General features: G+C 67.5%; 45 protein-coding genes and 1 pseudogene. 23 read left to right on the top strand and 23 right to left on the bottom strand.

Annotation, left to right across the window (positions count from 1 at the left end):
* Positions 1-347 (bottom strand): annotated as a pseudogene (gene fliI, locus F9K34_RS03285) (flagellum-specific ATP synthase FliI); the annotation flags it as partial.
* A 79-nt stretch (positions 348-426) separates the two neighbouring features.
* Here fliI and F9K34_RS03290 point away from each other — a divergent pair.
* From F9K34_RS03290 to F9K34_RS03330, 9 genes are read left to right on the top strand one after another with little or no spacing between them, the layout of a single operon-like run.
* A complete protein-coding gene (locus F9K34_RS03290) occupies positions 427-816 on the top strand; it encodes a FlgB family protein (protein WP_291335343.1) in 390 nt (129 codons plus the stop codon).
* A 12-nt stretch (positions 817-828) separates the two neighbouring features.
* The gene (gene flgC, locus F9K34_RS03295) at positions 829-1,221 is read left to right on the top strand and encodes a flagellar basal body rod protein FlgC (protein WP_291335345.1); all 393 of its coding nucleotides are present in this window, start codon (positions 829-831) and stop codon (positions 1,219-1,221) included.
* A gap of 18 nt (positions 1,222-1,239) precedes the next feature.
* Positions 1,240-1,530 carry a flagellar hook-basal body complex protein FliE gene (gene fliE, locus F9K34_RS03300; RefSeq protein WP_291335346.1) on the top strand — a complete coding sequence of 97 codons (291 nt, stop codon included), beginning with the start codon at positions 1,240-1,242 and terminating at the stop codon, positions 1,528-1,530.
* Between the two features lie 2 nt (positions 1,531-1,532).
* The gene (locus F9K34_RS03305) at positions 1,533-1,799 is read left to right on the top strand and encodes a flagellar biosynthetic protein FliQ (protein WP_291335417.1); all 267 of its coding nucleotides are present in this window, start codon (positions 1,533-1,535) and stop codon (positions 1,797-1,799) included.
* Between the two features lie 3 nt (positions 1,800-1,802).
* Complete coding sequence (locus tag F9K34_RS03310; RefSeq protein ID WP_291335347.1) at positions 1,803-2,522, top strand: flagellar hook-basal body complex protein; 720 nt, start codon at positions 1,803-1,805, stop codon at positions 2,520-2,522.
* 12 nt (positions 2,523-2,534) lie between these two features.
* Positions 2,535-3,320 (top strand): flagellar basal-body rod protein FlgG, encoded by a 786-nt coding sequence (gene flgG, locus F9K34_RS03315; protein ID WP_291335349.1) that lies wholly within the window; start codon positions 2,535-2,537, stop codon positions 3,318-3,320.
* Complete coding sequence (gene flgA / locus F9K34_RS03320) at positions 3,320-3,745, top strand: flagellar basal body P-ring formation chaperone FlgA (protein ID WP_291335351.1); 426 nt, start codon at positions 3,320-3,322, stop codon at positions 3,743-3,745. The genes flgG and flgA overlap by 1 nt, the downstream gene beginning before the upstream one ends.
* 14 nt (positions 3,746-3,759) lie before the next feature.
* Entirely contained in the window at positions 3,760-4,485 is a 726-nt protein-coding gene (gene flgH, locus F9K34_RS03325) for a flagellar basal body L-ring protein FlgH (RefSeq protein ID WP_291335353.1), read from the top strand.
* 8 nt (positions 4,486-4,493) lie between these two features.
* Complete coding sequence (locus F9K34_RS03330) at positions 4,494-5,009, top strand: flagellar basal body-associated FliL family protein (RefSeq protein WP_291335355.1); 516 nt, start codon at positions 4,494-4,496, stop codon at positions 5,007-5,009.
* A gap of 566 nt (positions 5,010-5,575) precedes the next feature.
* Here the strand turns inward: F9K34_RS03330 and F9K34_RS03335 are convergent.
* From F9K34_RS03335 to F9K34_RS03375, 9 genes are all read right to left on the bottom strand, one after another.
* A complete protein-coding gene (locus tag F9K34_RS03335; protein WP_291335357.1) occupies positions 5,576-6,661 on the bottom strand; it encodes an EscU/YscU/HrcU family type III secretion system export apparatus switch protein in 1,086 nt (361 codons plus the stop codon).
* Positions 6,658-7,434 (bottom strand): flagellar biosynthetic protein FliR, encoded by a 777-nt coding sequence (locus F9K34_RS03340; protein ID WP_291335358.1) that lies wholly within the window; start codon positions 7,432-7,434, stop codon positions 6,658-6,660. The genes F9K34_RS03335 and F9K34_RS03340 overlap by 4 nt, the downstream gene beginning before the upstream one ends.
* Positions 7,431-9,518 (bottom strand): flagellar biosynthesis protein FlhA, encoded by a 2,088-nt coding sequence (gene flhA / locus F9K34_RS03345; protein WP_291335360.1) that lies wholly within the window; start codon positions 9,516-9,518, stop codon positions 7,431-7,433. Before flhA ends, F9K34_RS03340 begins: the two co-directional genes overlap by 4 nt.
* Complete coding sequence (locus F9K34_RS03350; RefSeq protein WP_291335362.1) at positions 9,518-10,306, bottom strand: transglycosylase SLT domain-containing protein; 789 nt, start codon at positions 10,304-10,306, stop codon at positions 9,518-9,520. Before F9K34_RS03350 ends, flhA begins: the two co-directional genes overlap by 1 nt.
* 91 nt (positions 10,307-10,397) lie before the next feature.
* Positions 10,398-12,860, bottom strand: a complete 2,463-nt coding sequence (locus tag F9K34_RS03355; RefSeq protein WP_291335364.1) for a hypothetical protein — start codon at positions 12,858-12,860, stop codon at positions 10,398-10,400.
* A gap of 179 nt (positions 12,861-13,039) precedes the next feature.
* Entirely contained in the window at positions 13,040-13,909 is an 870-nt protein-coding gene (motA, locus tag F9K34_RS03360; protein WP_291335366.1) for a flagellar motor stator protein MotA, read from the bottom strand.
* A gap of 82 nt (positions 13,910-13,991) precedes the next feature.
* Complete coding sequence (locus F9K34_RS03365; protein WP_291335368.1) at positions 13,992-14,612, bottom strand: MotE family protein; 621 nt, start codon at positions 14,610-14,612, stop codon at positions 13,992-13,994.
* A complete protein-coding gene (locus tag F9K34_RS03370) occupies positions 14,609-14,974 on the bottom strand; it encodes a hypothetical protein (RefSeq protein WP_291335370.1) in 366 nt (121 codons plus the stop codon). Before F9K34_RS03370 ends, F9K34_RS03365 begins: the two co-directional genes overlap by 4 nt.
* 10 nt (positions 14,975-14,984) lie before the next feature.
* Positions 14,985-15,470, bottom strand: coding sequence for a flagellar basal body-associated FliL family protein (locus F9K34_RS03375; RefSeq protein ID WP_291335372.1), 486 nt, complete (start codon positions 15,468-15,470; stop codon positions 14,985-14,987).
* A gap of 120 nt (positions 15,471-15,590) precedes the next feature.
* On the opposite strand from F9K34_RS03375, the gene fliF reads away from it, so the two are divergent.
* From fliF to fliP, 4 genes are read left to right on the top strand one after another with little or no spacing between them, the layout of a single operon-like run.
* Positions 15,591-17,198 carry a flagellar basal-body MS-ring/collar protein FliF gene (gene fliF / locus F9K34_RS03380; protein ID WP_291335374.1) on the top strand — a complete coding sequence of 536 codons (1,608 nt, stop codon included), beginning with the start codon at positions 15,591-15,593 and terminating at the stop codon, positions 17,196-17,198.
* Complete coding sequence (locus F9K34_RS03385; RefSeq protein ID WP_291335376.1) at positions 17,198-17,797, top strand: flagellar biosynthesis protein; 600 nt, start codon at positions 17,198-17,200, stop codon at positions 17,795-17,797. Before fliF ends, F9K34_RS03385 begins: the two co-directional genes overlap by 1 nt.
* Positions 17,790-18,071 (top strand): FliM/FliN family flagellar motor switch protein, encoded by a 282-nt coding sequence (locus F9K34_RS03390; protein WP_436405705.1) that lies wholly within the window; start codon positions 17,790-17,792, stop codon positions 18,069-18,071. Before F9K34_RS03385 ends, F9K34_RS03390 begins: the two co-directional genes overlap by 8 nt.
* A gap of 3 nt (positions 18,072-18,074) precedes the next feature.
* Positions 18,075-18,842, top strand: a complete 768-nt coding sequence (gene fliP, locus F9K34_RS03395; protein ID WP_291335377.1) for a flagellar type III secretion system pore protein FliP — start codon at positions 18,075-18,077, stop codon at positions 18,840-18,842.
* 219 nt (positions 18,843-19,061) lie between these two features.
* Here the strand turns inward: fliP and F9K34_RS03400 are convergent, their stop codons facing one another.
* The 3 genes from F9K34_RS03400 to F9K34_RS03410 form a co-directional block, all read right to left on the bottom strand.
* Positions 19,062-19,838 (bottom strand): 3'(2'),5'-bisphosphate nucleotidase CysQ, encoded by a 777-nt coding sequence (locus F9K34_RS03400; RefSeq protein WP_291335378.1) that lies wholly within the window; start codon positions 19,836-19,838, stop codon positions 19,062-19,064.
* Entirely contained in the window at positions 19,825-21,171 is a 1,347-nt protein-coding gene (locus tag F9K34_RS03405) for a TldD/PmbA family protein (protein WP_291335380.1), read from the bottom strand. The genes F9K34_RS03400 and F9K34_RS03405 overlap by 14 nt, the downstream gene beginning before the upstream one ends.
* Positions 21,172-21,326: 155 nt before the next feature.
* Positions 21,327-22,817 (bottom strand): DUF2125 domain-containing protein, encoded by a 1,491-nt coding sequence (locus tag F9K34_RS03410; RefSeq protein ID WP_291335381.1) that lies wholly within the window; start codon positions 22,815-22,817, stop codon positions 21,327-21,329.
* Between the two features lie 138 nt (positions 22,818-22,955).
* Between F9K34_RS03410 and F9K34_RS03415 the strand changes: the two genes are divergently transcribed.
* Positions 22,956-23,567 carry an enoyl-CoA hydratase/isomerase family protein gene (locus F9K34_RS03415; protein ID WP_291335382.1) on the top strand — a complete coding sequence of 204 codons (612 nt, stop codon included), beginning with the start codon at positions 22,956-22,958 and terminating at the stop codon, positions 23,565-23,567.
* Positions 23,568-23,573: 6 nt separating this feature from the next.
* On the opposite strand, the gene sugE is transcribed toward F9K34_RS03415, so the two are convergent.
* Positions 23,574-23,894, bottom strand: a complete 321-nt coding sequence (gene sugE, locus F9K34_RS03420; RefSeq protein WP_291335383.1) for a quaternary ammonium compound efflux SMR transporter SugE — start codon at positions 23,892-23,894, stop codon at positions 23,574-23,576.
* A gap of 51 nt (positions 23,895-23,945) precedes the next feature.
* Positions 23,946-24,263 (bottom strand): HNH endonuclease, encoded by a 318-nt coding sequence (locus tag F9K34_RS03425; RefSeq protein ID WP_291335385.1) that lies wholly within the window; start codon positions 24,261-24,263, stop codon positions 23,946-23,948.
* Positions 24,264-24,316: 53 nt separating this feature from the next.
* Between F9K34_RS03425 and F9K34_RS03430 the strand changes: the two genes are divergently transcribed.
* Together F9K34_RS03430 and F9K34_RS03435 are read left to right on the top strand one after the other, a co-directional pair.
* The gene (locus F9K34_RS03430) at positions 24,317-25,630 is read left to right on the top strand and encodes a mechanosensitive ion channel family protein (protein ID WP_291335387.1); all 1,314 of its coding nucleotides are present in this window, start codon (positions 24,317-24,319) and stop codon (positions 25,628-25,630) included.
* Entirely contained in the window at positions 25,627-26,805 is a 1,179-nt protein-coding gene (locus F9K34_RS03435; protein ID WP_291335389.1) for a TIGR03862 family flavoprotein, read from the top strand. The genes F9K34_RS03430 and F9K34_RS03435 overlap by 4 nt, the downstream gene beginning before the upstream one ends.
* Here the strand turns inward: F9K34_RS03435 and F9K34_RS03440 are convergent.
* The 5 genes from F9K34_RS03440 to F9K34_RS03460 all read right to left on the bottom strand — a co-directional run bounded on the left by F9K34_RS03440 (position 26,781) and on the right by F9K34_RS03460 (position 32,464).
* Entirely contained in the window at positions 26,781-27,368 is a 588-nt protein-coding gene (locus F9K34_RS03440) for a glutathione S-transferase family protein (RefSeq protein WP_291335390.1), read from the bottom strand. The two genes, F9K34_RS03435 and F9K34_RS03440, sit on opposite strands and share 25 nt — an antisense overlap.
* Positions 27,369-27,424: 56 nt before the next feature.
* Entirely contained in the window at positions 27,425-28,447 is a 1,023-nt protein-coding gene (holA, locus tag F9K34_RS03445) for a DNA polymerase III subunit delta (protein ID WP_291335392.1), read from the bottom strand.
* Complete coding sequence (gene lptE / locus F9K34_RS03450; RefSeq protein WP_291335394.1) at positions 28,444-28,941, bottom strand: LPS assembly lipoprotein LptE; 498 nt, start codon at positions 28,939-28,941, stop codon at positions 28,444-28,446. The genes holA and lptE overlap by 4 nt, the downstream gene beginning before the upstream one ends.
* On the bottom strand, positions 28,928-31,771 hold the full coding sequence (locus F9K34_RS03455; RefSeq protein WP_291335396.1) for a leucine--tRNA ligase: 2,844 nt from the start codon (positions 31,769-31,771) through the stop codon (positions 28,928-28,930). The genes lptE and F9K34_RS03455 overlap by 14 nt, the downstream gene beginning before the upstream one ends.
* A gap of 120 nt (positions 31,772-31,891) precedes the next feature.
* Positions 31,892-32,464 (bottom strand): DUF3576 domain-containing protein, encoded by a 573-nt coding sequence (locus tag F9K34_RS03460; RefSeq protein WP_291335397.1) that lies wholly within the window; start codon positions 32,462-32,464, stop codon positions 31,892-31,894.
* A gap of 257 nt (positions 32,465-32,721) precedes the next feature.
* On the opposite strand from F9K34_RS03460, the gene F9K34_RS03465 reads away from it, so the two are divergent.
* The 3 genes from F9K34_RS03465 (at position 32,722) to F9K34_RS03475 (ending at position 36,624) form a co-directional block, all read left to right on the top strand.
* Positions 32,722-33,672 (top strand): porin, encoded by a 951-nt coding sequence (locus F9K34_RS03465; RefSeq protein WP_291335399.1) that lies wholly within the window; start codon positions 32,722-32,724, stop codon positions 33,670-33,672.
* A 140-nt stretch (positions 33,673-33,812) separates the two neighbouring features.
* Positions 33,813-35,978 (top strand): tetratricopeptide repeat-containing sulfotransferase family protein, encoded by a 2,166-nt coding sequence (locus F9K34_RS03470; protein ID WP_291335401.1) that lies wholly within the window; start codon positions 33,813-33,815, stop codon positions 35,976-35,978.
* Positions 35,965-36,624: a YggS family pyridoxal phosphate-dependent enzyme gene (locus tag F9K34_RS03475; protein ID WP_291335403.1), complete on the top strand. Its 660-nt coding sequence runs from the start codon at positions 35,965-35,967 to the stop codon at positions 36,622-36,624. Before F9K34_RS03470 ends, F9K34_RS03475 begins: the two co-directional genes overlap by 14 nt.
* Here the strand turns inward: F9K34_RS03475 and F9K34_RS03480 are convergent.
* The gene (locus F9K34_RS03480; RefSeq protein ID WP_291335405.1) at positions 36,609-37,121 is read right to left on the bottom strand and encodes a L,D-transpeptidase family protein; all 513 of its coding nucleotides are present in this window, start codon (positions 37,119-37,121) and stop codon (positions 36,609-36,611) included. The genes F9K34_RS03475 and F9K34_RS03480 overlap by 16 nt on opposite strands.
* Entirely contained in the window at positions 37,118-38,206 is a 1,089-nt protein-coding gene (gene ribA / locus F9K34_RS03485) for a GTP cyclohydrolase II (protein WP_291335407.1), read from the bottom strand. Before ribA ends, F9K34_RS03480 begins: the two co-directional genes overlap by 4 nt.
* A 164-nt stretch (positions 38,207-38,370) precedes the next feature.
* Between ribA and F9K34_RS03490 the strand changes: the two genes are divergently transcribed.
* Positions 38,371-39,057, top strand: coding sequence for a response regulator transcription factor (locus F9K34_RS03490; RefSeq protein ID WP_291335409.1), 687 nt, complete (start codon positions 38,371-38,373; stop codon positions 39,055-39,057).
* A 277-nt stretch (positions 39,058-39,334) separates the two neighbouring features.
* On the opposite strand, the gene F9K34_RS03495 is transcribed toward F9K34_RS03490, so the two are convergent.
* Positions 39,335-39,883 carry a hypothetical protein gene (locus F9K34_RS03495; protein ID WP_291335411.1) on the bottom strand — a complete coding sequence of 183 codons (549 nt, stop codon included), beginning with the start codon at positions 39,881-39,883 and terminating at the stop codon, positions 39,335-39,337.
* A 127-nt stretch (positions 39,884-40,010) separates the two neighbouring features.
* Between F9K34_RS03495 and F9K34_RS03500 the strand changes: the two genes are divergently transcribed.
* The 3 genes from F9K34_RS03500 to rnr all read left to right on the top strand — a co-directional run bounded on the left by F9K34_RS03500 (position 40,011) and on the right by rnr (position 44,385).
* Positions 40,011-40,799 (top strand): exodeoxyribonuclease III, encoded by a 789-nt coding sequence (locus tag F9K34_RS03500; protein WP_291335414.1) that lies wholly within the window; start codon positions 40,011-40,013, stop codon positions 40,797-40,799.
* 95 nt (positions 40,800-40,894) lie between these two features.
* Complete coding sequence (gene dapE / locus F9K34_RS03505; protein ID WP_291335421.1) at positions 40,895-42,034, top strand: succinyl-diaminopimelate desuccinylase; 1,140 nt, start codon at positions 40,895-40,897, stop codon at positions 42,032-42,034.
* Positions 42,035-42,132: 98 nt separating this feature from the next.
* A complete protein-coding gene (rnr, locus tag F9K34_RS03510) occupies positions 42,133-44,385 on the top strand; it encodes a ribonuclease R (RefSeq protein WP_291335416.1) in 2,253 nt (750 codons plus the stop codon).
* The last annotated feature ends 85 nt before the right edge of the window (positions 44,386-44,470 follow it).

A 44,470-nucleotide genomic window follows, 5' to 3' on the forward strand; every position in this document is an offset into this window, starting at 1 on the left:
CCCGACGACAGCTGGATCGGCCGCGTCATCGATCCCTTCGGCAGGCCGATCCAGCTGTCGTCGGGAGCGATTCCGACGGCGCCAAGGTTCTCGATCCGGTCGCCGAGGCGAATACCGTCTGCCGGCTCGTCAGTCAGGATCGTGGCGCGGCCGTTGCCCAGCGCCACGATCTCTCCGCCGACATGGATTCCGTCGGCCAGTCGCACCCGGTCCCCGAGCCGCCAGTCGTCGCCGATACCGCAAACGGTCAGGACACCGCGACCGACCTCGGTCACACGTGCAAGCCGGTGCATCGCCCTGCAACCGCCGATCTCGGCCCTCAGCATCTCAAGCCCGAGGATCGCCATTCTGATCTCCTTTTGTTCGCAACCGTTTCTAAAGGAATCGGGGTTAAGGCTTGATTGAAAGTTCGGAGGAGAAGCCCCGATGTTCGAGAAACCCGAGGTGCTGACGATCGCTTCGTCGCTTGCGGCTCACGCTGCGGCGCGGCAGTTCATCATTTCGCAGAACGTCGCCAATGCCGATACTCCCGGCTATCGCGCCCAGGATCTGCCCGATTTCGCCGAGATCTATCGTGCCCCGGACGCCGTGCCGCTCCGGACGACGCGCGCGGGCCATATCGCGGAGTCTGCGGTGCCGGTCGCGTTTGTCGCCTCGGACCGGCACGCGCCGGGGACGCCGTCACCCAACGGCAATTCCGTGTCGCTCGAGGCCGAGATGGTGAAGGCCGCCGACGTGAAGCGCGAGCACGACCTTGCGTTGGCGATCTATGGCAAGTCGCTCGGCATTCTCCGGGCAAGCCTCGGACGGCGCTGAGGGAGGTGAACGATGAGCGACTTCACAACCTCCCTCTCGATCGCGGCGAGCGGCATGGAGGCACAGGCCATGCGCCTGCGCCACGTCTCGGAGAATATCGCGAACGCGGACACGCCGGGCTATCACCGCAAGGTCATACGGTTCGAGGCCGTGATGCAAGACGGCCGAAGGACCGGAGAGGTGCGGACCGGCGAGCCTGAGCTCGACCGGACGGAACTCGCGAAAGTGCTCGATCCGGGCAATCCGCTCGCGGACGAGAATGGCTACTACGACGGCTCGAATGTCGATCTGGTGGTCGAAATCGCTGACGCGCGCGAAGCGCAGCGCAGCTACGAGGCGAACCTCAGGATGTTCGATCAGGCCCGGCAGATGTCGGCAAGCCTGCTCGACCTCTTGCGCCGATAACCCAAGAGGAGGTCCAGAATGGACATCAGAACCTCTTTTGCCGCGCAGACTTACGCGCAAGCCCGGTCGGCCACGCAACCGTCGTCGAACACGGCGGACGCCGCGGGTGGCTTTGCACAGGCGCTGGGAGGTCTTGCGGATACCCTGAAGGCTGGCGAGGCGACGGCAAGGTCCGCGATGACCGGGGGGGCCGACCCCCATGCTCTGGTCGAGGCGCTCGCCGCGAGCGAACTGGCAGTGGAGACCGCCGTGACGCTCCGCGACAAGGTCGTCGAAGCCTACCAGGAAATCCTCAGGATGCCGGTGTGACGATGGAAGAGGCGATCTTCTTCGACACCATGCGCCAGGGCCTGTGGATCTCCGTCCAGATATCGGCTCCGCTACTTCTGGTCGCGCTTGTCATGGGCGTGGCGATCGGCCTCCTGCAGGCGCTGACCTCGGTCCAGGAGATGACGCTGACCTTCGTGCCAAAGGTGGGTGCGATGATAGCGGTCTTCTGGGTTTCGATGACCTACATGTCGGCCGCGCTGGTGAGCTTCTTTCACGACCGGATCGTACCGATGATCGCGGGAATCTGAGCCATGGAGAACGCGCTCTACACGACGCTCAACCGTCAGTCGGGGCTCATGGCCGAGATGCGGGCGGTGGCAAACAACATCGCCAACCTGTCCACCACCGGGTTTCGCAAGGAGGGTGTGATCTTCGCCGAGCACGTGGCCGACCTCGGGCGCGAGGAGCCTTCGCTTTCGATGGCCGCCGCGGAAGGTCGCCTGGTCAGTCTAGCGCAAGGCACTCTGGTCAAGACCGGGGGCACCTTCGACCTCGCCATCGAAGGTGAGGGGTTCTTCCAGATTGATACGCCCGAGGGCCCCCGGCTGACCCGGGCGGGTGCCTTCACCTCGTCGGCAGAGGGTGAGCTGGTGACCGCGGACGGCCACCGGCTTCTCGATCTCGGGGGTGCGCCGGTCTTCGTGCCCCTTGACGCCGGCACCGTCGCGGTCGCGCCGGACGGCACGGTTTCGGCGGACGGTGCGCCGGTCGCACAGATCGGGCTTTTCCAGCCCGTTGATCCGACGGGCCTGCTGCATTCCGGGGGCACACGGCTCGAGGTCCGGGGAGGCATTGAACCGATTGAGAGCGGAGTAGTTTTTCAGGGATTTCTGGAAAACTCGAATGTAAATTCAGTGACGGAAATCGCCCGGATGATCGAGGTGCAGCACGCCTACGAGATGGGCCAGGGATTCCTCGACAGCGAGGATCAGCGCATCCGGGCGGTGATCCAGACACTCGGCAGAAGCTAAGGAGCACTACCCATGCGAGCCCTCCAGATTGCCGCGACCGGCATGAGCGCCCAGCAGATGAAGGTGGAGGTGATCTCCAACAACCTCGCCAACATGTCGACCACGGGCTATAACGCGCGACGGGCCGAATTTGCCGACCTGCACTACCAGCAGTTCACCCGCCCCGGCACGATCAATGCCAGCAATGGCACGGTGGTACCGACCGGTGTGCAACTCGGCCTCGGCGTTCGCCCTGCCGCAGTGACGATCAACGTCTCGCAGGGATCGCTTTCGGCGACCGGGGGCGACCTCGATCTGGCCATCGAGGGCCTCGGCTATCTCGAGGTGACGCTGCCCTCGGGTCTTTCCGCCTATACCCGGGACGGGGCCCTGAAACGGTCCGCCGACGGGCTTGTCGTGACATCCGACGGTCATCAGGTGGCGCCAGGGATCACCATTCCCACGGATGCGCGGACGGTCTCGGTCAACGCCGCGGGCGAAGTTTATGCCTACTTCAGCGACCGGGTCCAGCCGGAACTCCTCGGCCAGTTCACCCTCGCCGGCTTCGTGAACGAAAAGGGGCTAGAGGCGATCGGCTCCAACCTCTTCCTCGAGACTTCGGCTTCTGGCCCCGCGACGATCGCTGCTCCAGGGGAAAACGGGGCCGGCACTCTGCGTCAGGGGTTCCTCGAGGACAGCTCCGTAGATGCGGTGCGCGAGATCACCGACCTGATCGAGGCGCAGCGCGGCTACGAACTGAATGCCAAGGTTATCACTGCGGCCGACCAGATGCTCTCTGCCACGACTCAGGTGCGATGATGTGGTGGCTCGCGATCCCGCTCCTTCTGACGCTCGTGGACCCGGCGCGGGCGGAAACGCTCGTTGCGGTGCGTACGCTGAGGGCAGAGACCGTCCTCGGCCCCGACGATGTCGCCTTGGTCGCCGGAAGCATTCCGGGAACGGCCAGCAACACTGCCGAGGTTCTGGGGCGTGAGACGCGGGTGACGATCTATCAGGGCCGACCGATCCGGACGTCCGATCTCGGAGCGCCGGCGATCGTGGACCGGAACCAGGCCGTGGTCCTGAAGTATTCGGCCGGGCCGCTTGTCATCACCGCCGAGGGCCGCGCGCTCGGCCGGGGCGGTGCGGGCGATCGGGTCAAGGTGATGAACGTCGCCTCCCGCACGATCGTTCTCGGCGTGGTTGCCGACGACGGGTCGGTGCGCGTCGCGTCCAATCCATGAGAGGGAGTTACGGGATGAGATACGGCCTGGTGCTGGCACTTGCAGCCCTGCTTTGCGCGTGCCAGCGGCTTGAGGATGTGGGCAAGGCACCCGCCTTCACGCCGGTCGAGACCGGGGGCGAATTCTACGCGATGACCACACCGGGATTGCCCGACATGCAGCCGCAGGCCTACGCTGGCGACGAGGCGTCGCTGTGGACCGGCGGTCGCGGTTCCCTTCTGGGAGACCGGAGGGCGGGCCGGCGCGGGGACATCCTGACCGTGGTGATCGAGATCGACGACAAGGCCGAGATCTCGAACACCACCGGGCGGTCGCGCTCCGGTTCCGACAGCATGGGCATTCCCAACCTGCTGGGCATTCCGCAGCGGATCGACCGGAACATGCCCGCCGGCGCGAGCCTCGCGGACGCCTACGGCACCAGTTCCTCCTCCGACTACAAGGGCAACGGCAGCGTGGCGCGTAAGGAAAAGCTCACCCTTCGCGTGGCGGCCACGGTGGTCGAGACGCTGCCGAACGGTGTCCTCAGGATCCAGGGCTCGCAGGAGGTCAGGGTCAACTTCGAGGTGCGTGAGCTGATCGTGCAGGGTTTCGTGCGGCCTGCCGACATCTCGCGCCAGAACGAGATCACATATGACAAGATCGCGGGCGCGCGCATTTCCTACGGCGGCCGCGGGCAGATTACCGATGTCCAGCAGCCGCGCTACGGACAGCAGGTCGCCGACGTTCTCCTGCCCTTCTGAGGTGGCCCATGCGCAAGCTCCTGCCTGTCCTCCTTGCGATTGCCGGGCTCGTCGGGGGGGGTGGCGCCGGCTATCTCCTGCGTCCCCCGGCGGCGGAGAACATGGCAGCCGAAAAATGCGGAAATCCCGGCACCGAAACAACAGGGCACGAACGCGTCCTGCCAGACGACGGGGCGGAGACCGACACCGAGGCAGTGCCCGCGCATGAATACGTCAAGCTCAACAACCAGTTCGTCGTCCCGATTGTCGAGAATGGCGAGGTCGCCGCGCTCGTGATCCTGTCGATCACGCTCGAGGTCGCCGCCGGCGCAACCGAGCAGGTCTATGCCCGTGAGCCGAAGCTCCGCGACGTGTTTCTCCAGGTGCTGTTCGATCACGCCAACTCCGGCGGTTTCGGCGGCGCCTTCACGGAGTCGAACAACATGGATATGCTCCGGAATGCGCTCCTCGAGGTGGCGCGGAAATCGCTCGGTGCCGCGGTCGTCGACGTCCTGATCGTGGACATCGTTCGCCAGGACAGCTGAGCCGCGCATCCGCGCCGAGGGCGCGAGCTTGATCGGCATCCTGCCGGCATCGCGCGATCGCTCCGAAAGGCATCCTCGGGCTGCTACACGCCCGGCGTCAACCGGGCCCGCTGCCCCGGGTGCAGCCTGGTTGAGGAAATCGTCGTGTCGCGCTGACCCCATCGCAGCCGTGGCGCCGGCGCCATCCTGCATGGGCGCGGCTTATGTGCCCGGCCCTGGACGGGTCCGTACCGCCCTTGCCAACTGATCCAAGACGTCCCAGCGGCCGAAGGACGTTCGGGCGCGGTCCCCGGCGGTCGCTGTCTCACGCTGCGCCGTGTCAAGCCGTTCGGAAAGGCAAGTCCGACGCTCCTGAGACCATCGCGCGAAGCCTTCGAGGGTGCGATGCGTGGCCGGATCGGCGGTTTCGGCCGCCGTGCGGCGCGCCCCGGCGAGCGCGGCATCGAGTTGCCTCACCTCGGCCATGGCGGCCCGGACCCTTGCCTCCGCTGCAGCGAGCACGGAGAGATCGCGCTCCTTCCAGAGGGCAGCGAGACGCTGGAGGACGATCATTTGTCGCGGATCGGTCATCGGCCGTGCCGTGCGCCGGCGCGACGACGCATGGCCTCCGCAAAACGGATCGCGGCGGCCACGGGCGCATAGTGGTCCGGCAGGATCTCCTGCCCGATCCGCACTGTCGCGTGGATTGCCCGCGCCGTGGGCGGATCCGACCGGACCGGCACGCCGGCCGTCGCCGCGGCCGCGCGAATGCGCGCGGCGACCTCGTCCACTCCCTTGGCGACGCAGACGGGGGCCCGACGGCTCGCGCGATCCCAGCGGAGTGCGACGGCGAAGTGCGTGGGGTTCACTATGACGACGTCGGCCCTGGGCACATCTGCGAGCATGCGGTTGGTGGCGATGGCCTCGGCCCGCTGCCGGCGCTGGCCCTTGATGTGGGGATCGCCCTCGGATTCCTTGAACTCCTCCATCAACTCCTGTCGCGACATCCGGTTTCGCCGCAGATGCTCCTGCCATTGCCAGAGGTAGTCGACGGCGCCGATCACGGCGCTGATCGCGAGCACGAGAAGCAGGAACGCGACGACAAGGCGGCCGAGTTCCGCAGCCAGCGGCCCGGCGTCAAGGCTCTGGGCGAGGAGCGTGCGGGGAAGGTGCCGCGCAAGAAACCAGCCGAGCATGGCGGAGACAAGTGAGAGTTTGGCCGCGCTCTTGGCGAACTCGAAGACGCCCTCGCGCCCGAACTTCCGGCGGGCATTGCCGATCGGGTCGATCCGTTCGAGCCGCGGCATGAGACGCTCCGGCGCGGCCACGATGGCCCGCTGCGCCAGAAGGCTGGCAAGAACGGCGATCGCCGGGAAGAGGAAGAACGGCAACACCGGGAGAAGCATCGCCGCGATCGCCCCGCCGGCGCCCATGCCCTCGCCGCGAAGGATGAGTTCCGAGGCGCCCTCGGGTCGGGCGAGCAGCGCCATCCCGGCGTCACCGAAACCGCGCAGCGCTGGCGCGCCGGTTGCAAGCGCGGCGACGAGCAGCCCGCCATAGGCGGCGGCGAGCCCGATCTCGGCAGAGCGGACGACCTCGCCGCGTTTTCGCGCCTCGTCGACCCGTTTCTGTGTCGGCTCGTGTTCCTTCTCGCTGTCGTCGTCGATGCTCACCCGGGCACTCCGAAAGGGTCCGCGAGGAGCGCGTCAAGGACGCCGAGCCAGAGCGCCAGACCCGCAGGTGCGGCCATGACGAGAAGGACAAGCGCCCCCGCGGTCAGTGCCGGGGCGCCAACAAAGGAGACCATGAGCTGCGGCATCGCGCGATTGATGGCGCCGAGGGCGACATTGTAGATCGCCGAGGCGAGCACGAAGGGAGCGGCGAGGCTGAAGCCGAACGCGAAGGCGTGCGCGATGTGGCGAAGGCCCCAGTCGCTCACGCTTTCTGCCGCCGGCAAGGCCCCGGGCGGAAGCACCTCGTAGGAGAGCAGGAACAGGGCCGCGGCCTTGGTATGCAACCCGGCCATCATTGCGAGCGCCAGGCCTGCCGTTACCAGCAGATGCGACATGGAGGTCATCGGCTCGCCCCCGGCGCCGAAGAGCTGCGAGAGCGAGGTGGACTGTGCTGCGATTGTCCCCGCGATCTCGAGCGCGATCACCATCAGCCGAAGCACGAGGCCGATCGCGAGGCCGATCATGGGCTCCGTCCAAAGACACGCGAAAAGTGCCGCCGGATTTTCGGCCACGCGGGAGGCGGCGGGGGACATGGCCGGGGCAACGACGGCGGTGAAGGCGATGGTGACGGCGAGCTTCACCCGCACCGGAACGACGGCTTCGCCGAAGCCCGGCAGGAACGCCATCGCCGCGGCGATCCTGAGGAAGACGACGAAGCCGGTGACCGCCGCTATGTTGAACACATCGAGCAGAGCCTGAAGGGTGGCGGTCACATCGCCACCATGCCGATGATCGCGGGCTTGGCATCGAAGCCGAGTTCGTCAAACGAAAGGACGGGCGCCGAGATGCCGCGCGCGCCGAGCACGGTCTTGAGGAACCGGCGCCGTCGCGCGGACGTGACGACGGCGGGATGTATTCCCCGCTCCCCGGCCTTCGAGATCTTCTCGGCCAGGTTCGCGGCCAACCGGTTGAATTTCTCCGGCGGCAGCGCGATGTCGGTGAGACCGCGCTCGCCGTCGATCTGGTGGAGGGAGAACGTTTCCTCCCACTCGGGCGCGAGCTGGACCAGCGGCACGCTTCCGTCCTCGCGTCGGACCTCCGCCACGAGCTGGAATCCGAGTCTGCGCCGGACATGTTCGCAAACTGCCTCGGGGCTTCCGACACCGCGCGCCTCGGCGATGGCTTCCAGGATCAGGGGAAGGTTGCGGATCGACACGCGCTCGTCGAGGAGGAGACGTAGAGCCGAGAGAAGCAGATCGATGGGCACCTTGTCAGGGATCAACTCGTCGAGGAGCCGTTTGTTCGCCTGCGCGCGCGCCGGGTCGGAGAGGTTGACGCACTCGTCGAGCAGACGGCGCAGCGACTTGAGCGACAGAAGGCGCGCGAAGTTGCGCTTGATCACCTCAAGCAGATGGGTCGCGAGAACCTCCGTCGCGCCCACGACTGTGACCCCGGCGAGCGCGGCCTCCTCCTGCGCGATGGCCGGGATCCAGCGTGCGGGCGCGCCGTAGACCGGCTCGCGGACGTCGCGGCCATCGGGCACTCGGTCTTCGGCGCCGGCGACAAGCGCCAGTGCATGGTCGGGCACGAGCCGATCGCGGGCCTGCTCGACCCCGTGGATGCGGATGCGGTATTCGCCCGGCTCCAGCAGGGCGTCGTCGGTGAGCCGGATCTCGGGCAGGATGAGCCCATAGACCGCGGCGACATGGTTGCGCATGTTCACGATCCGCGCGTCGAGCCCCGTCGCGGGATCGAGCACCATGGCGACGAGCGAGGACGAGAACTCCACATGGATCTCGTCAAGATCGAGGATGTCGCCGATGGACCTTTTCCGCTGCATGTCCGGTTTCGGAGCGGCACCCCGGGCCGCCTCCGCCGCGCCCTTCTGTGCGCTTCGCCGCATCGCCTCCCCCGCCGCCCCGAGGATGAGCGCGCCGGTGACGAACGGAAAGAAAGGGAGGCCCGGCACAAACGCGAAGAGCGCCATCAGGAAGGCCACCGTCAGGAGCGCCGAGGGGTAGCGCCCGAGCTGGCGGAACAGCTCGCGGTCGGCAGCGCCCTTCACGCCGCCGCGGGACAGCAGCAGGGCCGAGGCAATCGAGATGATCACGGCGGGAATCTGGCTGACCAGTCCGTCGCCGACGGTGAGGATCGCGTAGGTCTCGAGCGCCCGGTCAAAGGGCATCCCATGCACGGCGACCCCGATCGCGAGCCCGACGACAAGGTTCAGCAGCGTGATCAGAAGTCCCGCGACGGCGTCTCCCTTGACGAACTTCGACGCGCCGTCGAGCGAGCCGAAGAAGGTCGTTTCCGCCTGTTCGCGTTCGCGCCGGGCCTTGGCCTCCGCGTGGTCGATCGCGCCCGCGTTCATGTCGCTGTCGATGGCAAGCTGCTTGCCAGGCATGCCGTCAAGCGCGAAGCGGGCTCCGACCTCGGCCATCCGGCCCGCACCCTTGGTGATGACGATGAAGTTGACGATGAGGAGCACGCCGAAGACGACGAGGCCGATGAGGACCGAGCCCGACATGATGAACATGGCGAAGCCTTCGATCACGTCGCCGGCAGCGTTCGTTCCGGTATGTCCCTTTCCGATGATGAGCTTTGTCGACGAGACGTTCAGCGAGAGCCTCAGCATCAGCGAGGCGAGCAGGATCGTCGGGAAGGCCGAGAAGTCGAGCGGACGCTCGATGAAGAGGGTGATCGTGAAGATCAGGATCGCGATCGCAAAGGAGGCGGCAAGGCCGATGTCGAGCACCAAGGGCGGCATCGGCAGGATCATCATGACGATCACCGCCATGAGTGCGAGCGCGAGGAGCACGGTCGGGCGGAACAGATTGGCGAAGCGGAAGCCCGGCATCAGTCCACCCGCTCCGTGTCGGCGGCGGCCGGGCGTGCGGCGAAGAGACCGGCCGGGGCAGCAGCGTTGCCGAGCGGCACGAGCGAGCCGAGCCCCGTCGACGCGCCCGTCTGCAGGAGAGGATAGCGGTTGACACGGGCGGCCGCCGACAGCACTCCGGCGCCGTTGGCGACCGCCACGATATCCGGAATATCCGGAATGTCGCGTTCGGAGGCTTCGGCGAGCCCGGCGTAGAGCCGTTCGAACCGGGCCTGGTAGCGGTTGGCGAACTCGGGCGTCCGCGAATGGTATGCGCCGGCGGCACGACCCCAGTCACCCTTTTCGGCATGAAGCCCCTGCAGCAGGCGAGCGGCGTAGAGTGCGTTGGCGAGCGGATCGAACATCTCCTCGATCGAGCGGAAGGCCTCGCCATGCCACCTGTAATTGATCTGGAAGCAGCCGACGTCGAAGCTGCGGGCACCGCGCTTGTACTCCCTATAGACATAGGCGCGTGCCTCGTCCGCGCTCTCGAACCAGTGCCCCTCGCCTTCCATGTTCACGGTCCAGGGCCAGGGACGCAAGGCACCGCCGTGCTTGCGGCCCGTCTCCGTCAGCGAAATCGCCTTCAGCACCGACAGCGGCACACCAGTGCGGCGTGCCGCTTCGGAAGCGACGTTATCGCAGACCGCGGAGGCATCCGCGTTGGCTTGAACGCAGGTTGTGCTCGCGACGAGGAGAAGCGTCGTGACCGCAGCGCGGCCGAGGGCGAGCGCGGTGATCCCGATACCGTAGCGCGGCAGGCGTGTCATTCTGACCCTCGGGCGCATTCCTTGCTTGGCCGCGACGTTAGGCAGGGGTGGTTTAGATTCGGTAACCGGGAGTGGATGCACGCCGGGCGATTCATCCGCCGGTCGATGCGGCCCTGGCCTGGGCGCTCTCTGCACTGCCGGAAAGGAGGGCGGAGATCGCGTCGCGGGTCCTTCGGCTGTCCTCCAGCAGGTTTCTGCCGCTTGCCAAGGGGCCGGGAGCGGAGGTGCCCCGGGTCGTCTCCGCCTGAGGTGCTGCCGGCGGGGCGTGGTCGAGCGCTTCGAGCGCGGCGCGAACCGGCTCCGGCCCGATGGCGGCTACAAGCGGCAGGTTGCCGGCGCGCCAGGCCTCCTGCCCGGCGCGCGGATCGTCCTCAAGTGCGCGGAATTGCGCGGCGGCACCGGAATGGTCCCCCGACATGGCCATGGCCTCGGCCCGCACCTTTGCCGCAACTGGCCCGGTGACACCGGCGACCAGGTCTATGGCGCCGACCGGGTCGAATTCGTCGAGTGCGGCGCGGGCAAGCAGGGAGCGTCCGCGATCAGTGTATCCGGCCTCTCCCCGCAGCAGGCGCTTCACTTCCCCGGTGAACCCTGCCTCGGCAAGTCGGTCGGCAAGGTCCAGCCGCAGCATCAGGTCTGCTGCCGGCCAGTCGACCAGGTGGCGTTGGCGGAAGTACTGGAGCAGGAAGGTCCGTTCGTCTGCATTTTCGGCGAGCATCCCGAAGAGACGTGCGGCGGTGGTGGCACGCAGTTCATCTGGTGCTGCAGCCGGCCAGCCGTCCCATCCGGCGAAGGCGCGGTCGAATTCGCCGGCGGAGGCCCGCGCGAGGATGTGGAGCGACGTCAGAACCGGGCCACTCGCCCCGTTCTGCAATTCGAAGGCGAGCGCTTCTGCGCTGTCAGCGAGCCCCGGTTCCACCGCTCCGCCCCGTGCGAGGCGGGATTCGATTGCCAGGATCAGGGCCTCGGCCGAAAGGGGGTCGTTGGTGCCCGCCAGCGCCTCCAGACGACTTTCGCCCGCCGCAGCGTTCCCGGACGCGAGGTCGACCTGTGCCGCGACCATGTCGAGAGCGTGCCCCGGCCGCTCCGGTACCCGGGCGATCGCGTTGCGGACGGAGCGCGCCGCGTCAACCGCCCCGACCGTGACAAACCGCTCGGACACGCCGGGACCGAGAGCCCGGCGCAAATGCGGTGGCAGGGCTGAAAAAGCCCGGACAACCGCGCCGGTATCCACATCTGCCGCCGGCCGCACCTGTGACCATGCCATCAAGGCCCAGAGCGCCGCCGCGGAGTCGCAGTCGGTCATGTTGGAGAAGACCGCCCTTTCGCCCGGCGGCGTCCCGTCGAGGATGAACCCGATGTCGGTGAGAATTGCGCCTTCCTCAGGAACGACGTCGAAGGACCGAAGCACCGCGCGGGCTTCCGCGCCGAAGCCGAAGTAAAGATAGAGGCGGGCAAGGCTCAGCACCTGTTCCGGCGACGGGCGGTCGAACTCGGCGACGAGGCCGGTGCGCCGTTCGGCGATCTGGGCCGCGAACGGCCGATCGTCACCCCAGCTGTCGATGGCGAAATCCTCGTCGCTCAGGCAGGATCCGTCGGCCGCAGAGGTAGGCTTGTCCCTGGAGGCCGAAAGGCTGTCGCGGTCGACGCTGGTTTCCGCGTGAACAGCGAACGGCTTGAGGACCGTGTCCTGGATTTCGCCCGCGGGCCGCGACGTCGAAGCGGCGTCCGGCGTCGCGAGAGGCGGATTGCGGTTGGCGGGCGCCTCGATCTCCACAAGGCCCTGGGACGCGGCGCGGCTCAGCTCGTGAAGCAGCGTCGCCTGGGCTTCCATCCGCCGGGCGGCGGAAAGGTCCGGCGCGGCGGCGTCCGTGCCGGCAAGGTCCGCGTCCACCTTGTCATGCGGGGTCAATGACCTGACGGGTTCCGATGCCTCGGCAGCAGAGCCTGGGCCTCGGTCCGACCCCGGTGAGGGTGGAGCGCCACGCGGTGGAACGGAAGCGAGAGCTCTGTCGGTGGCCGGCTCGTTGCTTGGGGACGGCTCCCGCGGGTCATCCGAGACTTGAGAACCCGTCGCCGAGGGGCTTGCTACGAGGCCGATGCCCTTTCCCCGCTCCGGTGCCGCGTCGGGCATTGTCCGACCGGCGTTCCCGCTCGGCACCTGGATCCCTCGCCAGAGGAATTCGAGCCGCGAGTCGGGGGTTGCGGCAACCGCATACGCCGCGGCGCCTCTCGGCATACCGCCGGACATCGAACCTGCGCGGTGGCGGCCGTCGGGGTGATCAGTTGTGCCGGGCAGCGCGGGTTGCTCACGTGCTGTGGGCTCGCGCGTCACGGGCGCCTCGAATGGGGAGCCCGGCGATGGCGCCCCGTCGGCGATGTCGATGACGAGGGCGTCTGCCGGGGTTACGAATGCCGTCGCATGGCAGTCGCAGCCGAGGTCGATGCGCAGCGTACCTGACCCTTCGCCCGGAGATAGCTCGGCCACGCGATTGCGTCCGATCAGACGGAACGCCCCCGAGAGGTCGAAGTCGGCGCCGGTGCCGAGCTGCAACTCGTATCCTTTCTCGGTCCGACCGAGCGACCAGTTTTCTCCGCCCCGGTCGGCCACGATGCGCGTGAAGCCTTCATGGTCGCCGCTGCGGATTCGCACGGTTTCCGCGCGAAGAGGACCTGCCGCAAACGCGACGGCAGCGATGACGGCAAGACCGAGTCGCGGAGCCTGCCAAGGCATCATGCCGCCTCCGACTTGACGGCTTTCAGGGCTTCCTCGAGCGCCGAGAAGGTCGGCCGGAAGTGGTGCGGCGTGTTCTGGCGGCCGACCTCGATGCAGATGTTCGCGGCATGGTTGTGAAGATTGGCGACAAGAACCTCGCGGATCAGCTTGTAGAAATGGCTGTCCTCCTCGATCACCGTCTTGAGTTTCGCCGCGAACGGACCGACGAGTCCGTAGGCGAGGAACACGCCCAGGAACGTTCCGACGAGGGCGCCACCGATCATCTTGCCGAGAATTTCGGGCGGCTGGTCGATCGATCCCATCGTCTTGATGACGCCCAGAACCGCCGCGACGATGCCAAGAGCCGGAAGACCGTCCGCAACGGACTGCAGGGCGTGGGGCGAGTGCATCGCGTGGTGGAGGTTCGATTCGAGCTGTCTTTCGAGGACCTCCTCCACTTGGTGAGGGTCGTCGTAGTTCATCGAGGCCGAGCGCATGGTGTCGCAGATAAGTTCCACCGCCGCATGGTCCTGCTGGATTCTGGGGTACCGGCCGAAGATTCCGGACGTGCCTGGGGATTCGATGTGTTCTTCGACGGCGACGGGATTCTGCCTGGCCAGCCGGATGAGCTCGAAGAGAAGGCAGAGAAGGTCGCGGTAGTCGTCCGGCTTCCACTGCGGGCCCTTGAATACCTTCTTGATGTCCTTCAGCGTGTGCTTGATCGCGGCGCCGTCATTGGAGAGCACGAAGGCGCCCACGGCGGCTCCCGCGATCATGATCATCTCGAACGGCAGGGACTTGAGGATGATGCCCATCTTGCCGCCAGCGGCCATGTAGCCGCCGAAGACCATGATGAAGATGATCGCGATGCCGATGATGCCGACCATTTGCGGTCCCTTGTTTCGCCCGGCATATCGGCGCCGGATCGCGCCGAACCTTGCAGGCGGGCCTTAAGAATTTCTCTCCGACCTATTCCTTCGGGGCGGCGGCGTTGCGCCCCGCAAGGACCACGCTGATCGTGTAGGCGACCTTCGGTTCGAGCCCCGCCATCACCGCTGCGGCAGCGTCGGGGCGCATCCGGGCCAGGAAGCCCGCGGCGAAGTCCGGATCCATCTCGGCGAAGAGCGAGGCCGCGTCCTTCGGCTTCATCTGCTCGTACACCGCGACGAGGCGGGTGACGTCCTGGTCTGCGGCCTGATCGGCGAGGGTGAGCGTTGCGGCGAGCCGTTCCTCGGCGGCCACGAGTTCGGCGAGCTTGCCGTCGACCTCGGCGCGCGCAAGGGCAAGCGCCTGCGCTTGGTCGGCGGCGGCAGCTTCGCGCTCCTTCAAGCGTGCTTCGCGTCCCCTGATCTCCTCGAGCATCGCGAGAGCGCCGGCGTCAGGCTCGCAGACAGAAGACGCGGCGACGGGACCCGGATCGGGGGCCGCGGCGTCGGCATTGGCCAGCGCGTGACCGGTACTTAGACCGACGCGGATCAGACCGGAGCCGCCAAGAAGAAGCGCGATGAGGAAGAGCGCCCCCTGACCGCCCTTCCTGGACCTGCGGCGCGACCTCCGGGCAGCCAGTTCCCTGGGGGGCCGTGACGTCATTCCGCCGCCTCCATCGGCTGGTCCGGGCGATCGCGGCGCCTGAGGACGCGCATCCGCCTCGGCGCCGACTCACCCGTCTCCGGCAGGTCATGCAGCGTCGCGAGCATGAGTTCGAGCCGACCGGCCGCGTGCTCGGCCCTTTCGGTGACCGCGCCCAGCGACCGAGATGAATCGTTCGCCGCGCCACGGGCGGATTCGAGCGCCTTCGTCATGTCATCGACCTGCGCGGACAGGACGGCAATCGCGCCGCCCATGCCGGTTTCGAGGCGGTTGAATGCCTTGAGTCGCCGTGAAAGGACAAGGCAGTAGGCTCCGGCGGCAATGGCGCCCGCACCCAGGAGAATGTCGGCAATCAGCTCCATCGCGGCCCTCCTAGTTGATGACGAACCCGGTCACGAGCAGGTCGCGCACGCGCCCCTCGCCGGCGACCATCTGAACCCGCCGCAGCATCTGCGCCCGAAGCCGGACAAGCGCGGTCGGATCCTCCAGGTCGGCGACCTCCACGGCGCGGAGATAGCTGTTCAGAACGTCGATGACCCGCGGCAGAAGGAGCGTCACATCGTTCTGGTACGCCATTGCAACTTCCAGCTGGGCCGTGAAGTGCAGGTATCGGCCAGCAGGCTCCGAGCCCAGCGAGACTACCAGTGGTTCGAGCGGCACGAAGGCGATCTCGGGAAGTGGCGCGACCTGCGGAGCGTCCTCCTGCGCTTGCTCTGTGGCCTTGCCAAACATGAGACCGGAAAAGACTGCGTAGAAACTGCCGCCCCCGAGCGCGAGCATGAGGAGGAGGCCGAGGATCAGCGGCAGCTTCGAACGCGTCTTCGGGTTCGCTTGGGGCTCGGCAACGGCATCTGACATCGGATCATCCCGCGTGATTGCCATATCCGTATAACCCCGCGGAAACTAACCGATTGTTAAGCGCAATGGGCGAAGCATCGGTTCGACGAAGGGCAGAAGCCCGCTTTCCGGAGATGTGTCGTGCGAGAGCTGACAGGCGTCTGGCAGAACCTCGAGCCCCGCCGCCGCGTGATCGTGGCCTTGGCGACAGTGGCGATGTTCGCGGCCGTGTTTGCGCTGGCCAAGATGGCAACAAGACCATCGATGGCGCTGCTCTACGCCGGCCTTGATGGGCCACGCGCCGGCGAGGTCCTGACCGCGCTCGATCAGCAAGCCGTCCGTTACGAGGTTCGCGGCACGTCGATCTATGTCGAGTCGCCCCGGCGGGACGGGCTGCGGATGGCGCTTGCCGCCGAGGGCCTGCCGGCCAACAGCGGTGCAGGGTACGAGCTCCTCGATTCGCTCTCGGGGTTCGGCACAACCTCGCAGATGTTCGATGCGGCCTATCTGCGGGCCAAGGAGGGTGAGCTTTCCAGGACGATATCGGCCCTGCCGCAGGTGCGCAGCGCCCGTGTTCACATCGCCGATACGCGTGCCCAAGGTCTCAGAGCGCAGGCAAAGCCATCGGCATCGGTCGCCGTGACAACGGCGAGCGGAGGCATTTCGCCCGCCCATGCCAAGGCGCTGAAGTTCCTCGTCGCCTCGGCGGTGGCGGGACTGTCGCCCGAGGATGTCTCGGTGATCGACGGCGAGGGCGCCCTCGTCGATGCCGGTGAAGAGGCGGCAGGCGCGAGCGGCGATGACCGGGCCGCGGCGCTGCGGCGCAACGTCGAGCGCCTGCTCGAGGCGCGTGTCGGTTACGGCAACGCGGTGGTGGAAGTGGCGGTGGAAACGGTGACGGAGCGGGAGGCCGTTACGGAACGCAAGTTCGATCCCGACAGCCGGGTCGCAATCTCGACCGACACCGAAGAACGCAGCAACTCGGCAAATGACAGCGGGGCGAATGGCGTCACGGTTGCGTCGAACCTGCCCGCCGGGGCCGCCGGCGGTTCGGGCAACTCATCGCAGAGCCAGGCCAGCGAGACCCGGGAGCGGACGAACTTCGAGGTGTCGGAAACGACGCGCGAGATACTGCGTGCCCCCGGCGCGATCCGGCGGCTCACCGTCGCGGTGCTCGTGGATGGTGTCAGCGTGACGGCGGCGGATGGTACCGCGACGGTCGAGCCGAGGACCGAGGACGAGCTTTCGGCGCTGCGGGATCTGGTGGCCGCGGCCGTCGGCTTCGACGAGGCGCGCGGCGATCTCATCACGCTCAAGTCGATGTCATTCGAGCCGCTCGCGGCATCCGCGGATGGCCCCGGCCTGTCCTTCATCGAACGGCTTGGACTGGACATCATGAGTCTCGCCCAGCTTCTCGTCCTGGGGATCGTGAGCCTTGCGCTCGGGCTCTTCGTCCTGAGGCCCATCCTTGCCTCGCGGGCAGCGGGCGCAGACGTGAATGGTGCGGCGCGGCCGGCGCTCGGCGCACCCCTTGGTGCCCCGCCGGCTCTCAGCGGCGTGATCGACGACGGCGAATTCCTCCCGTCCAATCTGCCCGACATTGCCGATCGCATCGCGAGAAGCGGCACGAAGGACGCCCCGGCCGCCGATCCGGTGGAACGTCTCCGCCGGATGATCGCCGACCGCCAGCAGGAAACGGCCGAGATCCTGCGCGGATGGATGGAAGATCCCGAGGAGGAGCGCGCGTGATGCCGCGGCCCTTCCAGCCCGAGGTATTCGAGGTTCCGGGCCGCACCTCGACTGGCGCGGAGCTCGTCCAGCACGACTTGGAAGAGGCGCGGCTCCAGTCCTACGAACAGGGCTACTCCGCGGGCTGGGACGACGCGGTGGCCGCGCAGGATGCAGAGATCGCGCGGCTAAGGGCGGATCTCGGCCGCAATCTCGAAGACCTGTCCTTCACCTATCACGAGGCGCACAGCCATGTGCTGCGGACGCTCGAGCCGCTCTTGCACGACATGGTGACGAAGGTGCTCCCGGCGATCACCCGCGAGTCGCTCGGGCATGTCGTGCTCGACCATCTCAGGCCGCTTGCGAGGGAACTCGCCGGTGCGCCCATCGCGGTGGTGGCGAATCCGGTGAACCGTCCCTTGATCGAGCGGCTCCTGACTGCCGAGGCGGACTTCCCCCTGAGCTTTGCGGACGAGCCCTCGCTGGGCGAGGGACAGGTCTACTTGAAGCTCGGCGAGGCCGAGTCGCGCGTCGACCTCGATGGTGTCATCGCGGCTATCTCGGCGGCTGTGTCCGCCTTCTTCCGCATCGAGAAACAGGAGGAGAGACGCCATGGATGAAGCGGGGATGGAGGCCGTGGACACGAGCCCCTTCACGCAGGTGCCGATCGAGATCACGGTTTCGGTCGGTCGGGCGCGGCCCTTGGTGCGGGACCTCTTGCGGCTCAAGCGGGACGCGGTCCTGCCGCTCGACCGCAAGGTGACGGAACCGGTGGAACTCTACGTCGGCGACCGGTTGATCGCGCGCGGCGAGCTGACCGAGCTCGATGGCGAACAGGCCGGCCAGCTTGCCGTGCGGCTGACCGAAGTTGCCCATATCGAGAGCGGATTCTGAACCATGCGCCTCTGCCTGGCCTCTCTCTTGTACCTGCTCCTCGCGGTCGTGCCTGCCGCGGCGCAGGACCTGTCCCCGGTTCCATCCGGGGCAGGAAGCGGCCTGAGCGGATTCGCCGGGGCGATGCTCTCCGGGGAGACGCTCACCGGGCAGTCGCTGCTCCTCATTACGCTGGTCACCGTCCTGAGCCTCGCGCCGGGCCTAGCCGTGATGGTTACCTGCTTTCCGTTCGTCGTGACGGTGCTGTCGATCCTCCGCCAGGCAATCGGCCTGCAGCAATCACCGCCCAACATGCTGATCGTTTCGCTGGCGCTCTTTCTCACCTGGTTCATCATGGAGCCGGTATTCGCCGAAGCCTGGACACTGGGTGTGGAGCCGCTCCTCGCGGGAGCGCTCGACCTGCCCGAAGCCTTCGAGCGCGGCATCGCCCCGTTCCGTGTCTTCATGGCGGCGCGTATCGACGGCGACACGCTCGCGTCCCTCGCCGCGCTGCGCCCCGGGACTGCCAGCGTCACGGATGCCCAGGGCGCGCCGCTCTCGCTCCTCGTGCCGTCCTTCATGCTGTCCGAGGTCGCCCGCGCCTTCGAGATCGGCTTTCTCCTCTACCTCCCCTTCCTCATCATCGATCTCGTGGTTTCGGCGATCCTCATGTCGATGGGCATGATGATGGTCCCGCCGGCCGTCGTCGCGCTTCCGTTCAAGCTTGCCTTCTTCGTCGTGGCCGACGGATGGTCGCTTGTGTCCGGCGCACTGGTTCGCAGCTACTTCTGAATCCACCGAACCAGCCGAAGAACGGACGTCTGTCGGTCCGGGCGCCGATCGGACTCGGGCGCACCGCGACCCGCCGGATCCGTCGCGGCGTCGACGGACGACCGGACGATGCCCGACATGATTAGGGGCCGTCCCGGGCGCAGCGCTGGTCGCAGGATACCCCCGGGCGGCCCCGGGAACTGCCGTCCGAGGCCGAAGGATGCTGGCGAGGTCCCGCCGTCATCGGAGCGCCCCGCGGATGGTACTCCAGAGCGGCTCGGGCGCGGCGATGATCCCCCGCGCCAGCGGTTCGGGCGCGTTGTAGGCGATCCCGTTGCCGTGGCGGTCGGTGACCCGCGCGCCGGCACGCCGCGCGATGAGGTCGCCCGCGGCGATGTCCCATTCCCAGGTTGGCCGAAGGGAGAGCATCGCGTCAAAGCGGCCCTCCGCGACAAGGCATAGCCGCCAGGCAAGGGATGCGCGGAACTCGCGGCGGAATGGCGGTGCACGCCCCTCCCGCCAGTTCTCCGGCGCAAGGCTGGGCTTCGATGTCAGGAGGGTTGCGCCGGCCGCATCCGTCCGTCCCGAAGCGCGGATCGGCCGGCCGTTGAGCGTGGCCGCATCGGTTTCCGTCGCGGCATAGAGCGCCTGCCTCGCAGGCAGATAGACCACGGCTGCGGTGATCCGTCCCGCATCGGCCACGGCCAGCGAATGCGCGAAGCTCGCGTCGCCCTCGATGAAGGCGCGGGTCCCGTCGATCGGATCGACGATGAAGCTCCGCCCGCGTCCGAGGCGCGCGCGATCGTCGGGCGTTTCCTCCGACAGCCAGCCATAGTCCGGACGGGATGCGCCGAGTTCCGCGTGAAGCATCGCGTTGACGGCGAGGTCGGCTTCAGTTACCGGGCCTGCCCCGCCCGGCTTGTCCCAGATATCGGGCCGCTTTCGCCAGTACCTCAATGCGATTTCGCCCGCCGCCCGTGCGGCCTCGGTCAGGAGCGCAAGGTCACTCGCCGGCAAGGGTGAGACCTTCGACGAGAAGCGAGGGCACTACGTGCGACAGGTGCCCTCGCGCGTCGTTGGCGGGAGTGATCCGCATCAGCATGTCGCGCAGGTTGCCGGCGAGCGTGCATTCGTTGACCGGGTGGGTGATCCGGCCGTTCTCCACCCAGAAGCCGGAGGCGCCACGGGAATAGTCGCCGGTCGTCGGATTGATCGACGCGCCGATCATGGAGGTCACGACAAGCCCCGTGCCCATCGCTTCGATCAGTTGCTCGCGGCTGTGGTCGCCCTGGGTAAGGGCGATGTTGGAGATGGAGGGCGCGGGTGGCGCGGACGGGCCGCGTGCGGCCGAACCGGTGGACTTCAGGCCCAGTTTCCGCGCCGTGCCGAGGTCGAGTGTCCAGCTCTTCAGGATTCCGTCGCGGACGATGTCGCGCGGCGTGGTCGGCAGCCCCTCGGCGTCGAAGGGCCGCGAGGAGGAAACCCGCGGGCGGTGCGGGTTCTCGAAGATCGACAGGCCCCGGGGCAGCACCTCGGCGCCCATCGCATCGCGAAGCCAGGACGATCCGCGCACGATGGCCGAGCCGTTGATCGCCGCCAGAAGGTGCCCGATGAGACCGGAGGCGATTCGTTCGTCAAAGACGACCGGATAGGCTCCTGTCTTGGGCTTGCGTGCGCCGAGCCGTTCCGCCGCACGTTCGCCGGCAAGCCGCCCGATCTCTTCGGCGGAGGGCAGGTCGGACTGGTACGTGCGGCTTTCCGCGGCCCAATCCCGTTCCATCCCCAGCCCCTCTCCGGCGATTGCTACGGCGGATGTCGAGCGTGAGGTGCGGGCATAGCCGCCGGCAAAGCCGTTCGTCGCCGCGATGAAGACGCGCCGGCGCGAATAGCTTGCCGAGGCTGCTTGGCACTGGCTGATGCCGGTCACGGCCAGGGCGGCCGTCTCTGCGCGGCGGGCGTCGTCCTCGAGCTCCGCGGCGCCGGGCTCCGGCGCGTTGTCGGCCAGATCGAGCAGGGCGAGGTCCCAGGCGCGGGCCAGATCCCCCGGCTCGGCGAGGCCGATCGTCGGATCCTCGGGCGCCTCGCGCGCCATGGCCACGGCACGCTCGGCCATCTCGGCCATCGTCCGCGCCGCGACATCCGACGCCGAGACGCAGGCCTGCCGGCGTCCGATGAGCACACGCAGGCCGATTTCGGTGCCTTCGGACCGTTCGGCCTGTTCCAGCGCCCCGCCTCGCACGTCGACTGAGATCGAGCGCCCATCGATCGCGATCGCGTCCGCCGCTTCCGCGCCGGCCTTGCGCGCGGCGGCGAGAAGCGCCTCTGTCAGGGGGGCGAGACGGTCGGGCATGGGGGCTGTCCTGAACGGTTGCGGCTGTTGGGAAGGACCTAGTTGGGTGCGGGGCGTCGCGCAAGGGCACCGGGCCGGTCAGAGGCGCGCCGCCATAGTAACAGCCGCCCGCATCCCGGTGGGCGGCTTTGCCGAAAGACGGACGCCGGTCGCGGCTACTGGATGCGCTGACCGTTGGCGTAGACGCCGCCGTCTTCCTTGAACTCGATCTTCGAGGTTAGCTGGTCCTCTCCGGTCGGCACGGCGAAGAGGCCCATCATCATCCTCGCGCCCATCGCCTGGTCCTCGGGCACGAGACCCATGCCGACGAGCTTGTCGATGAGCGCGTTGCCCCCGACGAGCTGCATGTCCACCGCGCCGAGCGGCTTCGGGGTGCCGGCGGAGTTGTCGAAGGTCATCGCCCCCTTGCCGGTCAGTTCCGCCCCGACGGCCGAAACCTTCAGTTCGCGGATGTCAAGCGACTCAAGCTCGCCCGGGGGGGCGCCCGCGATCGTTTCGGCCTCCTTCGGGTCGAAGATGTTGATCGCCATCTTCGCCGACCCCGCCAGATCGACGATGAGGGTGGCCGGGTCGCGCGGAAGCTGTGAAGTCGGGTCGAACATTGCCCAGAGACCGTCGGAAACCTTGAGGTCGACAAGCTTCACGAGGGCCGAGAAAGGCTCCGCACCGTCGCTCTTGGACACGGGCAACGCGATGTCGAACGCCGTTTCGGCGAGCGACACGTCGATGGGCACCGGAAGCGAGGAGACCTGAAGGGACATGGTCGAATCCTTGCCCGAGCCGCCATAGGCGAGCCCGTCCTTGGACATCTTGAAATGCAGCGTGCCGGCGCCGCCCGTGGACTGGGCATGCATCGTGTCCGCCTCGTCCTTGAAGTCCATGACATAGCCGCCGCCGCTGAAGGCGAAGTTGCCGCTCATGTCGAGTCCGGCCTGAAGCGCCGCATGCATGTCGGCCATGTCCACGCCATCCGGAATGGCCGCGTCGGACGTTCCGCTGAGCCCGGTCAGAGAGCCCGAAGCCGAGAAGTCGCCCTTGCCCTCGGGGTCTTGCGCCGCGACCTCGAAGTCGAGCTTCTCTACCTTCATGTCCGAGACCACCTTGCGGCCCGCGGCGGTCGTCATGCGATAGCTGCCCGAGTTGCCGGTGAGCTTCGCATTGAGCTTCAGCGGCACCTCCGACCCGTCCACCGTCATCCCATCGACAGCGAAGCCCATCTCGGGCGCGGTCAGGTCGTAGGCCGTATCCTCGGGCGTTCCCGACACGATCATCGACAGGCCGGACTGCGTGAACTTCATTCCCATGTCCACGGCTTCGCCGCTTTCGGGCTTGCTCAGCATCCGGATCGGGACCTCTGCCGGCAGCGTGACCTCGACCCGGCCATCGCCCAGTTCCTTCAGCCGGATTTCGGCGAAGGTCGCCGAGAAGGAGCCTTCGGGCACTTCCGAGGCGAAGACCGCATCGGTGACGACCAGCGTGTCGCCCTGCCTTTCCTGCGAACCGGTCGTGACCGCCTGGCCAAGAGCGGCATAGTAATCGGTCATGCCCTTCCAGACGTCGTCCGCCGTCACTTCGGCGAAGAGCGCGGTCGAGCCGAGGAGATAGGCGCAAAGCGCGCCGGAGCCGAGACCAGTCCACTGTTTCATAATCATGCCTGTCTTGTGTCCAAATTCCCCCACAGCATCCGTCGCCGCATGCGAGCGGTCAAGGGCTGCCGGGGGATGGAATTCCACCATCGGCTGCTGTTAGAGGAGACCAATCTGGCGTTTTCATGACGGTGATCCATGATCAGCTTGGAACGGAACGATGGCCTTTGGCGTGTCGTGATCGCGCGTGAGGAGAAGGCGAATTCGCTCACCCGCGCGATGCTGACCGAGCTTGCCGAGATCGCCGAGGCCGCGGGGCGCGAGGGTGCGCGTGCCTTCGTGCTCACCGGACGGGGCAAGGTCTTCTCGGCCGGGGCGGATCTGGACGAGGCGCGGGCCGGGCTGGCCACGGATCCGGTCTGGGAACGCCTTTCGGGCGCCATCGCTGCGCTGCCCTGCCTTTCCGTCGCCGCATTGAACGGCACCTTGGCCGGCGGCGCGTTCGGCATGGTGCTCGCCTGCGATCTCAGGATCGCCGTCGAGGGCGCGAAGTTCTTCTACCCGGTCATGAAACTGGGTTTCCTGCCGCAGCCCTCCGATCCGCGGCGGCTGTCCGCGCTCGTCGGTCCGGCGCGCGCCAAGATGATCCTGATGGCCGGCCAGAAGATCGGCACCGAGGAGGCGCTCTCCTGGGGTCTGATCGATCGGACCGTGCCGGTGGCGGCGCTTGCCGAGACGGTGGGCATGCTCACGGCCGACGCGCTTGGTGCCACACCCGAGCATGTCGCTGCGATCAAGGCACTGCTCTGACCGAGGTCAAAGACCCGAGACGAATTTCAGCCCGATGATCCCCGCAAGAATGAGGCCGATGCAGGCCAGGCGCAGGACATCGGACGGTTCGTTGAACAGAAGGATGCCGAATGCCACCGTGCCGATCGTGCCGATGCCGGTCCAGATCGCATAGGCCGTGCCCATCGGCAGCGTCCTGAGCGCGAGGGCGAGAAAGATCATGCTCGCGATAATGGCGACGGAGGTCAGCAGCGACGGCCAGAATCGCGTGAATCCGTCGGTGTACTTCAGCCCAATGGCCCAGCCGACTTCCATCAAGCCGGCCAGGAACAGATAGAACCACGCCATTCCGTCCTCCGCGCGCAATCGTGCGCAAGCTAGACTGACCTCGTGGGAGCTTCAACGCCCCCGTTGTGGACGCCGCGGGCCTGGTACGCGCGACATGAACCCCGGCGGGCGGTTGGCGATCCAGCGCACGAAGGCGGCGATGCGCGGGTGCGTTCGCAGCGCGTCGATCGTGGAGTAGCTGCGGGCAAGCTCCGTCTCGCTCAGCGCCGCGTGGATCTCCCTGTGGCAGATCGCGTGGAGGAGCACGGTCGCGCCGCCCTTGCCGCCGCGCAGGCGCGGGACGAGATGATGCCGGCTCTGCGCCGCGTCGGCCGGGATGGGCCGGCCGCAGAGGGGACAGATCGGGACGGGCGCCGGCTCTTGTCTCATGCCGGAATTCTTGCCACAGGAAGGAGCGTACTGACAGGGGGCCCGACCGCGCCATGGACAATCCGCCCGACATCGTCGTGAAGGCGCTCGGCTATGCGGAGCAGGCCAAGGCGCTTGCACTCGACTGGGCGACGAGCCCTGCCGCGTGGTCGCAGTTCGCGCTGCTCGTGCTCGCCTGGTTTCTGTCCGTTGCAGTCTCGCGCCGCTTCGGCCCCCGGCTCTCGGCGCTGGTCGCTCCGAAGGACGGTGCCGGGGGTATAGTCGTCGCGGCCCGCCGTTTCGCGCTGCGGTTGCTGCCGCTTCTCCTGCCGCTTCTCGCCTATGGTTTCACCGCGGCGGGCGAGGCGATCACGCGGTCGCTCTTCGGCTCGGGCGCCGTCATCGCCTTCGGCAAGCGGTTGTTCCTTTTCCTCGCCGCGCGGACCTTCGCGCGCGGCATCCTCACGGATCCGTTCCTGCGGCTTCTCGGCCGCTATGTCCTTGTCCCGGTGGCGGCGCTCTACGCGCTTGGCCTTCTCGATCCCGCCATGGCCTGGCTCGAGGCGCAGATGGTCGAGCTTGGAAACATCCGGTTCTCGCTCGCGGCGTTGCTGCGGGGGCTGATCGCCGGCAGCCTGCTCTTCTGGCTCGGGTCCTGGTCGAACCGGCAGAGCGCCGACTACATCAAGGCGCAGCAGGAACTCAGGCCGGCCACGCGCGAACTGGCGGTAAAGGCGGCCGAGGTCGTGATCTTCGGCGCGGCCTTTCTGCTCCTCCTCAACATCATGGGAATCGACCTGACGACCATCGCCGTGCTCGGCGGGGCGCTCGGTGTCGGGATCGGCCTCGGGCTTCAACAGATTGCGGCCAACTTCATCTCGGGGATCATCCTCCTGATCGAGGGGCAGACAACCGTCGGCGACTATGTCGAGCTTGACGGTGGCGAGAAGGGCACCATCGTGAAGATGACCGCCCGCGCCTGCGTGCTCGAGACCTTCGACGGCCGCTGGATCGTCGTCCCGAACGAGCATTTCATCACCACGAGGGTTGTGAACTACTCCGACCAGGGCAGCGCGAACCGCTACGAGGCGCCGTTTTCCGTCAGCTACGACACCGATATCAACATCGTGCCTGACATCATCGTCCGGGCAGTGGAGGCGCTGCCCTTCGTGCTGAAGATGCCCGAGGGGCCGGACTGCGAGCTGAAGGGCTTCGGAGATTCCGGCATCGATTTCGCCGTGGAATACTGGGTCAACGGCATCGACGATGGGCGCAACAAGTATGGGAGCCAGGTCCTCTTCGCGATCTGGAACGCCCTGAAGGCCGAGGGAATCGAAATCCCCTATCCGCACCGGGTGGTCGAGCTGAAGGGCAGGATGCCGGCGTGACCGATGCGCTCGTCATCGGAGCCGGGCCGGCCGGACTGATGGCGGCCGAGGCATTGTCGGCGGCCGGGCGTCAGGTTCTGGTCTGCGAGGCCAAGCCGACCGCGGCACGAAAGTTCCTGATGGCGGGTAAGTCAGGGTTGAACCTGACGAAAGACGAACCGCGCTCCGTCTTCGCCGCGCACTACGACGCCGGCTGGCTTGCGCCGATACTGGACGATTTCGGCCCGGCCGAGCTCATGGATTGGGCGCGAGGTCTCGGGCAGGAGGTCTTCACCGGAACCTCCGGCCGGGTCTTTCCTGTCGCCATGAAGGCGTCCCCGCTCCTGCGTGCCTGGCTCGCCCGACTCGGTGCGGCCGGGGTTGAGCTGCGCACGCGGTGGAGCTGGGACGGGTTCGCCGGTGCCGCCTTCGCCTTCGACACGCCGACGGGGCGGCAGGTCTTGCACCCCGCCGTCACGGTGCTGGCCCTGGGTGGGGCAAGCTGGCCGCGGCTCGGGTCGGATGCGGCCTGGGTCCCGTGGCTGGCCGCCAGGGGTGTGGCAGTCGCGCCCTTCCGGCCGGCGAACATGGGGCTTGGCGTGGAGTGGTCCGACCACATGGCACGGCACTTCGGCTCGCCCGTGAAAGGTGCCGCGCTCGTCGCCGGTGCGCAGCGCGACCGGGGCGAGTTCGTCGTGTCCGCGCGCGGCATCGAGGGCGCCGGCGTCTACGCTGTTTCGCGCGCGGTGCGCGAGGGAGCGGTCCTCACGCTCGACCTCGCGCCCGACCGGAGCCTTGCCGAGGTGGCGGGGCGGCTGGCGAAGGGGCCGGGCAAGGCGTCGGTTCCGAACTGGCTCCGCAAGGCGCTGAAGCTCGACCCGGTGAAGATCGCGCTACTGCAGGAATGGGGGCGACCACTGCCGAAGGGCGACCGCCTTGCCCGGCTGGTCAAGGCCCTGCCGGTCCGCCACACCGGTCCGCGGCCGCTCGCCGAGGCGATTTCCTCGGCCGGAGGAATCCGGCGCGAAAGCCTGACCGACGATCTGGAACTGACGGCCCTGCCCGGCGTCTTCGCGGCGGGCGAGATGCTCGACTGGGAGGCGCCGACCGGCGGCTACCTCTTGACCGCCTGCCTTGCGACGGGCCTTCGGGCCGGCCGCGCGGCGGCGCGTCAGCGCGCCATCGCGCGCTTGTAGGCGGGACGCTGGCGCATCCGGTCGAGGTATTCGGTCAGCCGGTGCTCCACGATCGGGAATTTCGCCGACAGCGCCCAGTTGCCGCAATGGGTCAGGATGATGTCGGGCACCGTCATCATCTCGCCCATCAGGAACGGTCCCTCGCCCATCCGGTGCATCAGCGTCCTTTGCGACCGTTCGAACTCCCACCTCAGGGTGTTCTTGATCGCGGCATGGCGCAGCTCCTCCGGCAGGACGAAGCTGTGCCGCGCCGCCATCCAGAGATTAGCGTCGAATTCGTCCAGCAGGAACTGGGTCAGGCTGTCCTGCCGCGCCCGATCGAGCGTCCCCGCCCGGTGCGTCAGCTTGCCATGCTTGTCGGCGAGGTACTGGATGATCGCCGTCGAATCGGTGATCGGCGTGCCGTCCTCGACGAGCACTGGAACCTTGCCCGCGGGGTTGAAGGCGGTGACCCCCTCCGACCGCGGCGGTGCGGCGACATGCTCGTAAGCCTCGCCGAGTTCCTCGAGCATCCACAAGACCCGCGCGGCGCGGCTGCCGACAGTGCCGATGACGGTGTACATGAGCAGCCCCCCTTGCGAGATCATGGAGCCACGCGCGACCGGCGGGTGCAAGACCCCTAGCGTCGGTTCAGCATGGCAAGGCGGATGAGCGCGCGTTCCATCACCGCCATGGCCGGCGCGCGCGAACTGGAGCGGAGCGTGAGGTCGGTATCGGTCAGGATCCCGATGGCCTTCTCGAGATTGTGCATCCCCCAGCCCTGCGCCTGCCTCAGCATCCGGTCGCGGCGCGGGCCGAAGACGGGCGGACGCATCCGGGCGATGCCCTCGGCCGCTCCGCCGGGGGCGGAGGCCGCCGCATGCAGGGTGCGGAAGTGGCGCATCGCCGCGATGGAGAGCCCCACCGGCGCCACGCCCTGCCCCTCGAGCCGCCGCATCAAAGGCCCCACCTCGCCCGAGCGAGCCTCGGCCACCGCGTTCAGGACGTCGTCCACCTCGGCCTCGATGGTCGCCGGCGCGCAGGCGGCGACATCCGCTGGCGTCAGCGGCGTGGCGTCGCCGAACTTGTAGAGCGCGACCTTTTCCACCGTCTGCCGGAAGTCGCCCGGGTCCAGGTCGCGCGCGAGGGCCAGAAGATCGGTCATCGCCTCGTGCCCGATTTCCCTCAGTCCGGCCCTGGCCAGCACCGCCTCGATCTCCTCGCGGCTCGGCGGGTCGTCGTAGATACCGATGGCATAGGCGTTCGCATGGTCCTCGAACGCCTTGCGGAGTGCGGACGTCTTGCCGAGGTTCCCGGCGGTGACGACGAGCGTGGCGTCCCCTGCCCGCCAGGCCGCGAGCGCGGCCTTGACCGCGTCCGCAGCGCCGTCTGCGGCTTCCTCCACGAAGGCGACGCGGGGGCCCGGGAAGAACCCATGGGCTCGCATCGCATCGTCGAGAAGCGCGGCGTCCTTGCGCAGATCCCCGCCCGCAAGCCGGGTAAGCCGCATCTCGGCCTCGCCCTCGGGTCCGATCAAGGCCGCGATCAGTTCCTGTCGCTTCAGCGCGACGCGCATGGCGTCCGCACCGAAGATGAGCACCCCGGCGCGGTCGGGCTCGGGCCGGGCGAAGAACTTCGCAGCCGCGGTGCCGGCGAGCTTCATCTTCCGTTCCAGGCGGCCGAGGTCGCGATCAGCCGCGTGACGATCTGGTCTGCAAGCAGGCGCATGAGCCGCCGGTGGGCATCGGCCTCCGAGGCCGCCGTGGCGACCGAGGTGCCAAAGGCCGAATGGGCGGTGAAGGAGGCGACCTCGCCAGAGGACAGGACCGTGTCGGTGCCCGCGTCATGAAGCGTGAAGGCGACCGTGCCCAGAAGCTGATAGCGGTTGATCGTGTTGTCCGGCGCGATCGCCTGGGGCTCGGCCTTCGTGGAAATACGGTAGGAAAGCCGGAACTCCGGTGTCCGTGTGCGACCCAGCCGGTCCTCGAGGCGGGCGACGAGATCGAAGGCGTCGCGATCTTGCGGCGCATCGACCGTCACGCGGCTGAGGAGCCCCGCGGCCGGCCCGCCCGGGCCGTAGGCCGGTTCGAACCCGCAGGCTGCGACGGCGCTTGCGGCGAGCAGCGTCAGGAAGGCGCGGCGGTCAGAGGACGACATTGACGATGCGGCCCGGCACGACGATGAGCTTCTTCGGCGCGGCTCCGGCCAGCGCCTTCATCACAGCTTCGTCCGCCAGAACGATCTTTTCAACCTCCGTCGGGGAAAGGTCCTTCGCCACGACGATTTCCGCCCGTCGCTTGCCGTTGATCTGGATCGGCAGCGTCACAGTGTTCTCCACTAGCATCGCCGGATCGGCCTTGGGCCAGGGTGCCCGGGCGACGAGCCCCTCGCCCCCGGTCATTGTCCAGACCTCCTCCGCCAGGTGCGGCACCATCGGCGACATGAGCTGCGCAAGCGTCCGCATCGCCACCCGCTTCGTGGCGGCCGAGGCGTCGGACTTCGCGAAGGTGTTGGTGAACTCGTAGAGCTTGGCGACCGCCTTGTTGAAGGCGAAGCCCTCGATGCCCGCCGTGACGTCGGCGATGGTGCGGTGCAGGGCCTTGAGAAGCGCCTGATCCTGGGCCGTGTCCGTCCCGCCCCTGACGTCGATCTCGGCCGCCAGCCGCCATACCCGCGCGAGATGCTTCTGCGTCGCGTCGGCGCCGGCTGCGGTCCATTCCACGTCGCGCTCGGGCGGGCTGTCGGACATGACGAACCAGCGCGCCGTGTCGGCACCGTAGCGGGCGATGATGTCCATCGGGTCGACGACGTTCTTCTTCGACTTGGACATCTTTGCCGGGGGTCGAACCTCAATGCGTGTATGTGGCCGGGACGTCTGGAAGTTGATTAGGTTCTCCGGGTCTGACCTATCAACGCCCGCAGCCTCCACTTCGGCTCGAAGCAATGCATAGCGGCTGTCTCCGTAAGTGAAGGCAACTACTTCTTCAGGCATCCGATACCGATAGCGAGTCGGGATGTCGGAGTTGATTGGCGAGTGGCCAGGTCGCTCGACACCATCCGCAATATGATAAGGTTCTTCGAATATTTCATGCGTCACCATTCCTTGCGTGAAGAGCGCGTCGAAGGGCTCGACGGCCTTCGCCGGAAGGTGGCCGCAGATATGCATCGCGCGGGCGAAGAAGCGGGAATAGAGCAGGTGCAGGATCGCGTGCTCGATCCCGCCAATGTACTGGTCCACGTTCATCCAGTACTCGGCCTCGGCCAGATCGGTCGGCGTCTTGGCATGGGGTGCGGTGAAGCGGGCGTAGTACCAGGACGAATCGACGAAGGTGTCCATCGTGTCCGTCTCGCGCCGCGCCGGCTTGCCGCAGGCGGGGCAGGGAACGTCGCGCCAGGTCGGATGCCGGTCGAGCGGATTGCCCGGCTGCTCGAAGCTCACGTCGTCGGGCAGGCGGACAGGCAGGTTTTCCTTCTTCTCTGGCACCACGCCACAGCTTTCGCAATGGACAACCGGGATCGGGCAGCCCCAGTAGCGCTGGCGCGACAGACCCCAGTCGCGCAGGCGGTACTTGGTGACGCCGGTGCCGTAGCCATGCGCCTCGGCATGGGCGATGGCGGCGTCGATGGCCTCGTCTCCGGTCGCTTCAGAGAAGGCCGACATATCCAAATGTTTCTTTGGCCCTGGTTGGTGTTCTGTTTGAGTCGTAAGACCGAATGGATTGGGCAAATACTCTACGACTTCGATTTTCCAAGGGATGTAGGGGATACTGCCGATGCAAATAGCTACAGGATTTGACGGGCCGCTGCCCTTGTCGAATGACGCGTACCCAACACCATCGTGCCACAACAGGTCAGGGCGCTCTCCTTCTTCGGAGACGACCTCTTTGTCGCGGGGTTTAAAGGCTGGGATTATTGGCAGCCCATACTTCCGCGCGAAATCGTGGTCGCGCTGATCGTGGCCGGGGCAGCCGAAGATCGCGCCGGTGCCGTAGTCCATGAGGATGAAGTTGGCGATCCAGACCGGGATTTCACAATCGGGATCAACCGGATGGCGCACCTTCAGCCCGGTGTCGAAGCCGAGCTTCTCGGCCGTCTCGATCGCCTCCTCGGTGGTGCCGCCCTTCCTCGCCTCGGCGCAGAAGGCCGCGACCTCGGGCCGCTCCGCCTCCAGCGCGCGGGCGAGCGGATGGTCGGGCGAGATGCCGAGGAACGAGGCGCCCATCAGCGTGTCCGGCCGTGTCGTGTAGACCTCGATCCGGTCCATGCCGGCATGGGGTGCGGTCAGATGCCAGGCCATCTGCAGCCCGCGGCTCTGGCCGATCCAGTTGGCCTGCATCAGCCGCACCTTCTCGGGCCAATCCTTCAGCCCGTCGAGCGCCTCCAGAAGCTCGCCCGCGAAGTCGGAGATGCGGAAGAACCACTGCGTCAGCTCGCGCCGCTCCACCTCCGCGCCCGAGCGCCAGCCCTTGCCGTCGATCACCTGTTCGTTGGCCAGCACGGTCATGTCCACCGGGTCCCAGTTCACCACCGCGGCCTTGCGGTAGACGAGCCCCTTTTCCATGAAGTCGATGAACATCGACTGCTGCTGGCCGTAATATTCCGGGTCGCAGGTGGCGAATTCGCGGCTCCAGTCGATGGAGAGGCCAAGGGGCTTCATCTGGTCGCGCATCTGCGCGATGTTGCCGTAGGTCCAGTCCTTCGGATGGCCGCCGCGTTCCATCGCCGCGTTCTCGGCCGGCATCCCGAAGGCGTCCCAGCCCATCGGGTGCAACACGCTGAATCCGCAGGAGGATTTGTAGCGCGCCACGACGTCGCCCATAGTGTAGTTGCGCACATGGCCGATATGGATGCGACCCGACGGGTAGGGGAACATCTCCAGCACGTAGTACTTCGGTCGCGCCGGATCATGCCGGGCCGTGAAGCAGCCGGCCGCCTCCCAGGCCTTCTGCCACTTGGGTTCGATCTCGGCGGGGTCGTAGCGCGACATGTCTGTCCTCGGCGTTCTGTCGGGCCGGTTATACAATCGCGGCAGGCGAGGTCCAGAGTTTCCCTCTGCCTGTCGCCTTGCGTGTGCTTTCTCGGGGTCGGGGGCGGCGCCCCCGCGGGATCAGAGCCGGCCCGCGCGAATCCTGAGTTCGCGCGCCCTGGTCAGGATCGCGTCCTCGACCGCACGCTGCGTCGCGGGATCGACCGGCCCCGCCTTCGTCATCAGCGCGACCTTGAGCGAGCGGGCATCGAGTGCCGGGTCCTGAACATAGACCGTGGCACGATAGGCGCGCCCGCCGCCGGGCGGGGTGCCGTATCCGGTGACGATCACGCCCGAGAACGGATCGACCGACTGGATCGGCAGGAAATCCAGCACCTCGAGCGAGGCCTGCCAGAGGAATCGGTTCACCTCGACGGTGGTGTTTGTGTCGGTCCCGCCACGGAAGAGGTCGAAGAGCCGACCGCGGTTCCGGTTCCGCGCCGCGCTTTCCGTGCGCGATTTCTTCTTCGTGACCAGGCTTTCGTCGACACCGCGCTGCGCGGCCGTCGCCGCGTCGCGGGCGGCCAGCCGTTCCGCCGTCAGCGGCTGGCGCGCGCGGAACGGGCTGCTGTCGCCCGAGCCGATTCCGCCGCAGGAGGCGAGCGTTGCCACCAGCCCCGCGATGATCGTGCCGCGCATCATGACCCGGACCATCTGTCCCACCCTTGCCGCTCCGTTCCCGCTGTCTAGCCGAGCCTCCCCGTGCGAACAAGGCTTTTCCGGACAGGGGCTTCGGCGTCAATCCGGCCTTCCCCCGGGACACTGTGGCAAGAAGGCACCATCGCCCCCGAACCTTCCCGCGGCCCCCGTCCTTTCCGTTGCATTGGCAGGGCCGACGGCGGAAATAGGGGCATACCCAATTCGGATTCCCCTGAGTTGGGCCTACCTTGAGATCAACGAGGGAATACGAAATGAAAAAGATTCTTCTTGCTTCCACCGCGCTCGTCGGCTTCGCCGGCGCCGCCGCGGCTGCGGAAGTCACGCTGTCGGGCTACGCCGAAATGGGTATCGCCGGCGGCGACCTGATCGAGACGCAGTTCCACAACGACGTCGTGATCAACTTCAACTTCTCGGGCACGATGGACAACGGCGTCGAATTCGGCGGCAAGGTCCAGCTCGACGACACCAACGGCGGTGGTGCGATCAACGGCGCGCCGACCTTCGACGACGAAGCGTTCTGGGTTTCGGGCACCTTCGGCAAGATCACCCTCGGTGAGACCGATGGCGCGTTCGACTGGGCCCTGTCGGAAATCTACACCGGCACCTCGCTCACCGACGACCACTCGACCCATGCGGGCGCCTACTGGTTCACCGGTCTCGATGCGACCTATGACAACCAGATCATGCGCTACGAGTACTCGTTCGGTGACTTCGCGGCCGGTCTCTCGGCCGAGATGGACGACACCGGCGTGGGCGACACCGTGTTCGGCCTCGGCGGCAAGTGGTCCGGCCAGATGGGCGGCATGGATGTCGGCGTCGGCCTCGGCTACCAGGACAACGGCGTGAACAGCGTCTGGGGTCTCAGCGCCTCGGCCGCCATGTCGAACGGCTTCTCGGTCGCTTTCGGCTATGCTGACCTCGACGGCACCTCGGACGCGGTCGGCAACGGCGTCCTGTCCGACAGCTGGATGGGTGTTGGCGTTGCCTACACCACCGGCGCCCTCACCGTCGGCGTGAACTACGGTGTGTACGAAGCCTCCGTCGCGGGCGTGTCCGATCCCTCGGGCTGGGGCGTGGTCGCGAACTACGACCTCGGCGGCGGCGCGGTCGCGATGGCCGGCTACGGCGCGAGCGACAACGGCCTGGCCGGCAACGGCGCTGGCGACAACTCGTTCTCGCTGGGTCTCGGCCTGTCGTTCTGATCTCCGGATCGGAAGCAATCCGGAAAGAGCGGGCTTCGGCCCGCTCTTTTCATTTGAAGGCCGCGGGGCGCAGCCAACTCGACATTGCCGCACCCCGCGGCTAAGGTCCGCGCCGGTCCGGGATATGGGGTGAAGTGGCGATGCGCGCGATGACGGGGGCAGAGATCCAGGCCACCTATGCCAGGGCGCTTCAGGCGCACAAGAAGGGCGACCTCGAGACTGCGATCCGGGGCTACGGCGCGATCATCGAGGCCAACCCGAAGGTGCCCGAGGCGCATTTCCAGGCAGGCCGCATCTTCACCGCCACCAATCGGTTCGATCGGGCATTCCAGCACTTCGGCGTGGCGGCGCAGCTCCGCCCGGGAGAAGCGGCGGTCTGGTCCGCCTGGGCGGAGGCGGTCGCGCTCGGCGCCGACCCGGAAACCGAGGCCGGGTTCCTCAAGGCGCTGAGGACCGCCCCCCTTGCCATCGAGACGCGCATCGCGTTGCAGGACAGGTTCGGTGCGCATCGCGCCCGGACCCGACCCGCGACCGGCGGCATGAAGCCAGCCGATATCCGCAGGCTTCTCGCACTTCTCGACTCCGGCAAGCCGGCCGAGGCCGAACGTCTCGCGACGGCGATGTTGCGGCAGCATCCCGGCTCCGCCCTCGCGCTGAACATCCTCGGAACGGCGCAGGCGCAGGAAGGAAAGCTGGCCTCTGCCGAGGCGAGCTTCCGCAAGGCCATCGAAACCGATCCCGGCTACGCCGAAGCCTACGACAACCTCGGCCGCTTCCTCATCGACCGCAAGCGCGAGGAAGAGGCGGTGCAGTTGTTTCGCAAGGCGGTGACGCTTGCACCCGGCCTTGCCTCCGCCCTTGTCAATCTGGCAACCAGCCTCACGCAAGCGGGTCAGCCCGCCCTTGCCGTGACGCTTCTCGAACGTGCCCGTGCCGGCGGCGCGGATGCTCCGCCGCTCTGGATGGCGTTGGGGAACGCCCACACGCGGCTCAAGAACTATGCCAAGGCCGAGGCCGCGCTGGCGCGCGGGGTGGAGACGACGCAGGGCGGTACGGCCCAGATGGTGGCGCTTCTGGCGCAGGCGCAGGCGCGGCTAGGCAAGGACGGCGAGGCGATGGCCAACTATGACCGCGCGCTCTCCCTCGACGAGAACGCGCCCATCGCCGTGGGAGGCAAGGCGCTTCTCCTTCAGACGCTCGGCGATTTCGATGCGGCCGAGGCGCTGTTCCGCAAGGGGTTCGAGATCGACCCGCTGAACGGCGAGAACTTCCGCGCCTTCATCATGTCACACAAGGCGAAGCCTGGCGATCCGGTGATCGACATGATGCTCGCGCGCTACGATGACCCGGCAATGTTGCCGACCGACCGGATGAACATGGGTTTCGCGATCGCCAAGGCGCTTGAGGACGTGAAGGACTACGGCCACGTCTTCCGCTACCTCGACGAGGCCAACACGCTGATGCGCAAGATGTCGCCCTATGGCATCGACCAGCGGTTCCAGCAGGTGGCCGAAACGAAGGCCGCCTTCGCCGGGATGGATTGGCACGGCACGAGGATCGAGGGCACCACCGATTTCGCACCGATCTTCGTGACCGGCATGCCGAGGTCCGGGACGACGCTGATTGAGCAGATCATCGCGAGCCATTCCAGCGTCACCGGGGCGGGCGAGATCGGCGAATGTGCGCGTGCGGCGCAGGTTCTGATCACCGATCCGAAAAACCCGATGAAGATGCACCCGCCGGCGATGGACGAAATTGCCGGCCTCGGCCGCCGGTTCGAGACCTTCATCCGCGAGCGGTTCCCGGAGTCAGACCGGATCACCGACAAGTCGATCCAGACCTACATGTATCTGGGGCTGGTGAAGCTCGCGCTGCCGAAGTCGCGCTTCGTGATCGTCCGCCGCGACCCGCGCGACAACCTCCTGTCGATCTACAAGAACAAGTTCCCCGACGACACGCACCTTTATGCCTACGACCAGCGCGATCTGGCGAAGTTCTACACCACCTTCGTCGACATGATCGACTTCTGGCGGGAACGCGTGCCCGACTGGTTCTACGAGGTGCAGTACGAGGACCTGGTCGCCAATCCCGAGGAGGAGACGCGCAAGCTGATCGCCGCCTGCGGGCTCGAGTGGGAGGATGCCTGCCTCAGCTTCCACGAGAACAAGCGCAAGGTGGAGACGCTTTCCGTCTATCAGGTGCGCCAGCCGATCACCAAGGCCTCGGTCGCACTCTGGCAGCGCTACGAGAAGGACCTGGAGCCGATGCTCGATCAGTTGAAGAAGGATGGCCATGTCGCTGGCTGAGATCGTCGGGCGGATCCGCGAGGCAGAGCGCGTCGCCGGGCGGCCGGAAGCATCGGTGAAGCTCATCGCCGTCTCCAAGGTCCAGCCGCTCGACCGGGTGGAGGCCGTACTGGCCGAGGGCCACCGGGTGTTCGGCGAGAACTACGTGCAGGAGGCGGCCGCGAAATGGCCGGCGCTGCGCGAGCGGTTCGGGCCGGTCGAGCTGCACATGATCGGGCCGTTGCAGACCAACAAGGCCAAGGCAGCCGTGGAGCTTTTCGACGCGATCCACACGCTTGACCGTCCCTCGCTCGCCGAGAAGCTGGCGCGCCTGGCGGAAGCCCGGGGGGCCTGTCCGGAACTCTTCGTCCAGGTGAACACGGGCGAGGAGCCGCAGAAGGGCGGCGTCCTGCCGGCCGAGGTTGACAGTTTCATCGCAGACTGCCGGTCCCTGGGTCTGGCACTCGGCGGCCTCATGTGCATCCCGCCGGAAGGCGAGGATCCGGCACCACATTTCTCGCAGCTGGCGGGGATGGCCGCGCGGAACGGCCTGTCGGGCCTCTCGATGGGCATGAGCGCCGATTTCGAGACCGCGATCGCGCTCGGTGCGACGCATGTCCGGGTCGGCTCTGCCATCTTCGGCGCCCGCGACTACGGACCGCGCTGAGGGACGACGACCCGCGTTCCGGGCGCGGCATGGCGGGCGATGAAGAAGAGGTCGCGCCGGCAGAAGGCGAGGCAGCCGGCGGTCGGGTAACCGGGGCGGCGCCACTGGTGGATGAAGATCGCAGAGCCCTTCCCGGGCACTGCGTCGGGCCAGTTCCAGTCGAGCGGCAGGATCAGGTCGTAGAGCGGGTCGGCGCGGCGCAGCCGCTCGGCGCTCTTGCCGAAGGCTTTCCGGGTGAGGTGGTTGTAGTCGGGGTGGCCGGAAAGATCGCACCAGCGGTCCTGCGGATGAATGGGCCGGGCCCAGGCCGGCAGGACATGTGCCGCGATCCGGTCCGGCCGGTAGAGGAGCCCGATGACACGGTGCACGCCGGCAGGTGTCGCCCCGTCGCCTTCACGCTTGTCGGTGACGATACCGGCCCGGCCAAGGCTGACCGGCAACAGGCGGCCGGCGAAGCGGACGCCGGTGGGGGTGACGACTAGCTCGGCCGGGGTCACAGAAGATGCCCCGACTTCTTCGCCTTGGTGGCGAGGTAGGCGGCATTGTGGCGGGTATGGCCGACCTTGAGGGGAACGCGCTCGGTCACGGCGATGCCCATGGCCTCCATCATCCGCACCTTGGCGGGGTTGTTGGTCAGGAGCCGCACCGAGGAAAAGCCAAGTTTCTTCAGGATCGCCGCGCCGAGGCGGAAGTCGCGCTCGTCGTCCTCGAAGCCGAGCCGGTGGTTGGCCTCGACGGTGTCGAAACCCTGGTCCTGGAGCGAATAGGCGCGCATCTTGTTTGCCAGCCCGATCCCACGCCCTTCCTGGTTTAGGTAGAGCAGCACCCCCGCACCTTCCGCGCCCATCTGGGCGAGCGCGGCGCGAAGCTGCGGGCCGCAGTCGCATTTCAGGCTGCCGAGGAGGTCGCCGGTGAAGCAGGCGGAATGGAGCCGGGCGAGCACGGGCGCCTCGCGCGGCGGATTGCCGATCTCGATGGCGTAATGTTCCTCGCCGCCGTCCTCGGGGCGGAAGACATGGAGCCGCCCGGCCTCGGCGGCCTCCATCGGCACGCGTGCGGAGACAACTGGATGCAGCGGCGCCGACGCCGACAGCACGGCTGCGGCGCGGTCCCAGTCGAGCAGGGTGAGTCCCTCGGCACTGGCGAGACCGGCCGGGTCCGCGACGGGGACGAGCAGGGAGGCCGGAAGCAGGCGGGCGGATTTCGAAAGCTGGATCGCCGCACGCGCAAAGACTGCGTCGCCGTCGCGCCGGCTCTGGAGCGGGCCCTTCAGGGGTGAGGCAAGGTCCCCCGCCGGGTCGGCGATGGCCGCCACCCATGCGGGTGTCGCGTCGGTGGGAACTACGAGCCGCGCCACGTCGCCGTCGTAGGCGCGGGCCTTCAGCGTCGCCGCTCGCTTGTCGGTGATGGCGAGTGTCATCGGTCCCATCGCCGCGAGGGCGGCGAGGCGGGCAGGGTCGAGCGCCTCGGCCGCAAGCGCGAGCGCACCCCGGCCCCCGGCGACCAGCGCCACCGGCACGCCCATGCGCAGGTCGGCGCGGGCGCGATTCAACCGTTCGACGATATCGGGGCCGAGGGGCATGTTTCAGTCCGTGCGGATCGGTGCCCCCTAGATAGTCTGCCCGGAAGTAAATTGAAACATTTGCAATCCTGGCGACACGACCGCGTGAGCCTTCGGGGCGTTGACTTGTGTCAAAGCGGACCGGCGCGCATCTGATTGACTGAGGACAGACGGAGGAAATCGACATGGCGAACGTGAAGAAGATCCTGCTTGTCGATGATGACGAGGACCTGCGCGAGGCGTTGGCCGAACAGCTCGTCTCCACCGAAGATTTCGATGTCTTCGAGGCCGCGACCGGCGTCGAGGGAATCGAAAAGGTGAAGGCGGGAATCTATGATCTCGTGATCCTCGACGTGGGGCTTCCGGACACCGATGGCCGTGAGCTTTGCAAGAAGATGCGCAAGCAGGGCGTCAAGTGCCCGATCCTGATGCTGACGGGCCACGATGGCGACGCGGACACGATCCTTGGCCTTGACGCGGGTGCCAACGACTATGTGACGAAACCCTTCAAGTTCCCGGTCCTGCTCGCCCGCATCCGGGCGCAGTTGCGCACCCACGAGCAGTCGGAGGACGCGGTGTTCCAGCTTGGGCCCTATACGTTCAAGCCGGCGATGAAGATGCTGATCGACGAGCGCGACCGGAAGATCCGGCTCACCGAGAAGGAGACGAACATCCTGAAGTTCCTCTACCGCGCGACCGAGGGCGTGGTGCCGCGCGATGTGCTCCTGCATGAGGTCTGGGGCTACAATGCCGGTGTCACGACCCACACCCTGGAGACGCATATCTACCGCTTGCGCCAGAAAATCGAACCCGATCCGTCAAACGCCCGCCTTCTTGTGACCGAATCCGGGGGCTATCGTCTGGTCGCATAGGCTCCCCCCTATCCCCTCGCCGCACCGGGGTCATGATGCGGCATCCTCCCTGTTGGACTGGCCGGGCCTTGTGCCCGGCCATTTTTTCCGGCCTACGGCGCGAACAGGCACTGCGGCAGGCGCCCCGGATTGCGACCGATGGGACGAGCAGCGCGTTTCGAGTCGGTAGGGTCTAGCCAGGAAGAGGCTACGGCCGCAACCCCGTCGCCGAGGTTCGACGCCGCGCCGGTCGGGACGAACGGCCGGAGACCGCGGTCGCGGCGCAGAGGGCCGGCGGTCATTCGACCGGCGTGGTCTTTGCCTCGGGGAATTCCCTTCCCGCCAGGAACGGATAGGCAAGGGCCGCAACATCGCGCCGCTCCTTCCCGTCGATCCGGAGGAGGTGCCAGGCCTTGCCCTCGCGGAGCGCGAGCAGCGGCTGCTCGTTGCGGGCGGCTTTGCCCTCCGCCTCGCTCACGAACGCGGTGGGGACGATGACCCAGACGACGGTTGCACCGTCCGCGAGCGTTTCGTCTCCGGCGTCGAGCGCGGACTGGTCGGCCGAGAGGTCGCTGACCTTCGTGCCCCGCATCAGGGCGCCCGTCTGCTCCACGAGCGTGGTCCTCAACGCCTTTTCCTCCAGCCCGGTGGCGGCGGCGAAGATCGCGAGGACTCGGGGCGGCATCGCCGCGACCACGGCTTCGGCATCCCCCTCCGCGATGGCACCAAGGTAGGCGGTGATCGCCGTGTCGAGCGCCCGTGCCTCCGCCTTCGCGAGCGGGCGGGCGGCTGCCGGCAGGGCTAGAAGCAGGGTGGCAAGCAGCGCGGCGAGGCGGATCGGGCGCATGGGGCCTCCATTCGGCGTCTTCGGTACATCTTGCACGGGCCCGCAGCCTCGGCAAGCCGTGCCGCCCGGACTTGGCCAAAGCGGCGCGCGCGCTTATGGTCGCGCCCGCATCGGAAAGGAACCGCCCATGGCCTTCACCATCGCCACCTGGAACATCAACTCCGTCCGCCTGCGCGAGGCGCTTGTATCGCGGCTCATGCAGGAGGAGGCGCCGGATGTCCTCTGCCTGCAGGAATGCAAGGCGCCGGTGGAGAAGATCCCGCTCGCTGCGTTCCGGGCCCTCGGCTACGGCCACATGGTCGCCCGTGGACAGAAGGGCTACAACGGCGTCGCGATCCTGTCGAGACTGCCGCTGCGGGAAGTGTCGGCCCACGACTTCGCCGATCTCGGTCACGCCCGCCACATCGCGGCGGAGCTCGAGAATGGCGTGACGGTCCACAACTTCTATGTCCCTGCAGGCGGTGACATCCCCGACCGGGACGAGAACGTGAAGTTCGGCCAGAAGCTCGACTATGTCGCCGCCATGCGCGACTGGGCGCGGGCGGAGCGGCCGCGCCGGGCGATCCTTGTAGGTGATCTCAACATCGCCCCGCGGGAGGACGACGTCTGGAACCACAAGAGCCTCTTGAAGATCGTCAGCCATACGCCGGTGGAGACCGAGCTGCTCGGACAGGCGCAGGAGGCAGGCGGCTGGGTGGACATCACCCGCCAGGACATTCCGCAGGGGCTTCTCTACAGTTGGTGGTCCTACCGCGCGCCCGACTGGGACGCGGCCGACAAGGGGCGGCGGCTCGACCATGTCTGGGCTACGCCCGACATCGCGGGCGCCGGGCACGGCAGCCGCATCCTTCGGGCGGCGCGGGGCTGGGAACAGCCCTCCGATCACGCCCCGGTCTTCGCGAGCTTCGACCTGTGACCGGCGGAGGGCCGATGCGGTCCGGCGGATTGCGACCGGCCGGCGATGCGGCTATCGCTGTACCCACCCTGGAAGGAGCGCATCCCGTGACCCAGATCGTGGACCCCGTCCGCCTGACCGCCGACCTGATCCGCTGCCCCTCCGTCACGCCCGAGGAAGGGGGGGCGCTGGTGCTGCTTCAGGACCTGCTGGAGGGCGCCGGCTTCGAATGTCACCGGGTCGACCGCGACGGCACGTCCAATCTTTTTGCCCGCTGGGGGCGGAAAGGTGCCAACCGGACCTTCGGCTTCAACGGCCATACGGATGTGGTGCCGGTGGGCGACGCGGCGGCCTGGACGCGCGATCCCTTCGGTGGAGAAATCGTCGACGGCTGGCTCTGGGGCAGGGGAGCCACCGACATGAAATCGGGCGTGGCGGCCTTTGCCGCGGCGGCCGCGGACTTTGTGCGGCAGACGCCGCCCGACGGCGCCATCGTGCTGACCATCACCGGCGACGAGGAGGGACCGGGCACCGATGGCACCGTGGCCCTTCTCGACTGGATGCGCGCGCGGGGCGAGCAGATGTCGGTCTGCCTCGTGGGGGAACCCACGTGCCCCGAACGCATGGGCGAGATGATGAAGATCGGCCGGCGCGGCTCAATGACCGTGCATTTCGAGGCGCAGGGGGTTCAGGGTCATTCGGCCTACCCCCACCGGGCGAAGAACCCGCTTCACGCCATGGTGCGGCTGATGGACCGCGTGGCCTCGCATCCGCTCGACGAGGGAACAGAGCATTTCGATGCATCGACGCTGGCGATCACCACGATCGACACCGGCAACCCGGCATCGAACGTGATCCCGGCGAAGGCCCGCGCCACGGTGAACATCCGCTTCAACGACGCCCACACGTCGAAAAGCCTAGCAGACTGGCTGAAGGCGGAAGCGGCCAAGGTGGAGACCGAAACGGGCGTTCGTTTCGCACTTTCCGTCGTGGTCTCAGGCGAAAGCTTCCTCACGCCGCCGGGCGACTTCGTGCGGTTGGTCGCCAGCTCCGTGCGTGCCGAGACGGGGGTGGAGCCGGTCCTGTCCACCTCGGGCGGAACCTCGGACGCGCGCTTCGTGAAGGATCATTGCCCGGTGGTGGAGTTCGGCCTTGTCGGCAAGACCATGCACCAGGTGGACGAGCGGGTCAAAGTCGCGCAGATCCATCAGCTGAAGGCGGTCTACGGCCGTGTCCTGAGGGATTATTTTGCCTGACGCCGCATCGGGAAGATGCCGCGGACACGGCAGGCGGCAACCCCTCGACCGCGACGAAAGCGCATGACGCGCCCCTTTGGCCATGGTAGCTGAAGCGCATGGCGCGCATTCCCTCCAAGACCGAAATCCTCGACTGGATCGCCGAGAACCCCGGGCTTTCAGCCAAGCGCGACATCGCCAAGGCTTTCGGCATCAAGGGGGCGGAGCGGATCGAGCTGAAACGTCTCCTGAAGGAGCTTGAGGCCGAGGGAACGCTGGAACGGCGGCGCAAGTCCTATCGTGACGCCGACAAGCTGCCGCCAGTGACGATCCTGATCATCCTGGCGCCCGACCGGAACGGCGACCAGTTCGCCCGGGCCGTGGAATGGCAGGGCGAGGGGCCGGAGCCGCGCATCCTGTTCCTGCCGCGCAAGGCCGACGCGCCGGTGGCGGAGGGTGACCGCGTGCTCGCCCGCGTCAACGAGGTGCGGGGCGAGGATCACCAGTACGAAGCGCGCCTGATCCGCAAGATCGGGACCAATCCGCTGAAGGTCCTCGGTATCTTCCGCAAGGGGGCAGAGGGCGGGCGGATCGTTTCCATCGACAAAGGGTCGGACAAGGAATGGGTCGTCGGTGCGGAGGCGACGCAGGGCGCGAAGGACGGCGAACTGGTGGAGGCGGAGCAGGCCGGGGCGAAGGGGCGCATGGGGTTGCCACGCGCCCGGATCGTCGAGCGGCTGGGCGATCCTGCCGCGCCGAAGGCGGTCTCGCTCATCGCCATCCATCAGCATGGCATCCCCGACGACTTCCCCGACGCCGCGATCGAGGAGGCCGACCGGATGAAGCCGGCCGCCTTGGGCGACCGCGAGGACCTGCGGCATCTGCCCTTCGTCACCATCGACCCGGCGGATGCACGCGACCATGACGACGCCTGCTATGCCCATGCCGACGAGGACCCGAGGAACGAGGGCGGTCACATCGTGTGGGTCGCCATCGCCGATGTCGCCCACTACGTCACGCCCGGATCGGCGCTCGACCGCGAGGCGCGATACAGGGGCAATTCGACCTATTTCCCCGACCGCGTGGTGCCGATGCTGCCCGACCGGCTGTCGGGTGACCTGTGTTCCTTGCACGAGGGCGTGGCGCGGGCGGTCCTTGCCGTCTGGATGAAGCTCGACATGAAGGGCCGCAAGATCTCCCACCGCTTCACCCGCGCGATGATCCGGTCGGTGGCGAGCCTCAACTACACCGAGGTCCAGGAGGCGCGTGACGGCCGCCCGAACGACCGTTGCGCGGGCATCATGGAGGAGGTCATCGCGCCCCTCTACGCCGCCTACGAGGCCACGAAGGTCGCGCGCGCGATGCGCCAGCCGCTCGACCTTGACCTGCCGGAGCGGAAGATCGAGCTGACCGAGGACGGCCGTGTCGCTTCGGTGGCCTTCCGCGAACGGTTCGACGCCCATCGGCTGATCGAGGAATTCATGATCCTCGCCAACGTGGCCGCCGCCGAGGAACTGATCCGGCTGCGCCGCCCGCTCCTCTACCGTGTGCACGAGGAACCTTCGCCGCTGAAACTCGACGCTCTGCGCGAGGTGGCCGAGGCCTCGGGCTTCACGCTTGCCAAGGGGCAGGTCCTGAAGACCGAGCACCTGAACCGGCTTCTCGCGCAGGCCGAGGGCACGGATTTCGACGAGCTTCTGAACATCACCACGCTCAGGTCGATGACGCAGGCCTACTATCATCCCGAGAACTTCGGCCACTTCGGGCTGGCGCTGAAATCCTACGCCCACTTCACCTCGCCGATCCGGCGCTATTCCGACCTGATCGTGCACCGCGCCCTCATCTCGGGGCACGGCTGGGGAAAGGACGGGCTTTCGGCCGAGGACATCGAGCGGCTGGAAGAGACGGCCCAGCACATCTCGGAAACCGAGCGCCGGTCGATGGCGGCCGAACGCGACACGACGGACCGCTATCTCGCGGCCTATCTCTCCGACCGGGTCGGCGCCGAGTTCGAGGGCCGGGTGAGCGGCGTCACGCGCTTCGGGCTCTTCGTGAAGCTGACGGAGACGGGGGCGGACGGGCTGATTCCAATCCGCACGCTCGGGCGGGAGTTCTTCCATTACGATCCGAGGACCGAGACGCTGATGGGGGCGGATACGGGGCTGGTGATCGGCATGGGGCAGCGCGTCACGGTGCGGCTGGCCGAGGCGGTGCCGGTGACGGGCGGGCTGAGGCTTGAACTTCTCGAAATCGAGGGGCGGGGCATGCCCGGTGGCGCATCGGCCAGGCGCGGCAGGCCCTCGACGCGGCGGTCGGGTCGGGCCGCCCCGGGGGCGGCGAAGTCGGGGCGCAAGGTCACGCGCCGCCGCTGAGGGCGCGATCTGCCGGCGGCTTTCACGAAGCGCGGCCTCACGCTACACTCCGGCCAAACGAAAAACGGCAGGGCAGGTGGCACAT

Origin of the sequence: Albidovulum sp. (genome assembly GCF_008933605.1) — a bacterium.
In the GTDB taxonomy this organism is placed as follows: Bacteria; Pseudomonadota; Alphaproteobacteria; order Rhodobacterales; family Rhodobacteraceae; genus Albidovulum.

What these genes read in the sequence shown, in the direction of transcription:
- F9K34_RS03465 (WP_291335399.1), top strand. Translation starts at nt 32,722, where the DNA reads ATGAAAAAGATTCTTCTTGCTTCCACCGCGCTCGTCGGCTTCGCCGGC.
- sugE (WP_291335383.1), bottom strand. Translation starts at nt 23,894, where the DNA reads ATGGCGTGGTTCTATCTGTTCCTGGCCGGCTTGATGGAAGTCGGCTGG.
- F9K34_RS03415 (WP_291335382.1), top strand. Translation starts at nt 22,956, where the DNA reads ATGATCAGCTTGGAACGGAACGATGGCCTTTGGCGTGTCGTGATCGCG.
- F9K34_RS03425 (WP_291335385.1), bottom strand. Translation starts at nt 24,263, where the DNA reads ATGAGACAAGAGCCGGCGCCCGTCCCGATCTGTCCCCTCTGCGGCCGG.
- F9K34_RS03475 (WP_291335403.1), top strand. Translation starts at nt 35,965, where the DNA reads ATGTCGCTGGCTGAGATCGTCGGGCGGATCCGCGAGGCAGAGCGCGTC.
- F9K34_RS03455 (WP_291335396.1), bottom strand. Translation starts at nt 31,771, where the DNA reads ATGTCGCGCTACGACCCCGCCGAGATCGAACCCAAGTGGCAGAAGGCC.
- flgA (WP_291335351.1), top strand. Translation starts at nt 3,320, where the DNA reads ATGTGGTGGCTCGCGATCCCGCTCCTTCTGACGCTCGTGGACCCGGCG.
- F9K34_RS03405 (WP_291335380.1), bottom strand. Translation starts at nt 21,171, where the DNA reads ATGCCCGACCGTCTCGCCCCCCTGACAGAGGCGCTTCTCGCCGCCGCG.
- ribA (WP_291335407.1), bottom strand. Translation starts at nt 38,206, where the DNA reads ATGCCCCTCGGCCCCGATATCGTCGAACGGTTGAATCGCGCCCGCGCC.
- F9K34_RS03305 (WP_291335417.1), top strand. Translation starts at nt 1,533, where the DNA reads ATGGAAGAGGCGATCTTCTTCGACACCATGCGCCAGGGCCTGTGGATC.
- F9K34_RS03375 (WP_291335372.1), bottom strand. Translation starts at nt 15,470, where the DNA reads ATGTCAGATGCCGTTGCCGAGCCCCAAGCGAACCCGAAGACGCGTTCG.
- flgH (WP_291335353.1), top strand. Translation starts at nt 3,760, where the DNA reads ATGAGATACGGCCTGGTGCTGGCACTTGCAGCCCTGCTTTGCGCGTGC.
- F9K34_RS03470 (WP_291335401.1), top strand. Translation starts at nt 33,813, where the DNA reads ATGCGCGCGATGACGGGGGCAGAGATCCAGGCCACCTATGCCAGGGCG.
- flgG (WP_291335349.1), top strand. Translation starts at nt 2,535, where the DNA reads ATGCGAGCCCTCCAGATTGCCGCGACCGGCATGAGCGCCCAGCAGATG.
- F9K34_RS03350 (WP_291335362.1), bottom strand. Translation starts at nt 10,306, where the DNA reads ATGACACGCCTGCCGCGCTACGGTATCGGGATCACCGCGCTCGCCCTC.
- F9K34_RS03290 (WP_291335343.1), top strand. Translation starts at nt 427, where the DNA reads ATGTTCGAGAAACCCGAGGTGCTGACGATCGCTTCGTCGCTTGCGGCT.
- F9K34_RS03490 (WP_291335409.1), top strand. Translation starts at nt 38,371, where the DNA reads ATGGCGAACGTGAAGAAGATCCTGCTTGTCGATGATGACGAGGACCTG.
- holA (WP_291335392.1), bottom strand. Translation starts at nt 28,447, where the DNA reads ATGAAGCTCGCCGGCACCGCGGCTGCGAAGTTCTTCGCCCGGCCCGAG.
- F9K34_RS03390 (WP_436405705.1), top strand. Translation starts at nt 17,790, where the DNA reads ATGGATGAAGCGGGGATGGAGGCCGTGGACACGAGCCCCTTCACGCAG.
- F9K34_RS03365 (WP_291335368.1), bottom strand. Translation starts at nt 14,612, where the DNA reads ATGACGTCACGGCCCCCCAGGGAACTGGCTGCCCGGAGGTCGCGCCGC.
- F9K34_RS03460 (WP_291335397.1), bottom strand. Translation starts at nt 32,464, where the DNA reads ATGGTCCGGGTCATGATGCGCGGCACGATCATCGCGGGGCTGGTGGCA.
- F9K34_RS03330 (WP_291335355.1), top strand. Translation starts at nt 4,494, where the DNA reads ATGCGCAAGCTCCTGCCTGTCCTCCTTGCGATTGCCGGGCTCGTCGGG.
- F9K34_RS03410 (WP_291335381.1), bottom strand. Translation starts at nt 22,817, where the DNA reads ATGAAACAGTGGACTGGTCTCGGCTCCGGCGCGCTTTGCGCCTATCTC.
- flgC (WP_291335345.1), top strand. Translation starts at nt 829, where the DNA reads ATGAGCGACTTCACAACCTCCCTCTCGATCGCGGCGAGCGGCATGGAG.
- F9K34_RS03385 (WP_291335376.1), top strand. Translation starts at nt 17,198, where the DNA reads ATGCCGCGGCCCTTCCAGCCCGAGGTATTCGAGGTTCCGGGCCGCACC.
- motA (WP_291335366.1), bottom strand. Translation starts at nt 13,909, where the DNA reads ATGGTCGGCATCATCGGCATCGCGATCATCTTCATCATGGTCTTCGGC.
- fliP (WP_291335377.1), top strand. Translation starts at nt 18,075, where the DNA reads ATGCGCCTCTGCCTGGCCTCTCTCTTGTACCTGCTCCTCGCGGTCGTG.
- F9K34_RS03370 (WP_291335370.1), bottom strand. Translation starts at nt 14,974, where the DNA reads ATGGAGCTGATTGCCGACATTCTCCTGGGTGCGGGCGCCATTGCCGCC.
- flhA (WP_291335360.1), bottom strand. Translation starts at nt 9,518, where the DNA reads ATGCCGGGCTTCCGCTTCGCCAATCTGTTCCGCCCGACCGTGCTCCTC.
- F9K34_RS03495 (WP_291335411.1), bottom strand. Translation starts at nt 39,883, where the DNA reads ATGCGCCCGATCCGCCTCGCCGCGCTGCTTGCCACCCTGCTTCTAGCC.
- fliE (WP_291335346.1), top strand. Translation starts at nt 1,240, where the DNA reads ATGGACATCAGAACCTCTTTTGCCGCGCAGACTTACGCGCAAGCCCGG.
- lptE (WP_291335394.1), bottom strand. Translation starts at nt 28,941, where the DNA reads ATGTCGTCCTCTGACCGCCGCGCCTTCCTGACGCTGCTCGCCGCAAGC.
- F9K34_RS03440 (WP_291335390.1), bottom strand. Translation starts at nt 27,368, where the DNA reads ATGTACACCGTCATCGGCACTGTCGGCAGCCGCGCCGCGCGGGTCTTG.
- F9K34_RS03310 (WP_291335347.1), top strand. Translation starts at nt 1,803, where the DNA reads ATGGAGAACGCGCTCTACACGACGCTCAACCGTCAGTCGGGGCTCATG.
- F9K34_RS03430 (WP_291335387.1), top strand. Translation starts at nt 24,317, where the DNA reads ATGGACAATCCGCCCGACATCGTCGTGAAGGCGCTCGGCTATGCGGAG.
- F9K34_RS03500 (WP_291335414.1), top strand. Translation starts at nt 40,011, where the DNA reads ATGGCCTTCACCATCGCCACCTGGAACATCAACTCCGTCCGCCTGCGC.
- rnr (WP_291335416.1), top strand. Translation starts at nt 42,133, where the DNA reads ATGGCGCGCATTCCCTCCAAGACCGAAATCCTCGACTGGATCGCCGAG.